Origin of the sequence: Sphingobium sp., from assembly GCF_035511395.1 — a bacterium.
Classification (GTDB): domain Bacteria; phylum Pseudomonadota; class Alphaproteobacteria; order Sphingomonadales; family Sphingomonadaceae; genus Sphingobium.
This window is the reverse complement of record NZ_DATKFP010000157.1, coordinates 1-51,418: the sequence shown is the minus strand read 5'-3', so window position 1 is coordinate 51,418 and position 51,418 is coordinate 1. Positions and strand designations below refer to the sequence as shown.

Here is a 51,418-nt window from a genome sequence, read left to right as displayed (position 1 = left end):
CAGGATGATGGCCCCGTCGAGGCGGAGGTCGGTGCCGACGACATCGCCGCCTATGACGATGCCGTCCATCTTGCTGTCGCGACGCGCGCGCGCCTGCCGGTGTCAGCCAGCGAAACGGCCGAGATCGTCGCCTTCCGCAGTCCCGACGAACCGCGCGAGCATGTCGCGCTGATCGTCGGCAAGCGGGATGGCTCGCCCCCGGTCATCCGCCTGCACAGCGAATGCCTGACCGGGGACGTGCTGGGCAGCCTGAAATGCGATTGCGGGCCGCAACTGCATGAGGCGCTGCACCAGATCGCCGACGCGCCCTGGGGCATATTGCTCTATCTGCGGCAGGAGGGGCGAGGCATCGGCCTCGTCAACAAGCTGCGCGCCTATGCGATGCAGGATCAGGGGTTCGACACGGTCGACGCCAATGTGCGGCTGGGCTTTGCCATCGACGCGCGCGATTTCTCCGTCGCGGCGCGGATGCTCGACCTGCTGGGCGTCGGCGAAGTGCGGTTGCTCACCAACAATCCCAACAAGGTCATCGGGCTCGAAGCGGCGGGGATCAGGGTGGCCGAGCGGCTGCCGATCGTCCTGCCCGCCAATCCGCATAATGAGCGCTATCTGGCGACCAAGCGCGACCGTACCGGCCACCAGCTATGACCATCGTCCGCGTCGAATGTGGCGCGGGGCGCTTGAGTTTCAGCGATATCGTCATCCCCTGCACCATCGGGCGCGGCGGCGCCTGCGCCGGCGAAGACAAGCAGGAAGGGGATGGTTGCACGCCGCTCGGGACATGGCCGATCCGTGGCGTATTGCTGCGGCCGGGCAAAGTCGAGGCGGCGCGAATCCGCCTGCCATGGCGCTGGGTACGCGCCGGCGATGGCTGGTCGGACGGCGTGGATGACCCGGCCTATAATCGTCCGGTCCGCTTGCCGCGGACTTTCTCCGCCGAGTCTCTGATCCGTGAAGACGATGCCTATGACGTCATCGTCGTGCTGGGTCATAATGACGCGCCACCGGTGCCGGGACAGGGCAGCGCGATCTTCTTCCATCTGTCCGAAGAACGCCCCACGGCGGGCTGCGTCGCGGTGGAACGGACGGATATGCTACGGCTATTGCCGTTGCTGGCGCCGGGGGATGTGATGGAGATTCTGCCTTGAAATTCGTTCGAAGCGAACGGAGGTGGGTGGATCAGGCCATCTCCAGCGCGTCCCCGACTTCGCCGCCGGCGGCGTCCAGCAAGCGGCGTTCCAGCGTCTGTAAACGGCCCTTGCTCTCAATCTTCCCGCCTAGAAGGTCGGTGATGTAGAAAGTGTCGACGGCGCGCTCGCCATAAGTGGCGACATGAGCGCTGTGGACCGTCACCTTCGACTGGAACAGCGCGTTGGCCAGGCTGAACAGCAAGGCCGGCCGGTCGCGGGCATTCACCTCGACCACGGTGAAGCGGTTTGACGCCTTGTTGTCGATCAGTACGTTCGGTTCGATGCGAAAGGCCTCGGCGCGGGTCCGGGGCAGGGGGCGGGCCGACAGCTTGGTGATCAGGCGATGCCGGTTGGACAGCGAATCCTCGATCGCGTTGCGGATTCGCGTCAGCTGTTCGGGACTGTGGAAAGCGCCGCCGAACGGATCCTGCACCAGGAAATTGTCGATCGCCACGCCGTCGCGCGTCGTGTGGATGCGCGCGTCGATAATGTTGCCGCCCGCCAGATGGATGGCGCCGGCGACCCGGTAGAAGAGGCCCGGATGGTCGGTCGCATAGACGGTGACGAGGGTCGCGCCGCGCTGCGGATAATATTGCGCAGCGATCGACAGCTGCGCGTCCCCCGACTCCAATATATGCTGGGCGTTGTGGACCAGAATGTCCTCCGGCTCGGCGATCCAGTAGGATTCGGGCAATCGCTTCCTGAACGCCTCGAACGCGGCTTCGTCCATGCCCAGCGCATCGCGCAATGCGACCTGCTTGGCGGCGACCCGTTCGCTGCGGCCCTTCTGTTTGTGGCCGAGGCGCAGCACTTCCTCTGCCGCGTCATAGAGATCGCCCAGCAATTGCCGCTTCCAGCTGTTCCAGACGCCCGGTCCCACCGCGCGAATGTCGACCACGGTCAGGCAGAGCAGCAGGCGGAGGCGCTCTGGACTCTGCACCACGTCGACGAAATCGAGGATCGTCTTGTAGTCGGCCAGGTCGCGCTTGAAGGCAGTGGCCGACATCAGCAAGTGATAGCGCACCAGCCAGGCGACGGTTTCCGTTTCCGCCGCCGTCAGGCCAAGGCGCGGGCAGAGATGGTCGGCCACCTCCGCACCCAGCAGGCTGTGATCGCCACCGCGCCCCTTGGCGATGTCGTGCAACAGCACCGCGACATAGAGGACGCGGCGCGAAATAATCTTGCCCATCAATTCGGTGGCGAGCGGATGATCGGTCGGCAATTCGCCCTTTTCTATCCGCGCCAGCAGCCCGACCGCGCGGATCGTATGCTCATCGACCGTATAGTGATGATACATGTCGAACTGCATCTGCGCGACGACGCGGCGGAAGTCAGGGATGAAGCGGCCGAAGACGGTCGATTCATTCATCCAGCGCAGCACAGTTTCGGGATCGCGGGGAGAGGTCAGCACCTCCATGAAGGCGGCGTTGGCGCGGGAATCCTTGCGCACCTTGGCGGTGATCAGGCCGGCGTCGCGGCTGGCTGCACGCATGGCGCTGGGGTGGATCTGAAGCTCATGCTTGTCCGCCACGGCGAAGATTTCAAGCAGCCGGACCGGGTCCGCCTGAAAGAAATCGTCGCTGGGCAGGGCAAGGCGCCCGCGTTCCAGCACGAAGCCGTCCAGCTTCTTGGGTCGGCGGAATATGGACGGGATGTAGCGTCGCCCTTTCGGCCCCATCTGGTCGTCCAGATGCGCCAGGAACACGGCGGTGAGGTCGCCCACCGTCTTCGCGTTCAGGAAATAATAGCGCATGAAGCGCTCCACCCCCGACCGCCCGGCGCGGCCGATGAAGTGCATCCGCGTCGCGGTTTCGAGTTGCAGGTCGAAGGTCAGGCGATCTTCCGCCCGGCCGGTGATGGTGTGGAGGTGGCAGCGCACCGCCCAGAGGAAATCCTCCGCCTTCTGGAACTGGCGCAGTTCGGCTTGCGTCAGCAATCCGACATCGACCAGTTCGGCGACCGATCGCACCCGGTTCACATATTTGCCGATCCAGAAAAGCGTGTGCAGGTCGCGCAGGCCGCCCTTGCCTTCCTTGACGTTCGGCTCGACGACATAGCGGCTGTCGCCCATGCGCTTGTGCCGCTCGTCGCGCTCTTCCAGCTTCTCGGTGACGAAGGCGCGGGCGTTGCCCTGCATCACTTCGGCATCGAAGCGGGCGGAGGTTTCCTCGTACAGGGCGCGGTCGCCCCAGATATAGCGCGCCTCCAGCAGGGCGGTACGGACGGTGAGATCGCTCTTCGCCATGCGCATCGTTTCGTCCACCGAGCGGCTGGAGTGGCCGACCTTGAGGCCGAGATCCCACAGCGAATAGAGCATGGATTCGATCACCTGCTCGGTCCAGCCGGTCGGCTTCCAGGGGGTGATGAAACCGATATCGACATCGCTGTGCGGCGCCATCTCGCCCCGGCCATAGCCGCCCACGGCGATCAGAACGATCCGTTCTCCGGTGCTGCGATTGCCGGCAGGATAGAGATGGTGTGTGGTCGCGTCGTAGAGCAGGCGGATGATCTGGTCGATCAGGAAGGCGAAGGCGCTCACCGCCTCGCGCCCGCGCGTCGGCTTGGCCTCCAGGCGCCTCGCGACCTCGCCCCGGCCATGGTCCAGTGCAGTCTTGAGTTCTTTCACGATCGCGCCGCGCAGCCGCATCGGATCGCCCCGATGCTCCAGCGCAAGGGCGTTGATCGTATCGGAAATCGCGCGCCGGTCGATGATCGCGCGGCGCGCTCCCAAAGCGGGGAACTGCATGACCATAAGGGCTATCTAGTCATGCTGTCTGTCGGCGGCCAGTTGTTTCAGGCGATATATATGATCGAGTGCGTCACGCGGGGACAGGGCGTCGGCGTCGATCGCCTCGATCGCAGCGCGCAGCGGGTCGGCCTTTTCCTCTTCCTGCACCGCGACGGCGGCGAAAAGCGGCAGATCGTCCAGGCCGGCGGCGATCCCGCCGGTCTTCGCCTTGCCCGCTTCCAGCCGCGAGAGCACATCCTTGGCGCGCTTGAGCACGGCGGGCGGCAGGCCCGCAAGACGCGCGACGGCAAGGCCATAGCTGCGGTCCGCCGGTCCTTCTGCCAGTTCGTGCAGCAGAATGAGATCGCCCTTCCACTCGCGCGCGCGGACGTGGTGGAGCGAAAGCGAAGAGAGGCTTTCGGCGAGGCGCGTCAGTTCGTGATAATGGGTCGCGAACAGGCAGCGGCAGCGATTGACCTCATGCACCGCCTCCACCACCGACCAGGCGAGGGCAAGGCCGTCATAGGTCGACGTGCCGCGCCCGACCTCGTCGAGGATGACGAAGCTGCGTTCCGTCGCCTGGGCGAGGATCGCCGCCGTCTCGACCATCTCGACCATGAAGGTGGAACGGCCCTTGGCGAGATTGTCCGACGCGCCGACGCGGCTGAACAGGCGGTCGACCAGCGTCAGCGTGGCCGACTCGGCCGGGACATAGCCGCCGGCCTGCGCGAGAATGACGATCAGCGCATTCTGCCGCAGGAAGGTCGACTTACCGCCCATGTTGGGACCGGTGACGAGCCAGAGCCGGTCGCTTTCGGACAGGCGACAATCATTTGCGACGAAGGGCTGGCCTTCGCGGCGCAGCGCATCCTCGACCACAGGATGGCGGCCGCCGACGATGTCGAGGCACTGGCCCGCGCTGTCGGCAGCCACGAAATGCGGCCGTTGCCAGCCGCCTTCCGCCGCGCGTTCGGCGAGCGCGGCGGCGACGTCGAGGCGGGCGAGGGCATCGGCGGCGCGGGCGATGTCGGCCTTGCGGTCGAGAACGGCGTTGATCAGCTCTTCGAGATGCGCGGCCTCGGCGACCAGCGCATGGGCGCCTGCCTGCGCCACGCGCCCGGCCTCCTCATGCAGATCGATGGAATTGAAGCGCACAACGCCGGCCAGCGTCTGGCGATGGGTGAAGCCGCTGTCGGGGGCCATCAGCGCATCGGCGGCACGGGCCGGCACCTCGACATGATAACCTAGCACGCCGTTATGACGGATCTTGAGCGAGGAAATGCCGGTCTGCTCGCGATATTTCGCCTCCAGCGCAGCGATGGCGCGGCGGCCGTCGCCCGCCATCCGGCGCAATTCGTCGAGCGCGGGATCGTAACCGTCAGCGATATAGCCGCCATTGTTCGTCTCGGTCGGCGGGGCGGGGACAAGCGCGCGCGACAGGGCGTCGACCAGTTCGCCGTGGCCGTCGAGCGCAGGCAGGAGTTGCAACAGCAGCTGCGGCGCCTCGACGAGTCGACCCAGCCGCTCGCGCAGCAGGCGGGCTTCGCCAAGGCCATCGCGCAGCTGGCCGAGGTCGCGCGGGCTGCCGCGCCCGACCGCGACACGGCCCAGGGCACGGCCGATGTCGGGCAGGGCGCGCAGGGCAGCGCGGAGCTGGTCGCGCAGGATCATATCCTCATGAAACAGCTGCACGAGGCCCAGCCGCGCTTCGATCGTCGAGAGGTCCATCAGCGGCGCGGACAGATCCTGTCCCAACAGCCGGGCGCCGGCGCCTGTAACGGTGCGGTCGATCGCGCCGAGCAGGCTGCCCGCGCGGGAGCCGGCCATGGTGGCGACGATCTCCAGACTCTCGCGCGTTGCCGCATCGATCGCGACATGGCCGCCGCTCGTCTTGCGCAGCGGCGGCGCGAGGAAGGGCAGGGTGCCTTTGCCCGCATGGTCGAGATAGGCGATGAGGCCGCCCATCGCCGCCAGCTCCGCGCGCCCGAACTGGCCGAAGCCGTCCAGGGTGGCGACGCCGAACAGGCGCTTCAGCGCCTCTTCGGCGCGGCCGCTGGAGAAGGCGGCGCGGTCGAACGGATGCGTTTCCGCGACGTCGATAGTCGACCCTTCGGCCACCACCGTTTCGCTGGGCCGCAGCCGCGCCAGTTCGGCGGGCAGGTCGCCCATCGGGCAGGTCATCGTCTCGAACCGGCCGGTGGAAATATCGGCGGCGGCGATGCCGATCTCGCCCGATCCTTCCCCGCCGACCTGCGCCAGCGCCACCAGCATATTGTCGCGTCGGCTGTCGAGCAGCGTCTCTTCGGTCAGCGTGCCGGCAGTGACGTAGCGGACGATGGCTCGCGCCACGAGTGCCTTGCCACCCCGTTCTTTGGCCTGGGCCTTGGCCTGCGCCGGGGTTTCGGTCTGTTCGGCGATGGCGACGCGGTGGCCGCCCTTGATGAGGCGGGCGAGATAGCCTTCGGCGCTATGCACCGGCACGCCGCACATCGGAATCGGCGCGCCGCCATGCTCTCCCCGGCTGGTCAGCGCGATGTCGAGCGTCGCCGCCGCCATCTTGGCGTCGTCGAAGAACAGTTCGAAGAAATCACCCATCCGGTAGAAGAGCAGGCAATCCTCCGCTTCCGCCTTCAGCGCCAGATATTGCGCCATCATCGGGGTGGGCTGGCTGGAGGAAGAGGGCGAGCTGTCGGTCGATTTTGCCATGGGGGAATGGCGATAGCCTGATCGCCGCTCTGAAACCAGAGCTTCGCGGAAAGGCAGGAAAATTGCGCTTCTCGCACTTGCCCACAAGATAAAGTTACCGCTAGGGCGGCCTTCTTATTCCAATATATGGGTGGCCGCCATGACAGATAAGTCGAATGTGGAATTCTCCGAACGCGAGGCGCTGTTCTTCCACTCCACCGGCCGTCCCGGCAAGATCGAGATCATCGCGTCCAAGCCGATGGCGACGCAGCGCGACCTGAGCCTCGCCTATTCGCCCGGCGTCGCGGTGCCGGTGCGGGCGATCGCCGAAGATCCGGCGGCGGCCTACGACTATACGGCCAAGGGCAATCTGGTGGCGGTCATTTCCAACGGTACGGCCATCCTGGGCCTGGGCAATCTGGGCGCGCTGGCGTCCAAACCGGTGATGGAAGGCAAGGCGGTGCTCTTCAAGCGCTTCGCCGACGTCGACAGCATCGATATCGAACTCAAGACCGAGGATGTCGACCGGTTCATCGATGCGGTCGAGCTGATGGAGCCGAGCTTTGGCGGCATCAACCTTGAGGATATCAAGGCGCCTGAATGCTTCATCATCGAACAGACGCTGAAGGAACGGATGAACATTCCGGTCTTTCATGACGACCAGCATGGCACGGCGATCATCGCGGCCGCGGGCGTCATCAATGCGGCGCTGCTGACCGGGCGCGACATGAAGGACATGAAGGTGGTGGTGAACGGCGCGGGCGCGGCCTCCATCAGCTGCACTGAACTGATCAAGGCGCTGGGCGTCCCCAACGACAATGTCATCATGTGCGACAGCAAGGGCGTGATCTATCAAGGTCGCACCGAAGGCATGAACCAGTGGAAGTCGGCTCACGCGGTGAAGACCGACGCGCGCACGCTGGCCGAGGCGGTGAAGGGCGCGGACGTGTTCCTGGGCCTGTCGGTTGCGGGCGCCATGTCGCAGGAGATGGTCAGGTCGATGGCGGACAAGCCGATCATCTTCGCCATGGCGAATCCCGATCCCGAAATCCTGCCGCCCGATGCGCACGCCGTCCGTCCCGACGTGATCGTCGCCACAGGCCGGTCGGACTTCCCGAACCAGGTCAACAATGTGCTGGGCTTCCCCTTCATCTTCCGCGGCGCGCTCGACGTGCGGGCGACCGGGATCAACGAGCCGATGAAGCTCGCCGCCGCCAAGGCGATCGCCGATCTGGCGCGCGAGCAGGTGCCCGAGGAAGTGGCCAAGGCCTATGGCCGGTCGCACAGCTTCGGCCCCGACTATATCATCCCCGCGCCCTTCGACCCGCGCCTGATGGAAGTGGTACCCGCCGCCGTCGCCGAGGCTGCGATGGCGACAGGCGTCGCGCAGAAGCCGATCGAGGACATGGCAGCCTATCGCCAGTCGCTCAAGGCCCGGCTCAATCCCACCACCACCGTCCTCACCACCGCCTATGAAGTCGCCCGTGCCAACCCCAAGCGGGTGGTCTTCGCCGAGGCGGAGGAGGAGGTTGTGCTGCGCGCAGCGATCCAGTTCCGCGAGCATGGCTATGGCATCCCCGTGCTGGTCGGCCGCGCCCATGTGCTCGACAAGCTGAAGGAACTGGGCGTCCAGGATCCGGAAAGCTTCGAACTGCACAACAGCGTCAATTCGCCGCTGGTCCCTGATATGGTCGACCTGCTTTACAAGCGCTTGCAGCGGCGCGGTTATTTGCGCCGCGACTGCGAGCGGATGGTCAATCGCGACCGCAACATCTTCGGATCGCTGCTGGTCAAGATGGGCGTTGCCGACGCAATGATCAGCGGCATCACGCGCCCCTATGCACAGACGCTGCGCGAAGTGAAGCGGGTGATGGACCCGGTCGCCGGGCGCACCCCCTTCGGCATCCACGTCATGGTCGCGAAGGACAAGACGGTGTTCCTGGCCGACACCACCGTGCATGAACGTCCATCGGCCACCGAACTGGCCGATATCGCTGAGGGGACCGTCGCCGTCGCCCGGCGCATGGGTCATGATCCGCGCGTCGCGTTCCTCTCCTATTCCAATTTCGGCAATCCGCCGGGCAGCTTCCTCGACAATGTGCGCGACGCGGTGAAGGTGCTGGATCAGCGGAATGTCGATTTTGAATATGAAGGTGAAATGACGCCCGACGCGGCGCTCAATCCCGCCGTCATGAAGAATTATCCGTTCAGCCGCCTGTCCGGCCCGGCCAATGTGCTGGTGATGCCAGGTCTGCAATCGGCCAACATCTCGGCCAAGCTGTTGCGCGAACTGGGCGGCACGTCCATGATCGGGCCGGTGCTGGTCGGCATGGAAAAGTCGGTGCAGATCGCAACCATGTCGTCCAATGCGTCGGAACTGCTGACCCTCGCCGTTCTGGCGGCGGGCGGCGTTGCGCTCTGAATCCCTGTCGGTCGATCGCTGAGCATTGCTCGTCGGTCGGCCGCGCTTTTTCACTTGCAACGCTCCTGCCTCACGCGACAGGGAGGGACGATCATCCGTCAAGGGAGCGAACAAGGGCATGAGCGTATCCGCCAGTTTCGATAGTGCGACCTTCCGGCGCGTGCTGGGCCACTATCCGACCGGCGTCTGTGTCGTGACGGCGGTGGAGCCCGACGGATCGCCGGTGGGCATGGTCGTGGGGTCTTTCACCTCCGTGTCGCTCGATCCGCCGCTAGTTGCCTTCTTCCCGGCCAAGACCTCCAGCAGCTGGCCCCGGATCGAAAAGGTCGGACGTTTCTGCGTTAATGTCCTCGCCAGCGACCAGAAGCAGCTCTGCCGCCAGATCGCCGGGCCGGGGACGGACAAGTTCGCCGGCATCGCGCATCGCGTCTCGGCCAATGGGTCGCCGATTCTGGACGATGTCGTCGCCTGGATCGACTGCACGCTCGATGCCGTGCATGAGGCGGGCGATCATTATATCGTACTTGGGCGCGTGGTAGCACTGGAAGCGGAGCGGCCTGAGCGACCGCTACTGTTCTTCCAGGGCAATTATGGCGAATTTTCCCTGTTGGAGTGACGAAGGAAGCATCAGTCTTTCCAACATGTGAACGGCCGGACATAAGGGGGACATATTACTGCTCCTTAACCGATGGCGTCTATGTCGGACGCGTCACCCCCGGACCGGATCGCTGCATGACCGCGCTGCTCATCACCGTCGATACGGAACTCTCCGCTGCTCTGCACCTGCAAGGCGTTGCTCTGGAGGAGAATGTGCGCCGGTCGATCTGGGCAGAGGCGCGCGGACAGGCGGTGGGCATTGGCTGGCAGATGCAACTGCTCGATCGCCATGGGTTGAAGGGCGTCTTCTTCCTCGATCCCCTGCCAGCGTTGATCCATGGCGTCGATTTCCTGAAGCCCATCGTCGGCGAGATCGTCCGGCGCGGGCATGAGGTGCAACTGCATATCCACACAGAATGGCTGGCATGGGTAAAGGATTCGCCGGTCGATGGGCGACAGGGCCGCAATATCGGCGATTTCACATTGGCGGATCAAATCCTTCTCCTCGGTCTGGCCAAGCATCTGCTGGAGGAAGCCGGTGCGCCTCCCATCACTGCCTTTCGCGCGGGTAATTTTGGCGCGAATGACGACACGCTGCGCGCGTTGGCGGCGATCGACATCCTCTGGGACAGTAGCGTCAACCCCGCCTATCTTGGCCGGGAATGCGGCATTGTCGCCGATCGGGAGCAGATCGCCGCAGTCCCTACGCACGGCGTCATCGAACTGCCGGTATCGGGTATCATCGACCGGCCCGGCGGCTTTCGTCCTGCGCAGATCTGCGCCATGTCGGCGGCGGAGATGCGGGCCGGCCTGAATCATGCCGCGCGGGAAGGGCATGACGCTTTCGTCGTCGTCACCCATAGTTTCGAAATGCTTTCGCGCGACCGGCAGCGGCTCAATGGCGCGGTCATGGCGCGGTTCGAGGCGTTGTGCCGGACGGCAGGGCGCATGCCGCAAGTCCGGGGTGCGGGCTTCCATGATCTTTCCCCGGCCATCGCCGATGCTCCGGCGCGCGGGCTGACGCGCGTTCCGGCCAGTCGCTTGCGTACCGGTCTGCGTGTGGCGCAACAGGTTTTGGCGACATGGCACTACGAACGTCGGCTGGTCCCTGCGTGACGCGTCGTCCGGTCGCGCTGGTCATCGGCGCGGAAAATGCGATCAGCCTCACCGTCGTGCGCGAACTGGGCGAGCACGGGGTCGAGGTGCATGGCGTCGCCCGCGACCCCAAAGGTATCGCGACGGCATCGCGCCATTGCACGGCGGTGATCGCGCGACCCGACGGTCCCGCTTCGACCTGGCTGCCTGATCTCATCGCTCGTACCGGTGCGCGCGCGGTCTTTGCCATTTCCGAAGGCGATCTGATCGATCTGGCGACCCTGCCGCAACGCGTCGGCGATTGCCATCTGCTGGTGCCGCGTCCCGATCGCCTGGAACGGGTGATCGACAAGGCGCGGACGCTGGCCATGGCGGAGCAGGCGGGCCTGCGCGTGCCCCAGACCTGGCAGCCGCAGCCGGGCGAGGATTTCCCGGCGCGCACAGTCGCCATGCAGTATCCGTTGATCGCGAAATGGGCCAATCCGCCCGACATCATGCCGGTGCTGGAGCAAGCCGGGCTGGAATGGCTGAAGACCGAATATGTCCACACACCCCGTGAACTCATGGCGTTGCTGGATCGCTATGCGCCGATCGATCGCTGGCCGTTGATCCAGCAATATTGCCGGGGCGTGGGTCTGGGGCAGATGCTCTATATGCAGCACGGACAGGCGACCCTGCGCTTCCAGCATCGTCGCCTGCACGAATGGCCGCCGGAGGGGGGGGTGTCGACGCTCTGCCGGGCCGAACCTGCGGGCGATCATGCAGCGCAGATGGCGCTGTCGGAAAAGCTGCTGCGTGCGCTCGACTGGGAAGGGCAGGCGATGGTCGAATATCGCCATGATCCCGAAACCGGCGACTATTGGCTGATGGAGGTCAATGGCCGTTACTGGGGCAGCCTGCCGCTTGCCTGGCATTGCGGTGCGCATTTCGCCTGGGAAGCCTATCGGCGCACGGTACTCGGGCAGACGGAGCCTGCGCCCGCACCGCGCGACGATCTGCGCGCCCGCTATATGGTGCCGGAAACCAAGCGGCTTGCGCGCGTGCTGATGACGCCCGGCCGGATCGACGATCCCTTTTTCCGTCGGCGGCCGATCACCGACCTGCTGGCCTATGTTGCGGGGTTCTTCGATCCCCGCGCCCGCTATTATGTCTTCACCCCGGTCGACCCCCGGCCCTGGCTGCGCGACTTGGCGCAGATGGTCAGGAAAGTCGTGCGCCGGGGAAGCTGATGGCCAGCCGACCAATCGCGCCATCGATCCGACGCAGGCATTGCGCCATATAGTCGTCGTCCAGCCCATAGGGATCGTGCAGATGCGGCATCATCGGCCGGGTCCAATGGCCGAGCAACATGCGCGGCAAGCCTTGCAGACGCGGGTCCGCGCTCAGGCGATGCAGCTGCCGGACTTCCATGGCCAGCAACAGGTCGCCGTCTTCCGGGACATGGTCGGTCAGGTCGATGGCGCTGTGGACGGACAGATCATGCCCCAGCAGTCTGGCGGCGGCGATAGCCGGCGGATGGGCCGCGCGCCCGGTCGTGGTCGACAGGCCGAAAGACGCGGTGCGCAGTCCCGCCCGGCGCGCAGCGACCTCGGCGAAGGCGCTGCGGCAGATATTGCCCTGACAGACGAAGACCAGCCGGTTTACGCGAGCCGGATCGGGCCGCTGGCTTGCCGACAGGCCGAACATCAACTGCGGATAGGAGAAAGCGAGGCGCACCAGCCCGCGAAGGGTTCCGAAGCTGCGGCGGATCATGGCAGGCGAGTAAGGAAAGGGCGCATGATCGACTGATAGCAGCCGGAGTCTTGCTGATCCGTTGCCATATCGCGACTCTTTGCAACGCACAGCGAAGGTTTCTTGCGCGATTTGCGCACCGCTCATATCTGCACATTGATCGCATTAGCATGGAGTTTCATCATCAAGCTGCCCGATCTGAACCTGCTCATGACGCTCAGCGTCCTGTTGCAGACGCGGAGCGTCAGCCGGACCGCCCAGCGTCTGGGCCTTAGCCAGCCGACGGTCAGCCGGTCGCTGGGGCAGTTGCGGCAGATGATGGCGGACCCGTTGCTGGTGCGATCGGGGAGCGGGATGACAGTGACGCGGCGCGCGCTCGAATTGGCCGAGCCGCTGGAAAACTGGCTGGCCATGTCGTCCGCCCTGTTGATGCCGGATCGCTTCGACCCGCGCGAACTGACACGGGCCTTCCATATTTCCTCGACCGATTTTGGCGTGCTGTCGGTGCTCACGCCCGCGCTGCCGCAGATCAAGGCGGCGGCGCCGGGATGCAGCATCGAAATTTCGGCCTTCTCGCACGACATGTTCAAGCGGCTGATGACGGGGGAACTGGACCTCATCATCAGCGGGCTGGAGCCGGACCTGTCGCTTGCCCATGCGCGCTACCTGTTCAGCGAGACACAGTCCTGCGTGATGAGCGCGGCTCACCCGTTGGCTCATCGCCCTGCTGGCGATCCGATGTCGATCGATGACTATCTCGCCTGGCCGCATGTCGCCATCGCGATCGGCGAGCAGGAGTTCGACCATGTCGACGCCTCGCTCGCAGATCGCGCATCGCAGCGATCGATCATGGCACGGCTGCCCTATTTCTACGCTGCACCCGACCTGCTCGGATCGTCGCGGGCGATATTGACGCTGCCGACCCGCGCCGCACACCGGCTAGCGGCCAGCCATGGCCTCGCCTGCTTCTCCGCACCGATGGAGATAAAGGGTTTCGACTATTGGCTGCTCTGGCACGAGCGGAGCGCACGCGATCCCGCGATCCTCTGGCTGATCGACGAACTGAGCCTCGCCCAGTCGGCACCCCGCGCATAAACGTTATTCAGATTTGATGTTTGGCTTTTGTCGGTCGGTTCGACAAATGCTCCTGCGAAACATTCGCAGTGAAGCGGGGGCTTCCAGGCATCGGCCAACAACGCGGCGGCTCAAGATCGCGATGCGCCAGGCTGCGCAGCCCTCGTCCCATTTGAAGGACAGTGTCGTGAAACTTCGTGCCCTGCTGTGCGCCACCGTGGCGCTCGTCCCCTTCGCCTGCCCGACGCCCGTGCTGGCCGTCGCTGCGATGGCAGATGGCGACCAGATCGTCGTGACCGCTGCCGCGCGCGAGCAGGAGGTGAAGAATGCCCCCGCCTCGATCAGCGTGATCGATCGCGAGCAGCTGGAGCGGATGCCCTATCGCGAAGTCACCGATGCGCTGCTGGAGGTGCCCGGCGTCACCGTGTCGACCGGCGAAGGCAACAGCCGCGACATCTCGATCCGCGGCATGTCGCCCGAATATACGCTGATCCTGGTCGACGGTAAGCGGCTGTCGTCGCGGGAATCCCGCACCAATGGCGGCAATATCAGCGAGGGCGGGATGCTGCCGCCGCTGGAATCGATCGAGCGGATCGAGGTGGTGCGCGGTCCCATGTCCTCGCTCTACGGGTCCGATGCGATGGGCGGCGTCGTCAACATCATCACCCGCCGCATCGCCGACGACTGGCGCGGCAGCGCGCGCATCAACGGCACGATGCAACTGGGCAGCGACTATGGCAATTATGCCGATGGCAATTTCTATCTGTCCGGTCCCGTTACCGGCGGCATCGGCCTCCAACTGCAAGGGTCGATCAACCGCCGCGAAGGCGACAAGGTGATCGGCGGCACGCCCCGGCGCGAGGATGAGACGCTGGCGGGCAAGATCGGCTTCAAGGCCGGCGACAATCATGATTTCCTGGTCGAGGCGGGCTATTACAAGCAGAAGGTGACGACGGTCGCGGGCGAGACGGTCGAGGCGAGCGATGACGAACCGACCGGCACCCAAGCCACCCAGACGCAGGAACGCTATGTCACTTCGGTCAGTCATAGCGGCCGCTGGGGCTTCGCCAATTCCGAATCCTATCTGCAATATGAGGATGCGAAGAACATCGAATCCGAAAAGCGGATCAGGAATCTGGTCGGACAGAGCATCTGGACCGTACCGCTGCCGTCCAACATGCTGAATGTTGGTGTCTATTTCCGGAAGGAGGATCTGAAGGATCTGACCGGCAATCGCCTCAGCGGTTCGACCCTGACCGGCACGACGCGCACCGCCTGGGCACTGTTCGCCGAGAATGAGCTGCGCCTGCTCGACGGTTTCGCGCTCACCGGCGGCTTGCGCATGGACGAGGATGAACAATATGGCACTCACTGGACACCGCGCGTCTATGCAGTCTGGAATATCGACCGCGCCTTCACGCTGAAGGGCGGCTATTCGCAGGGCTTCCGCGCGCCCAATCTGCGCGAGACGCTCAAGGATTGGGGGCAGAGCAGCCGGGGCGGCACCATCTATGGCAATCCCGACCTGAAGCCCGAAACGTCCCGCACCATCGAGGCGTCGCTGCTGTTCGAGAGCCGGGCGTTCCAGGCGACGCTGTCGGCTTTCGACACGCGCTACAACGACAAGATCACCCGCGTGACCTGCGTCGCGGCCGGCGCCTGGTGCGTGGACGAGCCGCTCAGCACCATCGGCCGTCCGCCGACGACCTATGTCAATGTCGACAAGGCGAAGATTCGGGGGATCGAGGCATCGGTCGATGTCCGCCTGTCCAAGGCCTGGCGCGTCACGGCCAGCGGCACGCTGACCGATTCCGAACAACTGACCGGCGCGGCTGCCGGCGCGGCGCTCAACGACACGCCCAAGCAGCAGGCGAGCCTGTCGCTCAACTGGAAGCCGGATCATCGCCTGAGTGGCTTCGCCCGCGCCGTCTATCGCGGAAGGGAAGCCGTGACCGAAGCGCAGATCAGCGGCACCAACGTCTTCGCACCCAGCTATACGGTGGTGGACATCGGCGCATCCTACAGGATCACGCGCGACTTCACCTTCCATGGCGGCGTGCAGAATCTGCTCGACAAGCGGCTGGACTATGAGACGGCGGGCTTCGTCATCGACCCGGCGCGCCTCTGGATGGGCGTATCGGCGCGCTTCTGATCAGGGACACGGGCGGAGTGGTCAGACGTCGCCCATGCCATCCAGTTCCCGGTCGTCCCGGCCCAGCGACACGAACTGGTCGAGCAGCCAGGAGGCGGCGGGACCGGGTGGCGTGTCGCGCCGCCATATGCCCGAGAAACGATAGGTGCCGCCGCTATGATCGGGCATGGCGAGCCGCACCAAGGTGCCGGCGACCAGATCAGGCTCGATCATCGGTAGCGGCATGTTGCCCCATCCGATGCCTTCGCGCAGCAGCGCATGTTTCGCGCCCAAATCCGCCAGCCGCCAGGTCTTGGGACTGGATACCGAATAATCCTGCCCCTCGGTGAAGCGCGACCGATCGGTCAGAACGAGCTGGGTATAGTCGCGACCCGCGCCCGGCAGGATGGTTTCCATCCGGCCGAGCGGATGATCGGGCGCAGCGACCGGCACCATCGGCACCGATCCGGCGGCCATGCTCTCTATCCCTTCGACACCGGCCGACAGCGGACCGGACAGACCGATCACCGCGCCCTTGTCCAGCACCATGGCGACGATCGCGCCCAGCGCTTCGGCATGGAGGCGCAGCTGGACGGTCGGAAATTCCCTGGCAAAGGCGCGCAGCACCTTGCCCAGCCGTTCGGCCGGCAGCATGACGTCAACCGCGATGTTGACCTCGGCTTCCAGCCCGTCGAGCAGCCCCTTCACCTTGGCGCGCAGCCCGTCGATCCCGTGGGAGATGGAACGGACCTCCGCCAGCAATGCTCGCCCGGCGACGGTCAGCTGCGGCTTCTTCGTCCCTTCCCGATCGAACAGCAGCAGTCCCAGCTGCGTCTCCAGATTGGCGATGCCATAGCTGATGACCGAGACGGCGCGGTTGAGCTTGCGCCCCGCCCCGGCGAAGCTGCCCGTGTCGACGATGGTCAGGAAGATGCGCAACTGATCGAAGGTCGGCGTGCCGGGATTATTCACTTTTCCATTTCCTCGAACAGTTCGACAGATTTTATCTGTCTGACCGAGAAAGATGGTAAGGTCTAGAGCCATCTCCAACAGGGACGCCCAATTCCTTGACGGCGTCCCGCAGGAGATACGGACATGATCGAACTTCGCCCTTTCGACAGCCTCGGCGGCGCCAACCATGGCTGGCTGGACGCCAAGCATCATTTCTCGTTCGCGGGCTATCATGACCCGAAGCGGATGCACTGGGGCAATCTGCGCGTCTGGAACGACGACACCATCGCGCCGCAGAGCGGCTTCCCGCCGCACCCGCATCGCGACATGGAAATCATCACCTATGTCCGCGAAGGCGCGATCACCCATCAGGACAGCCTGGGCAACAAGGGCCGCACCGAAGCGGGCGACGTGCAGGTGATGAGCGCGGGCACCGGCATCCGCCATTCGGAATATAATCTGGAGGATGTGACGACCAAGATCTTCCAGATTTGGATCCTGCCCACCCGCGACGGCGAAGCCCCCAGCTGGGGCGCCCGGCCTTTCCCAAAGGGTGAACGCTCCGGTCACTTCGTGACGCTCGCATCGGGCTATGAGAATGACAATGACGCCCTGCCCATCCGCACCGATGCGCGCATCGTTGCCGCGACGCTGAAGGCTGGCGACACCGCCGAATATCCGGTTGGCAAGGATCGCAAGGCCTATCTGGTGCCCGCCACCGGCGCGATCCAGATCGACGATGTTCGGGCGAATGCCCGCGACGGCGTCGCGATCAGCGATCTCGACGTGATCCGTGTCACCGCGATCGAGGATAGCGAGATCGTTCTGGTCGACGCGGCCTGAAGACAGGAAAAGGGCGTGTTCCGACACGCCCTTTTCAACTTCATCGAATATAACGACCGATTTTATCCGGATGATCCGCAAAGCCCCGACCGGCTAGAAGGATCGCATCAGGACGAAGACGAAGGAGGCCCTGCCCATGCTGACCATCGCCACGCCGCGCCTCAGCCCTGCCGAATGGCAGGACGTGCAGGCCACCCTCTCCGCCGTTGCCGATTGCGGTTGCGGCCAGCCCGCCGGCGCCGGTTCGCTGCGCTCGCGCATCGCGCATGCGGTCGACGCACTGATCGGCCCGAAGAAGGATGCCCCGGTGGCCCTGCCCACCCATCTGCTTCCGGTCCGCGATTTCCTCTGCGAAACCGGCCGCACGCGCCGGATCGCCGAACGCCATGTTCCCACCCTCGCCGCGCAGGGCTTTTCCCGCGCGCAGATCGAAGCGCTGGCGCTGCTCGGCGCCTGACCTTCCCTTCCCGTTCTCAAAAGGTCCAGCCCCATGTCCATCCGCACTTCCGACGTCGACGGCGTCGACATGATCATCCTTCCCCCGGTCCGCGACCTGGGCGACGGTTTTTCCGTCCGCCGGGCGCTGCCGTCCGCGCATCGCCGCATGGTCGGCCCCTTCATCTTCTTCGACCAGATGGGGGAGGCAGTCTTCAACAGCGGCGAGGGGCTGGATGTCCGCCCGCACCCGCATATCGGCCTCGCCACCGTCACCTATCTGCTGGAGGGCGAGATATTGCACCGGGATTCGGTGGGGTCGATCCAACCGATCCGGCCGGGCGAGGTGAACTGGATGACGGCGGGCAGCGGCATCGTCCATTCGGAGCGCACCTCGGACGAAAATCGCGCGAAGGGCGGCAAGCTGTTCGGCCTCCAGACCTGGGTCGCGCTGCCGACGCAATATGAGGAGACGGACCCCGGCTTCGCCCATCACAAGGCGCATGAGATTCCGACGATCGAGGATGCCGGCGCGCGCCTGACCCTGATCGCGGGCAGTTCCGACGGGCTGGTCTCGCCGGTGAAGACCTATTCCGACATGGTCTATGCCGACATCGCCTTGCAGGACGGTGCACGCTATCAGCTCAAGGCAGAGCATGTCGAACGCGCCATCTATGTCGTGGCGGGCGAAGTGGAAGTGATCGGCCAGACCGGCGGCTTTGCGACCGGTGAACTGGTGGTGTTCAAACCCGGCGCGGAGATCATCCTGCGCGCCAGGGGCGGCGCGCGGCTGATGCTGCTGGGCGGCGAGCCGCTGCCGGAGAAGCGTAACATCTACTGGAACTTCGTTTCGTCCTCGGCCGATCGGATCGAGCAGGCCAAGGCCGACTGGCAGGCCCGGCGCTTTGACCCGGTGCCGGAGGAAAGCGAGTTCATCCCGCTGCCCGCCTGATATCGCCCAAAAGAAAACGCCCGGTCTCTGGAGAGGCCGGGCATCATGGTGTTAGAGCCGTGAACGATTGGATTGAATCGTTCACGGCTCTATTTTTTTTGATTGCCGCATTCTGCGAGCCGTCGGCTGTTCCAGCCGACTTCAGAATGCTCTAGCTGCCGTTGGGGCCGCCGCCGGGGCCGCTGCCGCCCTGGCCACCCATGCCGCCGGCGCCGACCGCGCCGATATTGCCGAAAATCTCGTCGAACAGGCTGCGATGGCGGCCCAGCGTCGGGGTCTTGTCGCCAGTCGGCGAGATGCGCGCGACCTGTTCCAGCCCCATGCGATCGACCGCCACGACATTGCCGGCCGCGTCGAAGCGCACGCGCAGCACGGTCTGGTCCACCGGCTTGGGATTGGAGAAGGCGAGCGAGCGCATATTGCGCGAGACATAATACCAGTCCTGCTCACCGAACTGCGAAGCGAAGCTGGGGCGCCCAAGCGTTCCTTCCACGGATGCGCGATTGTCGATGCCCGGCTGGACCGAATCCACCAGCAACTTGTCGACCTGATAGCCCTGATGCGTGCGGATGCGGGTGCAGGCCGACGTGCCGAGCAGCAGCGCGCTGAGGCCGACGGCGATCAAGACGCGCCCGCGGCGGGAATGGCGGCTGAACTGAGGCATGAACGTCTCCTGCGGGGGCATATCCCGCGAACCCGATAAAACTGATGCCGCCATTGCATTGGGCGGCGCAGCGATCAATATGGAAATGCGCAAGCCCCGGCAAGGGGCGCAAAACATCGGACGGCGCGCGCACGGCCGATCCGTCATGAAAAGCCGCTCCGATCATGCCCAGCACATCCTTCCTCCAGCGCTTATTCGGCCGTACCGACCCACGGGAGGGGCTGCGACCGCTCTACCATGCCGTAGTCGGCGAAGGACGGCAGCCGCACTGGTATCTGGACGGCGCGGTACCCGACACGCTGGACGGCCGGTTCGACATGATCGTCGCCATATTGGCGCAGGCGCTGATCCGGCTGGAGCAACTGGGCGCGACGCAGGAAAGCGTGTGGCTGACTGAGTTGTTCGTCGATGACATGGACGGGCAGCTGCGGCAGGAGGGCGTGGGCGATGTCGTGGTCGGCAAGCATGTCGGCCGGATGATGAGTGCGCTCGGCGGGCGGATCAGCGCCTATCGCGGAGCGTTGACGCAAGGCACGGATTTTGCTGAGGCGCTGCGCCGCAACCTGTATCGCGGCGCGGACGTGACCGATGCGGCGGTCGCCCATGTCGAGGGCAGGCTGCGCGAACGCTGGACGCGGCTGGGTTGCCTGACGCGCGACGCCCTGCTGGCAGGAGATCTTGGATGACGAACAGCCCCGAATTTTCCCGTCCCGTGAAGGCCGATCAGGTCAAGCGGTTGACCGGGGACACCCATATCGAAGCCGATGCGGCCGAGCGCGAGGCTTTGGCGCGTCGCTTCGGCCTGTCCGCCTTCGATCGGCTGGAGGCCGATTACAGCCTGACGGAAGAGAATGGCGCGATCATGGCGCGTGGCCGGGTGCGCGCGGCGCTGGCTCAGCCGTGCGTCGCGACCGGCGTGCCGGTGCCCGAGACGATCGACACCGATTTCCTGCTGCGCTTCGTGGTCGAGGGTGAAGGCGTGCCCGAGGGCGAGGAACTGGAGCTGGACGCCGAGGATTGCGACACGATCGGCTTCGACGGGCAGGTGGTCGACATGGGCGAGGCGGTGGCCGAGACGGTGGCGCTGGCGATGACGCCTTTCCCCCGCTCGCCGGAGGCCGACACCTATCTGAAGGAGGCCGGCGTGCTGAGCGAGGAGCAGGCCAGCCCCTTCGCCGCGCTGCTCGGCCTCAAGGACAAGAAATAGGCGATGCGGTGGCTGATCCTCGCCACGCTTCTGGTCGGTGGGGCAGCGGGCGTGCAGGCCCGGTCGGCACAACGGGTTTCGACGCCCCTGATCGGGGAATCGATCGTGCGCGGCCAATGGGCCAGGGCGGAAAATCGGGCCCATTGCGCGCCGCTTGGTCTGGTGTCGGACGGGCGGGCGCGGGGTGTTGCGCGGGCGGCGAATTTCAGCGGCGGCTGGGCCGTGGCGTTCGACCTGCCGGGGATGCGCAGCGCCTATGGCTTTGCCGGGACGGCGCTGCTGCCCGATGACGACCAGCCCGACAGCGTCCAGCGCGCGCGGCTGACCAGGCAATGGCCGTCGACGCGCGACCTGCGCAAACTGCCCGCGCCCGCCTTCGCCGGGTACGGACTGATGGGCGCGAAGCTCTATCCGGCCGCCAATCCCTCCGGCAAGGGGCTAGAATCGCTCGCCTATCTGCGGATCGGCGGGCAGCGCTGCACCTATAATGTCTGGAGCCGATTGAGCCGCGCGCATCTGGAATCGCTGCTCGACAATCTGCGCATATTGGGCTGATCGCCGCCCCAACGTTTCCCTTTCGTTCTGCACTGTGGCATAGCGAAGGCCATGGACCCGCAGCCGTCCCTGCCTCGCAAGATCATCCATGTCGACATGGACGCCTTCTATGCGTCGGTGGAACAACGCGACGATCCCGCGTTGCGCGGCAAGCCGATCGCCGTGGGCGGCGGCGGTCCGCGCGGGGTCGTGGCGACATGCAGCTATGAAGCGCGCAAGTTCGGTGTGCGTTCGGCCATGCCCGGTGCGCGGGCACGGCGGCTCTGCGCCGACCTCATCTTCGTGAAGCCCCGCTTCGAGGTGTATCGCACCGTGTCGGCGCAGGTACGGGAGATATTCAGCCGCTTCACCGACATGATCCAGCCGCTCTCGCTGGACGAGGCCTATCTGGACGTCACGGTGAACAAGCCCGGCATCGGGTCGGCGACGGAGGTGGCGCAGGAAATCCGGCGGATGATCCGCGCGGAAACCGGTCTCACCGCATCGGCGGGCGTGTCCTACAACAAGCTGATCGCCAAGCTGGCCTCGGACCAGAACAAGCCCGACGGTATTTGCGTGGTGCGGCCGAGCGAGGGCGCAGCCTTCATCGCCGCCATGCCGGTGCGGCGCATCCATGGCGTGGGACCGGTGACCGCGCAGCGGATGCAGGAATTGGGGATCGAGACGGGCGCGGACCTGCGCGACCGCGACATGCGCTTCCTCCAGGCCCATTTCGGCAGTTCGGCCGACTATTATTATCGCGCATCACGCGGCGAGGACGACCGGCCGGTGCGCGAGCGGCAGGAGCGCAAGTCGGTGAGCGTCGAGGATACGTTCTTCGACGATCTGGTCGAGGAGCAAGCACTGGTCGCCGAGATCGATCGGATCGCCGCCAGCCTCTGGACCCGGATCGAAAAGGCGCAGGCCTGGGGCCGGACGGTCGTGTTGAAGGTGAAGTTCGCGGATTTCCGCATCATCACCCGGTCGCGCAGCTTTTCGGCGCCGGTGCGCTCACCGGATCAATTGGCTCAGGCGGGACGGGATTTGTTGCTGGCCCAGTTGCCGTTGCGCATGGGGGCAAGACTGCTGGGACTAGGCGTACATAATCTGGAGGCGGAAGAAGAAGGCGAACAGGGCGAGCAACTCGCCCTGTCGCTCTAATCAGAGTCGCTCTAATCAGAAGGGCAGCCAGTTCCGCTTTTCGGTGAACTTCATGTAACCGGCGTTGACGCCCAGGCGATAGCCCACGCCCAGCCGGATCGGGATCAGCACCACATTGCCCCAGCGCAGATAGCTGGCGGTGAACCCCCCCACCAGATAGGCGGTGCCCTCCGCCGCGGGGAAGCGATGATACAGCTCCTGCGTGTCGTAGAGATTATAGACCAGCACGAAGGTATTGGCCGCGTTGCCGCCGACGTCGAATCCGATCGACGGTCCGGTCCAGTAGACCTCGCGCTTGCCTTCGATCTTGTGGTTCAGCGTGCCCGAGCCATAGCGCAGGCCGACGACGAAGGCGCCCGACGCCTCGCGCCCGGCAATATAGGCGTTGGGGCGGCCCTGATCCTTCAGGATCTTCTCGATGATGCCGGCCAGACCCTCGGCGCCCTTGCCGAACACGCCTTCGGCCGCACCGATCAGGTCATCCTGCTGATAGGAATCCCCCGGCGCAATCGTGGAGGGCGGCGAATCGGCCGTCACCGGAGCGCCGGTGGCCGTGGTGCCGGTGGAAGGCGGCGGCGCGACCGACGGAGTGGGAGCGGGCGGCGGCGGATTGTAGCTGGTGCCGCTGTTCGTGCCGACGCTGGAATCCACGCCCGGATCGGTCGGCGCGCTGTTGGCGGGCGGCGGCGGAGCGAGGTCCGCGTCGATCGCGGTATTGGGATCGATGGTGCGCACCTGCGCCGAGGCAGCGACCGGAGTCAGCGCCATGCCCGCCAGCGCGGCGACCAGTGCCGCTGCGCGTGCGATGTGGACGCCTTTGCGCCCATAGATGCCGATCATGCCCGATACTCCCCGGAAGCCCGCTCTTGAAACCATAGACCAGATTATCGGCTTCGAAGCTGAAACGACAATGAACGAACGGCGACCCGAGTCCATTCCGCGCCGGGCCGAATCCGATAATCGTCCCATAGCGTAAAAAATCCGCACTGAGGACCGTTGCCATGCCGCAAAGCCCTCGCTATAGCCGCGCCCAGCCACTGCCCCTCTCCACAAGAGATGGGCAAATCCGTGCGGAGACGTGGGTGAGTGGCTGAAACCAGCGGTTTGCTAAACCGTCGTAGCCTTAAGGGGCTACCGAGGGTTCGAATCCCTCCGTCTCCGCCAACCTTTTCTTTTCCGATGATCAGAAAACGCCTTCGCCTTCGGGCGTAGGATCGTGGCATTTGCAGCCTTGGCGACTGCCGGTTTCCGATAAGATGGTGGTTGGAAGCGATGCCCGATTGCGGGCGCGGGTCACGACGCATCAGCATCTGCGCCGGGCAACAAAAAAGCGGCTGTCGCCAGCCGCTTTTGCCTGTTCCTGGATTTGCCAGAAAACATGGTGCCCAGAAGAGGACTCGAACCTCCACGACCTTGCGATCGCCAGCACCTGAAGCTGGTGCGTCTACCAATTCCGCCATCTGGGCACGGGGTAGGAGGGCGCCTCTAGCGGGCGGTCCCGAAGCTGTCAACGCATTGTCTGTGGGGGAGTGTGTTTTTGGTCTCGGCCAAAAAATGGTGCCCAGAAGAGGACTCGAACCTCCACGACCTTGCGATCGCCAGCACCTGAAGCTGGTGCGTCTACCAATTCCGCCATCTGGGCACGGGGTAGGAGGGCGCCTCTAACGGCGGCCTCGGAAGCTGTCAACGTACCGCCCGCATTATTTTTTGGGTTTCCTAAAAAAGCCGGTTTAAGGGCAGGCGACGCCGTCTTGTCCAGGATATGAAAATGCCCATGACCATCGCCGATCCCGCGCCGCCCGCCTTTCTTGCCCGCCCCGACGGCTTGCGCCTTGCCTATCGCCACAGCAAAGGGACCGGGCCGACCCTGATCTTCCTGCCGGGCTATATGTCCGACATGGAAGGCGGGAAGGCGGTGGCGCTGCATGGCTGGGCGCAGGCGCAGGGGCGGGCGATGCTGCGGCTCGATTATGCCGGCAATGGCGCGAGCGAGGGGCGGTTCGCCGACGGCACGCTGGCAAGCTGGCGCGACGATGTACTGCTGTTCCTTGATACGCTGGTCGATGGGCCGGTGGTGCTGGTGGGATCGTCGATGGGCGGATGGCTGGCGTTGCTGGTGGCACTGGCGCGGCCCGATCGGGTGGTGGGCGTCGTCGGCATTGCGGCCGCGCCGGACTTTACCGAATGGGGCTTTACCGACGCGGACAAGGCGTTGCTGCGGACCGAGGGACGGATCGAGGAACCGACGCCCTATGGCGATCAGCCCTATGTGACGACGCTGGGCTTCTGGGAATCGGGCCAGGCGCTGCGGCTGCTGGAGGCGGAGATGGCGATCGACTGTCCGGTGCGGCTGCTCCATGGGCAGGCCGATCCCGACGTGCCGTGGGAGATTGCGATCAGGGCCGCCGCGCGGCTGCGTTCATCCGATGTGCAGACGCTGCTGGTTAAGGATGGCGACCATCGCCTTTCCCGCGACGGCGACATCGCCCTGCTGATCCGTACCGTCGCCAGCCTGCTGGACATATTGTGATGCCCTTTTTCCTGCCGCTCCTGCTCCAGGCCTATGATCCCGAGATCGAGGCGGTGATGAATCGCAGCCGCAAGCAGAAGCAGGAGGAGCGGGCGGCCGCGGCGGCTGCGGCCACCCCGCCGGCGGCCGGCAGCGCACCGGCACGGGACGATGGCCGGATTCCCGTGCCCGCCAAATTCGCAGTCCCCTTCCAGGCCTGCCTCGACCAGGCGATCGAATCGCCCGATGCCGGCGTCGCCTTCGCGCAGAAATGGCGGATCGAGGGGGGCATTTTCTACGCACGCCACTGCATGGGCTTCGCTTATTCTCGCGCCGAACGCTGGACGCCGGCCATCGTCGCGTTCGAGCAGGCGGCGGAAGAGGCCGAGCGCGGCAATGAAATGGCGCAGAGCGCGCGGCTATGGGCGCAGGCGGGCAATGCTGCGTTGGCGAGCGGCGATGCGGCCAAGGCGCGCACCGATTTCGATGCGGCGCTGGCGCGTGGCCTGCCCGACGGGATGGAGAAGGGCGAGGTGCATCTCGACCGGGCGCGGGCGCTGGTGGCGCTGGGCGACACCGACGGCGCGCGCGATTCGCTGGACGTCGCGCTGGCGCAGGCGCCGAAGGATCCGCTCGGCTGGCTGCTGTCGGCGACGCTGGCGCGGCGATCGGGCGAAATGAGTCTGGCGCAGGCGCATATCGCGCGCGCGGTGCAATTGTCGCCCGATGACGCGTCGGTCGCGCTGGAAGAAGGCAATGTCGCCATTCTCACCGATCATGAGGATGTGGCCCGGTCCGCCTGGCAGCGTGCGGTCAGGCTGGCGCCGGATGCGCCGGCGGGCAAGGCAGCGGCAGACAATCTGACGCGGCTGCCGACAGGGAAGCCGGCCACCAAGCCGACGGGTTGACCCAGCAAGATTTTGTCACGGAACTCCTTGGCATCCGGCCGGTTCGCTTGTGAAGCGGCGGGCGTGAAAAAGGAAACAGCGACATGGACAATCGGATCAAGGGCGCGCTCGCGATCGGCCTGCTCGTCATCGGCGCCGCCAGCACGAGCGCCTGCTCGCGCGGGGCGACGCGTGGCGGCCTGATCGGCGGCGCAGGCGGCGCGGTGGTCGGCAGTGCGACCGGCCTTGGTACCACCGAGGGCGCGCTGATCGGCGGCACGGCGGGCGCGATCATCGGCGACAAGAGCGACTGTTCGCGCAAGGAACGCCGCCGCGGCAAGTGCTGAAGGGACGCCGCTCCGCCTATTTCAGGTAAAAGTCGACGGTCGTGACGACGCGCACCTTCTTGTAGGGCGTGTCGCTGCCACCGTCGCCGCCACCCTCGCCATCGCGGGCGTCGATCGAGAAATAGCCTTGGGTCGCGCTCTTGATGCCGCCCACGCCCGCGCCCGAATCCTTGGCGAACTGCTCGGCAGCGGCGCGCGCGTCCTTTGTGGCGGCGGCCACCATCGGCGGCTTGACGTCGTTCAGCTTGGTGAAGCTGTAGCGCATGCCCGATCCTTCCTGAAGCGTCACGCCGCGCCGGACGAGGTCGAACTGCTGCGCGACCGCCTTCTGCGCGCGGGCAATATCGGTGGTGCGCAACAGCATCCGCTGGGTAATGGTGATCGTGTTGACGCCGTTATTCAGCCACTGGTTCACGCCCGCGCCGACCGGCTTCAACTCCTCGGGCTTGAATCCCAGGCTCTTGAAATAGGCCTGCAATTCCCCGGTATTATTATCGATTTCGGCGCGCACGGTCGGCAGATCGAAGCCGGTCGCCGAATAGCTGATCGACCAGGTGGCCAGATCGGCCGTCACGTCCTTTTCGGCGAGGCCGCGCACCGTCACCGATCGATCCGCCGCCTTGGCGCGCGTCAGGCCGTCGCCCAGCAGATAGCCGCCGGCGACCATGCCGCAGGCGAGCAGCGCGGCGCTGCCCAGAAATACCTTGTCCCGCATATCCAGTGCCATGCTGCTTCCCTCTTCCGTCCAGTGCCATGCGACCTTATCTAAGAGGCATATTTGCCATCCATGAGATGAACCGTTGCTTTATGGCGACGAATGGAGACGAGATTGCCCAAATATCTGCACACCATGATCCGCGTCGCCGATGTCGACCGGACCAAGTCCTTTTTCGAGCTGCTCGGCCTTCAGGAAGTGAAGCGCATTACCAGCGAACAGGGCCGCTTCACCCTCGTCTATCTGGCCGCGCCGGGCGACGAGGATGCGCAGGTCGAACTGACCTACAACTGGCCGGCCGAGGACGGCACGCCAGCGGAAGTCTATGGCGAGGGACGCAATTTCGGTCATATCGCCTATCGCGTCGATAATATCTACGAAACCTGCCAGACGCTGATGGACGCGGGCGTGACGATCAACCGGCCGCCGCGCGACGGACACATGGCCTTCATCCGCACCCCCGACAATATCTCGATCGAGCTGTTGCAGGACGGGCGACTGGCGCCGGCGGAACCCTGGGCGTCGATGCCCAATGTCGGCCACTGGTAAGCGCCATGCTGGAAGTCGTCCGCATCCCCGTCCTCAACGACAATTATGTCTGGCTGCTGCACGACGATGTGAGCGGCGAGACGGTGGCGGTCGATCCGGCGGTGGCGGAGCCGGTGCTGGAGGCCGCCCGCGCGCGCGGCTGGACCATCAGCCAGATCTGGAACACCCACTGGCATGGCGACCATGTCGGCGGCAATGCGGCGATCAAGGCCGCAACTGGCTGCATCATCACCGGGCCGGCGGCGGAGGCGGAGAAGATCGGCACGCTCGACCGGACAGTGGGGGAGGGCGACCAGGTCTGCATCGGCGATCACGTCGCGACGGTGATGGCGGTGCCTGCGCACACGGCTGGGCACATCGCCTATCATCTGGCGGAGGACCGGATCGTCTTCGTCGGTGATACGCTCTTCGCCATGGGATGCGGTCGGCTGTTCGAGGGAACGGCGGCGCAGATGTTCGCGAACATGGCGAGGCTGGCGGCCCTGCCCGCCGACACGACCGTCTATTGCGCGCATGAATATACGCTTTCCAACGGCCGTTTCGCGCTGACGGTGGAGCCGGACAATGTAGCGCTGGCGGCGCGCGTGGAAGCGGTCGAGGCGGCGCGGGCGAGGGGGGAGGCGACCGTGCCGACCAGCATCGGTGCGGAACGCGACACCAACATCTTCATGCGGGCGGCGACGATCGAACAACTGGCGGAACGACGCGCTGCAAAGGATGCGGCCTGACGGTTTTTGGCCTATGATATCGTCTTGTAGAGGCGACAAGAGAGCTGGAGAATTGCGGTGCGCGCGTGGATCTGGATGGCGCCGTTGCTGCTGGCGGGCTGTACCGGCAGCTATGAGCCCAAACCCCTGACCGACAAGCAGGCGGCGCAGCTGGACAAGGCGCTGGCCGGCAAGGTCGCCGGCGAAAAGCAGAGCTGCATCAACCGCGAGCCGCAGACCAACCTGACGGTGATCAGCAACAATGTGCTGCTCTATCGGGTCAGCAGGAAGCTGGTCTACAAGAACGAGCTGATCGGCAGCTGCAACGGCCTCACCTATGGCGATATCATGATCGTCCGCAGCTTCGGATCGCAGCTGTGCCGGGGCGACTTCACCACGACCGCCAGCCCGCAGACCGGCATGACCTCCGGCGCCTGCGCCTTGGGCGACTTCATTCCCTATCGCACGCCGCCGGCCAATTGACGATTTGACCGGCGCGCGGTGCGGCAAGGCTTGTCAGCGCGTTGCTTTGCGCCTTTGATGCCTGGATGAGCGCGTCGTCCCTCTTCCCATGGCGTTATGGGATGTTTCTGGCCCTGCTGGCGGCGGTGATCGCGCCGCTGACGCTTGTGCTGCCCTGGCATGAGGCGGTGATGGCGGGATTCGACAGTGCCGCCCTGGCCTTCATGGCGTCGGTAGCGTCCCTGATCGACGCCGACGCGGAATCGATGCGGCGCAACGCGCTGGCCAATGATGCCAATCGCGGATTGATGCTGCTGCTGACCGGGATCGTCTGTCTGGTTATTCTGGTCGCGGTGGGTGTAGCGATCAGCCAGCATGGCGGGCCGGATGGCATCAGCATCGCCCTGCTGCTGGCGACCCTGCTGATAGCCTGGCTCTTTTCCAACCTCGTCTACGCAATGCATTACGCCCATATCTTCTACCTGCCCGGTACGGACGGGAAGGATCGGAGCGGGCTGGATTTCCCCGACACGGACGAGCCGGGCTATTGGGATTTCCTTTATTTCGCCTTCACCCTGGGCATGACTTTCCAGACGTCGGATGTATCGGTGACGGCAACGGCGATGCGCCGGACGGTTCTGTTCCAGTGCCTCGCGGCCTTCCTGTTCAACCTCGGCATCCTGGCCTTCACCATCAATGTGCTGGGCGGGTCAGGCGGCTGATTCCCATCGGCCCGGCTTTGCCTCCTCGCTGTCGGCCATGGCCTCGATCGAGTGCCACCATTCGTCGACTGCTGGGCGAAAAGCGGCGAGATGGCCGTGCCGCGGCCGGGCGAACCAACTCTTGCCGCTGCGATAATAAAGCCAGCGGGAATCGCAGTTGAGCGGCACCTGTTCGAACCGGGGTGGATGGTTCGGGAAGGAATCGTCATCGACCTGTCGCAATTGCCCGGGAATGTCGCGGACGCTGCCATCGGGAAACTGCACGGCGATGGACATGGACTTTTCCTTTTATCTTGCCCGCTCGGTTTGCATAACGATCTGAAATCATATCGGTTCATCGGCCGTCGTCGCATTTGCGACGAATCGACGTCTCTGGCCCTCTCCTGCCTTCATGGCTTGATTACCTATTTTTGCTAAAGGCTGATGACGATGAGCAAGGCCGATCCCTGTCCCACCTCCGCCGTCAGCCATGGCGTCGGCTTTGCCGGTCTGTTCGGGCTGGGCCTCTGGACGCTGGTGGCACGCCATTATGGCATGAACGGACCCAATGCCGGGCTGGCAGCGGTGGTCGCCTGCGGCCTGCCGATGGTGCTCTGGTCGCTGGTCGTGGACAGGGTGCATCGCAATGCGTCTACCGGGATCGACTGGCATGCCGCACCGCGCCGGGTGCGCGAAGTGCTGGACATCAGTATCGTCAAGATCGCCGGGCTATGGGCGACCTGGCTCGCCATCGCCATCTTCTATTGTATCGCGCGCTGGTACTGGAGCGGCAATTACCGCTTTTCCATGGATCTGTTCATGAACGCCGCGCCATGGCTGCTGCTACTGTCCATCCCCTATATCCTCTGGATCGACCGGCGGATGGTGGAACCGCGGGATGCATCCTACAGCTTCGGCCAATGGGTGATCGGCGGCGTGGCGGGGCAGCCGGATATGGTCCAGGTTGCGCACCATGCCCGTGCCTGGGCGGTGAAGGGCTTCTTCCTCGCCTTCATGATCTCGATCGTGCCGGGTAATTTCACCAATGTCGTCAACTGGCGCCTGTCCGATGCCTTCGCCCATCCGGTGGCGCTGGCCGGATTCCTGATCGCGGTCATGTTCATGATCGACGTCTGCCTGGCGACGGTGGGCTATATCCTGACCTTCAAGCCGCTGGATTCGCATATCCGCACCGCCAATCCCTATCTGGGCGGCTGGCTCGCGGCGCTGATCTGCTATCCGCCCTTCGTGCTGATGGGCGGTGGCGGGCCGCTCGACTATCATGCCGGCGGCGCGGAATGGGATGTGTGGACGCAGGGGTCGACGGCGCTGCAATGGCTGCTGGGTGGCTGGCTCGTGCTGCTGACCGCTCTCTATGCCTGGGCGACGGTGGCGTTCGGCCTGCGCTTTTCCAACCTCACTCATCGCGGCATATTGACCCACGGTCCCTATCGCTGGACGCGGCACCCGGCCTATCTGTCGAAGAATCTCTTCTGGTGGTTTTCGGCGCTGCCCTTCCTGTCGGTCAGCGGATCGCTGACCGACATGGTGCGCAACTGCGCGATGCTGGCGCTGACCAATGCCGTCTATTACTGGCGCGCCAGGACCGAGGAGCAGCATCTGTCCGCCGACCCTGCCTATCGCGCCTATAGTGACTGGATGGAGCGCAACGCGCCGGTCCCGCGCTTCTTCGCCTGGCTGACCGGGCGGAAGCGCGAGACGGACGCGGTGGCGCAGCCGGCTGAGTAAGGTTTAGAAGCTCTCTTCCGCATAGACATGGCTGAGATCGCCCTGCCATTCGCCATGATAGCGGTCGAGCAGCCGTTCGGCGTTGGTCTTGCCCGACGCCACCACCTCATCGAGGAAGGATAGATAGCCGGTCTCATTATCGCCCGACCCATTGAGCCGCGCGCGCGCAGCCAGACCCGATCGGGCGATGTCCACCACCTGACCGGCAATGTCGCGCAGCTTGCGCCCGCCACCGATCGGCGCGTCTAGTCCCAGCTTCGGCACGGAATCGCGCAATATCTGCCGTTCCTCCATGCTCCAGTCCTTGACCACGTCCCAGGCCGCGTCGAGCGCACCCTGATCGTAGAGCAGCCCGACCCAGAACGCCGGCAGCGCGCAGATGCGGTTCCAAGGGCCGCCATCGGCGCCACGCATTTCGAGGAAGCTCTTCATCCGCACTTCGGGGAAGGCGGTGGAAAGATGATCCTCCCAATCCTTTTCGGTCGGCTTTTCGCCGGGCAGGACGGACAGCTTGCCGGCGAGGAAATCACGGAAACTATGACCCGCCGCATCGATATATTTGCCGTCGCGGTAGACGAAATACATCGGCACATCGAGAGCGTAGTCGGCATAACGCTCATATCCGAAGCCGTCCTCGAACACGAAGGGCAGCATGCCGGTGCGATGCGGATCGGTATCCGACCAGATATGGCTGCGATAGGAGAGGAAGCCGTTGGGCTTGCCGTCGGTGAAGGGAGAATTGGCGAAGAGTGCGGTGGCGAGCGGCTGGAGCGCCAGCGACACGCGGAACTTCTGCGCCATGTCCGCTTCGCTGCCATAGTCCAGATTGGTCTGGATGGTGCAGGTCCGCAGCATCATGTCGAGGCCGAGAGACCCCACCCGCGGCATGTGCCGCAGCATGATGTCATAGCGGCCCTTGGGCATGATCGGCAATTCTTCGCGGCTCTTGTCGGGCCACATGCCAAGGCCCAGGAAGCCCAGGCCCAGCATGTCGCCGACATATTTCACCTGTTCCAGATGGCGGCCGGTTTCGGCGCAGGTCTGGTGGAGATTTTCCAGCGGCGCGCCGGAAAGTTCCAGCTGGCCTGCCGGCTCCAGGCTGATCGTGCCGTCGCTGCCGGACAGGGCGATGATATTGTCGCCCTCGAACACCGGGTTCCAGCCATAGCGGGTCAGCCCAATCAGCAGCGTATGGATGCCGCCCCGCTCGTCATAGCTGGGCGCATGATGATCCTTGCGGCTGTAGACGAATTTCTCATGCTCGGTGCCGATGCGCCAGCGATCCTTGGGCTTTTCACCCTTGGAAAAGGCCGCGATCAACTGGTCGCGGCTCTCGATGACGGGATCAACTCCCCCGGTGTCGGTTCTGGTGCTCATGCCCCGCCTTACTGCTTCCCCCATGCGCGTCAAACAAGAGCGCGCGGCCGACAGATAAGTTGCGCCTATGATCTGCGCAATAACATAGCGGAATGAAACTTTACTGGTTGCCGCACCGCCGATGCGAAAACCGGTTTCCATCCCTCGACAAGGCGCGGGACAGGCTTTTCGCGCAATGCTTCATGACCAGTCGCCATTGATCGTCATCCAGACCGACGTGGCGGCGATGGCGGCCGTTTCCGCGCGCAGGATGCGCGGGCCGAGCGATACCGGGACCGCGCCCGGCGTGGTGCGGATCGCCTCGCGCTCGGCGGGATCGAAACCACCCTCCGGTCCGACCAGGAAGGCGGCCGGGCCGGTGTGGGTACGCAATGTCGCATCCAGCGGCGCGCCGCCCGTCTCGTCGGCGAAGAAGAGGTGCCGATCGGCAGGCCAGCCTTTCAGCAGCGCGTCCAGCTTCGTCATCTCGCCCAGTTCGGGCAGCGCGGTGCGGCCGCATTGTTCGGCCGCCTCGACCAGATGGGCGTGAAGCCGGTCGAGATTGAGCTTGTCCACCACGGCGCGGCGGGTGAGCACCGGCTGGAGCCGTGCGACGCCCAGTTCGCACGCCTTTTCCGCGATCAGGTCTATCCGCCCCTTCTTGATCGGCGCGCAACAAAGCCAGAAATCGGGCACATGTTCGGGCGGCTTTGTCTGGCTGATACACTCCAGCACCAGATCGCGCTTGCGGATATCGCGGGCGCGCGCGGCCCATTCGCCCGACCGGCCGTCGAACAGCAGGACGATATCGTCCGGCTTCACCCGCATGACGCTGATCAGATAATGGGCCGGATTGCCGTCGACCGGCACGGCCACGCCTTCCCCCAGCTGGGTTTCGACATGCAGGCGCGGGGCGCTCTGCGGTGGCCAGGCGGGGGTTGCGGTCATTTCGTCTCGTGTCTTGCCGGTTACTCGTTCTTCCCTAAAGAGAAGCATGGCCCTTCGACAAGCGGGAGGGCGAACGGAGTCGCAGTGAATCAGACAATCGTCCCCGACAGCGAAGCGCGCGGCCTGCTCGCGCGGCTGCCGGACACGCCCCGCACCCTGGCGCAACTGGCGCGATTCGACCGGCCGATCGGCTGGTGGCTGCTGTTCTGGCCGGGGGCGTGGGCGGTCGCTCTGGCCGGTGGCGGATTCGCGCGCTGGCCGCTGATCGCCTGGCTGCTGCTGGGCAGCATCGCGATGCGCGGCGCGGGATGCGTGTTCAACGATATCGTCGACCGCGATATCGACCGGAAAGTGGCGCGCACCGCCGCCCGGCCGTTGGCGAGCGGGGCGATGTCGGTGAAGATCGCCTGGGGCTGGCTGCTGGCCCTGTGCCTCGTCGGCCTGGTCGTGCTGCTCCAGCTTAATCTGTACGCGCAGGTCGTGGCGCTGGGCAGCCTGGCGCTGGTCGCCGCCTATCCCTTCATGAAGCGTATCACCGGCTGGCCGCAGGTCTGGCTCGGCCTCGTCTTTTCCTGGGCGGCGCTAGTGGGGTGGAGCGAGGTCGCCGGTGCCCTGACCCTGCCGGGCCTGCTCCTTTATGCCGGCACCATCTTCTGGGTGGTGGGCTATGATACCATCTATGCGCTTCAGGATCGGGAGGACGACGCGCTGATCGGCATCGGTTCGAGCGCGCTGTCGATGGGGCGGCATGTGCGGGGTGGGGTGACGTTCTGCTACCTGCTGGCGCTCGGCATGTGGGCGTGTGCGATCTGGCAGGTCAGGCCGCAGGCGTTGGCGCTTGCCGCCCTGTTGCCGATGGCGGTGCATCTGCTGTGGCAGGTGGGCACCTTGAAAGAAGATGGAGTCGATCCACTGCATAAATTCCGGTCCAACCGTTTTTCGGGTTTCCTGATGTTCCTTGGCTGCCTTGTCGTGGGGAGTGCTTCGATATGACACCGCAACCGGGCGAAGATTGCTGGCGCATCGCGCGCGCCGAGAAGGCCAGCGTCATCATCGATGCCGACGCCTATTTCCGTCAGGCCCGCGCCGCGATGATGAAGGCGAAGCGCCGCATCATGCTCATCGGCTGGGATTTCGACCCGGCGATCAGCCTGATCCGCGAGGATGAGGCGAAGGACGGCGCGCCGGTCGTCATCGGCGATTTCATCACCTGGCTGGTGGAGCAGACGCCGGAACTGGAAATCTTCCTGCTGCGCTGGGACGTCGGCGCGATGAAGTCGATGGCGCGGCCGTCGCACCTCGTCACGACGCTGCGCTGGATGGCGCATCCGCGCATCACTGTGAAGCTGGACGGCCATCATCCGCCTGCCGCCTCGCACCATCAGAAGATCGTGGTGATCGACGACTGCTTCGCCTTCTGCGGCGGTATCGACATGACCGGCGACCGCTGGGATACGCGGCACCATCGCGACGAGGAGCCGGGACGGCATCATCCCGACGGATCGCCCTATGGTCCTTGGCATGATGCCACGACGGCGCTGTCCGGGCCGATCGCGGCGGCGCTGGGCGACCATGCCCGCAATCGCTGGGTCGGTGCCGGCGGCGATCCGCTGGATCCGATCGAAGGCATCACCGATTGCTGGCCCGAAAGGCTGCCGGTACAGTTCGAGGGCGTCGATGTCGCTATCGCCCGCACCGCGCCCAAGATGGACGATCAGGACGAACTGACCGAGATCGAGCAGCTCTACCTGCACCAGATCGCGGCGGCCAGGCATCGCATCTATGCCGAAAGCCAGTATTTCGCCTCCCGCCGCATCGCTGAGGCGATTGCGAAGCGGCTGGGCGAAGCGGACGGCCCGGAAATCGTCATCGTCAATCCCGAGCAGGCCGATGGCTGGTTGGAGCAGCAGGCCATGGACACCGCCCGCGCCCGCCTGTTCGAGGCGTTGAAGGCGCGCGACACCCATGGCCGCTTCCGCATCTACCATCCCTTCACCAATCGCGGCGTGCCTATCTATGTCCACGCCAAGATATTGATCGTGGACGATCGGCTGATCCGGGTCGGCTCCTCCAACATGAACAACCGCTCGATGCGGCTCGACACCGAATGCGATGTCTGCATCGACACGGCGCTGCCCGGCAATGACGGGCGGCAGGAAATGATCCTCAAGATCCGCGACGACCTGATCGCCGAACATCTCGACCTGCCGGCCGAGCGGGTATCGGCGGTGATCGCCGAACGCGGCCTGATCGTAGCGATCGAGGAGTTGCGGCAGAAGCCGGGGCGCACCCTGCGCGCCTATGTCACGCCGGATCTGAACGATGTGCAGCAATGGATCGCCGACCATGAGGTGCTGGACCCCGAAGGTCCGGAGGAAATGTTCGAACCTGTCAGCGAGCGCGGTCTGTTCCGCCGAATGAAGGGCTGGTTCGGGCGGGGCTGATATTGCTGTCCTATCGGTGCGCCCGGCCTTATGATGCCGGCCTTATGATGAAAGCCGGACTTTCCGATAGGATCTCCCGCGCGTAACATCCTGTCTCAATGTGCGGGAAATGTGCGAAGTTAAGCGCCGGAAACCCTATTCCGCCGCCAGCAGCGCCTCTGCGCCATGCAGGTTGACCGATACGAGGCGGCTGACGCCGCGCTCGACCATGGTGACGCCGAACAGCCGGTGCATGCGCGCCATGCTGACGGCATTATGGGTGACGATCAGATAACGGGTGTTGGTCTGCGCCACCATGGCGTCGAGCAGGTCGCAGAAACGCTCGACATTGGCGTCGTCGAGCGGCGCGTCGACTTCGTCCAGTACGCAGATCGGCGCGGGATTGGTCAGGAAAAGCCCGAAGATCAGCGCGACGGCGGTCAGCGCCTGCTCGCCGCCCGACAGCAGGGTGAGCGCGGCCAGCTTCTTGCCCGGCGGCTGGGCCATGATTTCCAGCCCCGCCTCCAGCGGATCGTCGCTGTCGATCAGTTCCAGATGCGCCTGGCCGCCATTGAACAGGGTGGTGAAGAGGCGCCGGAAATGGCCGTCCACCGCCTCGAACGCGGCGAGCAGGCGCTGGCGGCCTTCGCGGTTGAGACTGCCGATCGAGCCGCGCAGCTGGTTGATCGCCTGCGTCAGTTCCGCGCTTTCGGCGCGGCTGGTCGCCTGGGTCGTTTCCAGTTCCTCCAGTTCCTGCGCGGCGACGAGGTTGACGGGGCCGATCCGCTCGCGATCGGCGACGAAACGGTCATGCTCGGCTTGCTCGGTCTGGGCGATGCGCATGTCGGCGCTGGAAAAGCCGAGCTTTTCCGGAAGCACCGGGGGCGGACATTCGAAGCGCTCGCCCGACAGGCGATTGGTCTCGACCCGGCGTTCGTCGGCGGCTTCGGCGCGGGCGACGGCGGTGGCGCGGGATTCGCGGGCGGCGGCGAGCGTCTCGCCGGCCTGTGCGGAGCGGGATTCGGCGGTGCGCAGCGCAGCTTCCGCTTCCTGCTCGGCCCGGCGCGTCTGATCAGCGGCGTCGGTCAGCGCGGTGCCCCGGTCGCTGAGGTCGGCAATGGCCCTGGCGAGGCTGTCGGGCTGCGCCTCGATCGCCGTGCGCTCGGCCGTAATGTCCTCGCCGCGCGCGACCATGGCGGCGATCCGCTTGGCAGCCTCGCCCGCGCGGTTGCGCCAGCCCTTGATTTCGGCATCGGCGGCGCCCTGCCGCTCGCGGTCGCTGGCCAGTGCCCGATCGGCCATCGCCTGATCGGCCTGAAGCTGGCTGACGGCGGTGCGCGCCTTCTCGCTCGCCTGGACGAGCGTCGCCACCTGCGCGCGCGTTTCCGCGCCATCGGGTACGGCGGTGCGGGCGGTCTCCGCGTTTCGATGTTCGGCCTGCGCGCTGTCGCGATCCTGCCGGGCGGCGGTCAGCCGCTCTTCGATCGCCTCGCGCCGGCCCGCCAGCCGTTCGAGCGCGGTGGTCGCCTCGTCGGCGGCGCGGAGCGCGGTGCGCAGCCGCTGGTCGGCCTGCGACAGGGCGGTGCGACCGGCCGTCAGCGCCTGCGCGGCTGCCTGTTCGCGCACCTTGGCCGCATCCTGCGTGGTGGCGGCGGTCTCGACCTCGGCCTGCGCGGCGGGGCGCGCGGCGGCGATCGCCTCCAGCCGGTTGAGGCGGATCAGCCGTTCGGCCGCCGCGGCGCCGCCTTCGACCGCGACATATCCGTCCCAGCGGCGCAACTGGCCGTCGAAGGTGACGAGCCGCTGGCCCACGGCGAGCGGCTGGCCCTCGTCATGCTCCGCCACGCCGATCTGCGCGAGACGGCGGGCCAGTTCGGGCGGAGCGGTGACATGGCCGGTGAGCGCGGTCGTCCCGGCGGGCAAGGCCGGATCGGCCGGCAAAGCCTCTGCCCCCGCCCAGCCACGCTTGCCCTCGGTCCCGATCGGCGCTTCCAGATCGTCGCCCAGCGCTGCCGCGAGCGCGCGTTCATAGCCGGGTGCAGCCTTCAGCCGGTCGAGCGCGCGCGCCTTGTCCCCGGTGCCGATGTCCACCGCGCGCTTGAGCGCGGCGGCTTCGCTGTCGAGCGCGGCGAGCGCGGCGCGGGCGGCGGCAAGGGCGGCCTCGCCCGTAGCGCGGGCCTCGGCCGCGGACTGGCGATCGGTGTCGGCGGCCTGGATCGCGGCCTCGGCGGCATCGCGGTCCGCCTTCGCCTTCTCCTGATCGGCCAGGACGGATGCGCGCTGCCCCTCCAGCGGTGCGGCGTCGGGCAGAGCGGCGGCTTCGGCGTCGAGCCGCGCAACATCCCGCTCGGCCCGATCGAGATGATTGCGGGCGGCGGTCAGCGCGGCTTCGGCAACGCGCAGTTCGGCCTGCTCCGCCGCCTGCTTGGCCATTGCCTTGGCCAGATCCAGTTCGGCATCGCGCGCGCCATCTTCGGCGGCGGCAATGCGCGCGGCGAAATCGGGACGCAGCTTTTCCGTCTCGGCGATCCGCGCCTTGAGCGTGCCCGTCTCCGCCGTCAGGCGCGCGATCGCGTCCGCCGCGTCATTGGCGAGCGTGCCCTCGCGCGCGCGATCCTCCTCCAGCCGTCCGGCCTGCTGGCTGAGGTCGGCAAGGCGGCGAACGACCGACTCCCGCTCGGTGCGCAGGGCGGCGAGGCGATGGCCCGCTTCATTGGCGGCGTCGCGGGCGGCCTGCGCGGCGGCGCGCCTGTCGGCCAACGTCGCGACCGCCGCCTGGGCATGGGCGGCGGCAGCAAGCTGTCCCTCCTGCGCGGCGGAGACGGCGGCATCGGCCTGCTTCGCCTCGGTACGCGCCGCTTCGGCGCTGGCATTGGCCTCGCGCCAGCGGGCGAAGAGGGTGCGGCCCTCGGCAATGCGAATTTGTTCGGACAGGCGGATATAGCGTTCCGCCGCCTTGGCCTGCCGTCGCAGCGCATTGGCGCGCACGTCCATGTCCGCCAATATCTCGTCCAGCCGGGCAAGATTGGTTTCGGCCGCGCGCAGCTTCTGCTCGGCATCCTTGCGCCGGACATGGAGGCCGGCGATCCCTGCCGCTTCTTCCAGCATGGCGCGCCGCTCCTGCGGGCGCGCGGCGATGACGGCGGCGATGCGACCCTGACTGACGAGGGCAGGGCTGTGCGGACCGGTGGCGGCATCGGCGAAGATCAGCGCGACATCCTTGGCGCGCACGTCCCGGCCATTGGCGCGATAGGCGCTGCCCGCGCCGCGCTCGATCCGGCGCGTGACTTCCAGCTCGCCGTCGGCGCCGACATCGACTGCGCTGAACAGTTCGCCCTGTTCCTGGACGGTGAGCAGCGACACTTCGGCGAAATCGCGCTGCGGGCGCGTGGCGGTACCGGCGAAGATCACATCCTCCATGCCGCCGCCGCGCATGGACTTGGCACTGGATTCGCCCATCACCCAGCGAATGGCTTCCAGCAGGTTGGACTTGCCGCAGCCATTGGGACCAACGATGCCGGTAAGACCCGGCTCGATCCGCAGCTCCGTCGCATCGACGAAGCTCTTGAAGCCGGAGAGCTTGAGCCGCTTTATCAGCACGGGAACAGGCCGGGACGGCAGTCCGCCCCGGCTCCCCTATGCGTAAGCGCTTCTATCCGCCCACCGCGCGCCAATCAGATCCCTGCGTCCTTGAGCTTGGGCTGGAGTGCGGCCCAGTTGGCGACATTGTCGACCAGCACGCCGTTGATCAGGAAGCTGGGCGTACCCTGAATCTGATACTGGCTGGTCGCCGCCTCGACGCCCTTGGCCAGCTTTTCCGCCGTTTTCGTATCGGCCAGGCACTGCTTGGCCTGATCTGCCGAAACGCCGCGCTGCTGGGCATATTCGATCAGGCCGGCGACCTGCGCGATTGCGGCCGGGCGCTGGGCTGGCGGAAGCTGCTCGACAGTCTTGAAAGCGGCATCCTGGCCCTGCACCTTCTCGAACATCGCCGATTGGTTGGCGAAAAACTGTTCCGACAGCGGATAGTAGACATCCTTGCCGCCGCAGCGCGCGAGCAGGGCGGTGGTCAGGTCGATCGGATCGCGCAGGAAGGTGCGGAATTCGAAGCTCATCTTGCCGGTGTCGACGATCTTCCTGATTTCTTCCGACGCCTCGGCGGAGAAGTCCTTGCAGTGGCTACAGGTGTAAGACCCATATTCCACCAGCTTGAGCTTCGCATTGGGATTGCCCATCACAAAATAGCCCTCGGGCGTTTCGGCGATGGTTTCCGACCAGCTGGTGCCGGCGGGCGCGGCAACGGCGGCGATCGGCTCACCGGTCGGCTTGGCGCCTTCCTCATTCTTGCCGCAGGCGGCGAGGGTCAGACTGAGGGCGATGAGGGCAATACCGGAAAAGGCTTTCACGACGGGCAAGGCTCCGATGATGTTCTGTATGGAAGCGGTTTAGATCAGCGCGCGGCAGGGGGCAATGCGGCCTGAAGGATGGCCCAGGTCGATCCGTCGACTTTCGTGCCATTGACCACGAAGCCCGGCGTGCCGCCGATCTTCACCTTGTTCCACGCTTCGTCAGTCATCGCCAGTATCTGCTTCATCGACTGCGGATTGGCGATGCAGGCGTCGAGCTGCGCGTTGGAGAAGCCGCGCTTGTTCATCAGCGCATAAAGGCCGGTCTTCTGCCCGATATCCTTCATCGCGGGAATCTGCTCGGTCGGCTTGGTGGCGTCGCGATCATAGGTTTCGAGCTGGTCCATCCAGGCGGTCTGGTTGGCGAACAGCGCCTCATGATTGCCCATGAAGCGGGCCGGGCCGCCGCAGCGCGCGAGCAGCGCGGCGGTCAGGTCATATTTGTCGCGCACGGCGTTGCGCACCTCGACGCTGACCTTGCCGCCCTGGACATATTGCGTCTTGAGCGGGGCGCTCGCCTCGCCGACGAAATGGGCGCAGTGCGAACAGGTGTAGCTCACATATTCGACCAGCTTGGTCGATGCGGCCGGATTACCCATATAATGGCCACCGATCGGCGACAGGACCACACGACTTACCCAGTTGACGGCAGGCGCCGCGACCAGGGCAGCGGGAACGGCGAGCAAAGCAAGCGTCAGGAGCGATTTCTTCATGGGGATGTGTCCATAAGGCGGGCCGGCTGAACCGAACCCTAATCAGTTGATCTTCGGCAGGCCATTGCTGTTGGCAAGCCCCTGCGCCAGCGATTCGAGCACGGCGCGCAATTCCGGGTCGCCAATGTCGCGCAGCGAATCGCCCAACTCGACGGGAATCGGCTTCAGGTTGCGAGGCGGCGGGCGGCGTTCGGCGGTAGCAGGCGATATCTCGCCCTGGCGCATCGCCACCTTGGCGACGGCGGCATAACCGAAGAAGCGGTTCACCCGTTCGATGATGTCGGGCAGCACATGCTGGACCATCGGCGCATGGCCGCTCATCACCGTCAGCTGGAGCGTGCCGCCGGCCTTCTGCCCCACCGGGAAGCGGATCGATTCGGGCGCGGAAATACCGGCATAATGCGGGCCGACGATTTCAGCCCAGCGCGTCACGATGCTCGACTGGACGAAGCCGAACTTGCGGAAGGCGGCACGGCCGATGTCCGGCATAAGGTCGGAAATCTGGCGGGGTGCGCCAATGCGTGGCCGTTCTTCGGCAGAGGCCTTGCGACTCTTATATTTCGGGGGGACCGGGCGTTCCGTCATGGCCCACTTAATGGCATAGGGCCGCCATGCGCGTCGAGGCTAGAGACAGAAAAATCGCGAGCGATCTGCTGGCCCATTATGACGTCCATGCGCGCCGCCTGCCATGGCGCGCGCCGCCGGGCGCCAATGCGGCCGATCCCTATCGGGTTTGGCTGTCGGAAGTCATGTTGCAGCAGACGACCGTGGCGGCAGTCGGTCCCTATTTCGCGAAATTCACAGTGCGCTGGCCGAGCGTCCAACATCTGGCGGCGAGCGAGGATGCCGACCTGATGGCCGCCTGGGCGGGGCTGGGCTATTATGCCCGCGCCCGCAACCTGCTTGCCTGCGCGCGGGCGGTGGTGCGCGATCATGACGGGCGCTTCCCCGATACCGAGGATGGGCTGCGCGCGCTGCCGGGGGTGGGCGCCTATACCGCCGCTGCCGTCGCCGCGATCGCCTTCGGCCGGCGGGCGGTGGTGGTCGACGCCAATGTCGAGCGGGTGGTGGCGCGGCTCTTCGCCATCGAAACGCCGCTGCCGGCCGCCCGAACAGAGATCCGCGCCATGGCCGACCGAATCACGCCCGAAGCGCGCGCCGGCGACTTCGCCCAGGCGATGATGGATCTGGGCGCGACCATCTGCACGTCGCGCAATCCGGCCTGCGGCATCTGCCCCTTGCGGCAGGATTGCGCCGCCGTGCTGACCGCCGATCCCGCCGCCTTCCCGGTCAAGGCAGCGAAGAAGGCGAAGCCGCATCGCCTCGGCCATGGCTGGTGGATCGAGCGGGATGGCCATGTCTGGCTGATCCGCCGTCCCGACAAGGGATTGCTGGGCGGCATGCGCGCGCTGCCGAGTTCGGACTGGAGCGCTACGCCCGACGCCACGCCACCTGTTGCCGCGGGCTGGACGACCGTCGATGAGCCGGTCGCCCATGTCTTCACCCATTTCGCGCTGGCGCTGACGATGCACCATACCCATGTGGGAGCGGACGTGGCGCCGGAAGGCGAGGGCGAATGGTGGCCGATCGCGCGGATCGGCGAGGCGGGGGTGCCGACCCTGTTCGCCCGCGCGGCCGAGGCAGTTAGGAAGGACAAGGATGCACGGGACTGAGATGCGCAAGGCAACACCGCCGGGTTTCGTCGGCGGCACGCTCGACCGGGTCGACCATATCCGCACCAGCCCGTTACTGCTGGTGGAGACATTCGCCAATCCCGCGGCACGACTGCTGGTGCTGGACGGGCTGGAGCCGGTCGAGGCGGACGGGCATCTGGTGCTGGAGCCGCTGGCGCCCGACGCCCCGGTCGAGAATCATGTGCTGCTCGGCATCGACACGCAGGAACGGCCGATCTTCGCCCGACTGGTCGCCGATCTTGGTCCCAATCTGGTGCCGACGCCGCGCAGCCGCGCCATCGCCGATATCGTCCCGGTTGAGGAAGTCGCGCTCTACGGCACCGCGCGCAGTCTGGTCCACTGGCATGCGCGGCACCGTTTCTGCTCGGTCTGCGGCGCCGGCACGCAGCCGGTCAAGGCGGGCTGGGCGCGCAAATGCAGCGATTGCGGCGCCGAACATTTTCCGCGCACCGATCCGGTCGCGATCATGCTGGCCGAGCATCGGGGGCGGATATTGCTGGGCCGTCAGCATAGCTGGCCGCTGGGTCGCTATTCGGCGCTCGCCGGCTTCATCGAGCCGGGCGAGACTATCGAGGAAGCCGTGGCGCGCGAACTGTATGAGGAAGCGGGCGTACGCGTCCATGACGTGCGCTATGTCATGAGCCAGCCCTGGCCCTTTCCCTCCTCGCTCATGATTGCCTGCGTCGCGCAGGCGCAGGATGATGCGCTGACGCTCGACCCGACCGAGATAGAGGACGCCTTCTGGTGCGATGCCGATGGTGTCCGCGCGGCGCTGGCGGGCGATCCCGACGCGCCCTTTCTCGCGCCGCCGCCCATGGCCGTCGCCTGGCATCTGCTCGACCGCTGGCTCGCAACGGTTGTTCCTGCCGCCGCAAGCGCGTAAGGCCATTCCCCTTCCTTTCTTATATTCAGGGACTATCTCCGCTCCATGCTCAGCCTAGAAGAAGCCCAGTCGCGCGCGCAGGATCTGGTGAGCGCAGCGCGCCAGGCAGGCGCGGATGCGGCCGACGCCATCTATGCCTGCAACGCGTCGACCAACGTGTCGGTCCGCCTGGGCGCGCTGGAGGATGTCGAGCGGTCCGAGGGCGAAGATATCGGCCTGCGCGTGTTCGTCGGTCAGCGGTCCGCCAGCATTTCCGCGTCGGACATGAATCCGGCGACGCTGGAGACTCTGGTCGAACGCTGCATCGCCATGGCGCGCGAAGCGCCGGAAGATCCCTATGCGGGCCTCGCGCCGGAAGATCGGTTGCTCAGGAAGCGTCCGCCCTCGCTCGACCTCACCGACGAGGAGGAACCGGAACCAGCCGCCCTGCGCGAACGTGCGCTGATCGCCGAGGAAGCCGCGCGCGGCGTGCCCGGCATCACCAACAGCGAAGGTGGCGGCGCGGCGAGCGGTCGCAGCCAGGTCGCGCTCGCGACCAGCCATGGCTTTGCCGGCGCCTATGCCGGGACCAGCCATTCGACCTGGGCCAGCGTGCTCGCCGGCGCTGGCGCGGACATGCAGCGCGACCATGCCAGCCACAGCGTCCGCCATCTGGAAGATCTGGACGATGCCGAGGCGATCGGCATCCGCGCCGGCCAGCGCGCGGTGGCGCGGCTCAATCCGGTAAAGGTGGAAAGCGGCGTCATGCCGGTGATCTTCGATCCGCGCATCGGCTCCAGCATGATGGGCCATCTGATCGGCGGCATGGTCGGTCCGGCGATCGCCCGTCGGTCGAGCTTCCTGCTCGACATGCTGGGCCAGGCGATCTTCGATTCCGGCGTCACCATCATCGACGATCCGTTGCTGCCGCGCGGCCTGCGCTCGCGGCCCTTCGATGGCGAAGGCTTGCCGGTCGAACGGCGTGCGCTGATCGACAAGGGTGTGCTGACCGGATGGTTGATGGACAGCGCATCAGCGCGGCAGCTCGGCCTCGAACCCACCGGCCATGCCAGCCGCGGCGGTGCGGGAGCACCCGGCGCCAGCGTCACCAATGTCCATATGGAAGCGGGCAGCGTGTCGCCCGGCGACCTGATGGCGGATGTCAAGCGCGGCCTCTACGTCACCGAACTGATCGGCATGGGCGTCAACGGCGTCACTGGCGACTATAGCCGGGGTGCGGCGGGCTTCCTGATCGAAAATGGCGCGGTGGCCCATGCCGTGTCGGAAATCACCATCGCCGGCAACCTCAAGGACATGTTCCGGTCGCTTGTGCCTGCGAACGACCTCCAGTTCCGCTACGCCATGAACGTGCCGACGCTGCGCATCGACGGGATGACCGTTGCCGGAGGCTGATCCCCATTTACGCGCGGTCGTGTCCGCCGTGGCGGATGCGGCCGATCATGCGCTGACCCTCTGGGCCAATGGCGACACCCGCGTGCGCCAGTGGGAAAAGGTGCCCGGCCATCCGGTATGCGAGGCTGACCTCGCCGTCGACGCCATGCTGCGCCAGCGGCTGGCGGAGATCGATCCGCAGGCGGGCTGGCTGTCGGAAGAGACGGCCGACACGGTGCATCGTCTGGGTGTCTCGCGCGTCTGGGTGGTCGATCCGATCGACGGCACGCGCGACTATCTGCGTGGACGGCCCGGCTGGTCGGTGTCGGTCGCGCTGGTCGAGGATGGGGCGGTCAGGCTGGGCATATTGGCCGCACCCGCGCGCAACGAATTCTGGATCGCGCAGGCGGGGCGGGGGGCGACCCGCAACGGCGTCATCCTGCGCGCGGGATCGCGCACGGAACTGCCCGGCGCGCGCGTGCCCGCCGACCAACTGCCGCGCGTCGATCGCGACCTGACGGTGGTGGAAAAGCCCAACAGCATCGCGCTGCGCATGGCGATGGTCGCGGCCGACGAAGCCGATCTTGTCGCCACGGTGCGCTGGGGCAATGAATGGGATGTCGCCGCGGCGGCATTGATCTGCACCGAAGCGGGCGCATCCGTCACCGACGCATTGGGCGATCCGCTCCTCTTCAACCGGCCGCAGCCGACGGCCTTCGGCCTGCTCTGTTCGGCACCGGGCATCCATGCTGCCGCGCTGGAGCGGCTGACGCCGCGCGCACGGGACATTCTCGGCCCTAGCTTCCCGGCGCGCAGCGATTGACGGTTGCGGCAGGCAAGATGTCCTTCAGCCGCGCCCGCACCACCTTTGCCCAGATGCGATAGCCCTGCGGGTTCATATGCACCCCGTCCGGCTGATAATTATCGCCCATCCGGCCGTTGACGAGCAGCGGGGTTGTGATGTCGACATAATGAACGTTCGGCGCGTGCGGAATGAGGCGCTGCGCCGCGAGGTTGAAGAGGCGCTGGTCGGGCAGGAAAGCGGCCCGTCCGGGACTGGGCTTGGCTGACAGCAGCAATACCGGCACGTCGCCTAGCAGACGGGTGCGCAGATCCAGCAGCCTGGCAAGTTCGCGGACGACGGTGCGCACCGGTACGCCACCGGCGATATCATTTTCCCCGACATAAAGGATGATCGCCTGGGGCCGGCCTTCCCTTGCGGGCCGGATATTGCGGAAACGCGGGATGATATCGGCCAGCGTCGCGCTGTTGATGCCGCGATTATGAACCTTCCACGGCGCCATGTCCCGGTCCAGGCTGGTCCAGCGATGAATGGACGAACTGCCGACGAACCAAAGCGTGCAGGCCCCGTCGGAAGGCTGGGCATCCGGCAGAGTCGCGGTCGCCCGCTGAAAATATTGGACTCCCCTCCAGCCGCCGAATATCGCCACGAACACGAGCAGGGGAATGGCGATCTTGGCAAGCGGGGTATCGAGCTTCGACAATCCATTCTCCGTAAAAGGCTTCTGGATCACTAAATATTTGGCCTGCTTTGCCAAAAGGTTACGGAAAGCGTTATTTCATCGCAAGCCATGTTAACCTGATCTTCGTTCCATTGTCGTAAATTTCCCGGCGGGGTAGGGAGTTCGGGGGTGGACAAAAATCCTTCAGTGGATCTGCTGAAGGGCGTGCTGATCCTGCTCGTCATGATCGGTCACGCCATGGAGATCACGCAGCACCAGCATCCGGTCCTGTGGATCGGGGCCGGGTTCCGCATGCCGTTGATGATCGGCATTTCTGGCTATCTGCTCAACATCACCGCCCTGCGCGGCGCATCGATGCGGCAGCTTTTCGGCCGATACGGCCGCCGGATGCTGATTCCCTGGGGCGTCGCGATGCTGGTCTACCTCTGTGCCAGCGGAACATGGCCGACAGGTTGGACTGGGGCGATCGACCTGCTGCTGCGACCGCCCTTTCATCTCTGGTATGTTCCGGTTCTCTTCTTCCTGGTGATGCTGACCCGCCTGACCGCGCTGCCATCGATTGTGCTGCTGGCCGTCGGCACTCCTGTAAGCCTGGCGATCATGGCCAGTTTCGGCCTGGATCACGGCGCGATCGGCAGCGGCCCGCTGGCCATCGACAGCCGCTTCCTTCGCTATCCGATCTATTTCTTCTTCGGCATGTTGATGGCCGAACGGGGCATGTCCAGACGCTATCTGGCGGTGGCGCTGCTCGTCGCCGGGCTGGGCATGGTCTGGTGGGCAGGACTTGCGCGGGGTGTCAGTCCGTTGACGCTGATGGCGGCGCGTCTTCTCATGTGCCTTGGGTTGATCGCATTGCTGCCTGCCTTGTCGTCGTTGCGTCTGCGCATTGCGCCACTCAACGCGATCGGACGGGACAGCCTCTTCTTCTATCTCTGGCACCCATTGCTGATGGCGCTGCTGCTCGCCGGCGGCGCAGAGGCAGAATTGATGCTGGCCCTGTCGGTGCCGGGCCTGTTCCTGGCCGGTCGAGTCGGCGCACGCATGCCGGCGCTGGCGCATCTGCTGGGCAGTGCGCCGATACGGCGCACGGCAGGGCCTTTGCCCGATGCGTTACCGCAAGCGGCCTGACCGATCAGATTTTGCCATATTTGGCTTCGAAGCCGGCGGTGTCGCCGGCGGCCAGATATCTGGCCTGGTCGACCCACTGGTCGCGAACCGGGCGGCCCTTGAAATTGCCAAGCTTGGCGTCGATCGTGGCGATATCGGCATCGGACCAGGCGGCGATCTGGGCATAGCGAGTGACGCCCAGTTCGATCAGCAAGGTCTTGAGCTTTGGTCCTACACCCTTGAGCTTGAGCAGGTCATCGACCTCCGAGGCTGCCGCAAAAGGGGCGGGTTCGGGTGCTGGAGCGGGCGTCGGCTCGACGACCGGCTGGGCGGCAGTAGCGACGGCGACCGGCACGGGCGATGGCGCGATCGGGTCGGCCACGGCCGGCGCGACCGGCGGTTGGGCGGCGACCGGCCTATCCGGCACGGTATCGACCAACGGCGGTGGGGCTGGGGGAGCGATCGGCTCGACGGGCGCGTCGATGCCGGACGTCTTCTTGCCCGACAGCAGGAATACCAGGCCGATGATGACCAGCAGGCCCACCAGCAGCCACAGGCCATAGTCCATGAAGAATTCCTGCATCGCGCATCACCTCTCTGATTGCGTGTATCGCCTTATTTAAGGACGCTAGCGTCCGAGGGGCAAGGGCGTCACGCCTTTTCGCGTGCGACCTCCCGCCAGCCGATATCCCGGCGGCAGAAACCGGTGGGAAAATGGATCGCGTCGACGGCAGCATAGGCGGCCGCCTGCGCCGCGCTGACCGTGTCACCCGTCGCGGTGACGTTCAGCACGCGCCCGCCACTGGCGACCAGCGCGCCATCCTTGTCGGCGGTGCCGGCGTGGAAGACCTTGGCGCCGTCCTTCTCCGCCGCCTCTATCCCCACGATCGCGCCGCCCTTTTCAGGCGTGCCGGGGTAGCCCTTGGCGGCCATGACGATGGTGAGCGCCGTGCGATCGGCGAGTGTCACCGGCCCCTGCTCGGCCAGCTTGCCCTGCGCCACGGCGAGCAGCAGCTCCACCAGATCGCCGTCGAAGCGGGTCATCAGCACCTGGCATTCGGGATCGCCGAAGCGCGCATTATATTCGATCAGCTTCGGCCCTTCGGCGGTCAGCATCAGGCCTGCATAAAGCACGCCCGAATAGGACATGCCCTCTGCCGCCAGCGTGTCTACGGTTGGCCGGATGATCTTTTCCAGCACTTCCGCCTCCAGTTCGGGCGTCAGCACGCGGGCCGGGCTGTAGGCGCCCATGCCGCCGGTATTGGGACCGATATCGCCGTCGCCGACGCGCTTATGGTCCTGCGCCGAGCCGAAGGGGAGGATCGCGCTGCCGTCGGTGAGGGCGAAGAAACTCGCTTCCTCACCGGTCATGAACTCTTCGAGGACGACTTCCTCGCCGGCCGCGCCGAACGCGCCGGAGAACATGGAATCGAGTGCCTCCAACGCCTCATCGCGGGTTTCGGCGATGATCACGCCCTTGCCTGCTGCGAGGCCATCGGCCTTGATCACCACCGGCAGGGTGAAATCGTCGAGTGCGGCGATCGCGCCATCCTTGCTGGTGACGCGGATATAGGCGGCGGTGGGGATATTGGCGCGCTTGCACAGGTCCTTGGTGAAGCCCTTGGAGCCTTCCAGCTGGGCGGGCTTCTTGTTGGGACCGAAGACGGCGACGCCCATCGTGCGCAGATTGTCGGCGAGGCCGTCGACCAGCGGCGCTTCCGGCCCGATCACGACCAGGCCGATCGAATGGCGGATGCAGAAGTCCAGCACGGCGCGATGATCGGTCGGATCGAGGTCGACCAGTGTGGCATGCTGCGCTATGCCGGGGTTGCCGGGCGCCGCGTACAGCGTCTTGAGGGCCGGCGATTGCGCCAGCTTCCACGCCAGCGCATGTTCGCGGCCGCCGCCGCCAAGCAGAAGGATGTTCATGTCGCCCATGTCCCCGGAATTTGATGCCTATGACAGTTCGGGCCGCCTGTTAGCCGAGGAACGCACGGGCGACAACGCGCCGCCGCTCTCGGTCAGCGAATTGTCGGGATTGTTGAAGCGCACGGTGGAGGATCGCTTCGGTCATGTCCGGTTGCGCGGCGAGATTTCGGGCTTCAAGCGGGCGGCGTCGGGGCATCTCTATCTGGCGCTGAAAGACGACAATGCCGTCATCGACGGGGTAATGTGGAAGGGTGGGGCGCAGCGCCTCGCCTTCCAGCCGCAGGATGGTGTGGAGGTGATCGCTACCGGCAAGCTGACCACCTATCCGGGGCGATCGAAATATCAGATCGTGATCGACCGGATGGAACTGGCCGGCGAAGGCGCGCTGATGGCGTTGCTGGAAAAGCTGAAGGCGAAGCTCGCGGGCGAAGGGCTGTTCGCACCGGAGCGCAAGAAGGCGCTGCCTTTCCTGCCGCGCACCATCGGCGTCGTGACCTCGCCCACGGGCGCGGTGATTCGCGATATTCTCCACCGGCTGGAGGATCGCTGCCCGACCAATGTGCTGCTCTGGCCGGTGCTGGTGCAGGGGCAGGGCGCGGCTGAGCAGGTGGCGCGCGCGGTGCGTGGTTTTTCGGCAATGGACGGCAGCGGCGCGCTGTCCCGGCCCGATCTGGTGATCGTCGCGCGCGGCGGCGGCTCGATCGAGGACTTGTGGAGCTTCAACGAGGAAATCGTCGTCCGTGCCGTCGCCGACTGCACCATCCCGATCATTTCGGCGGTCGGGCATGAGACGGACACGACGCTCTGCGACTATGCCGCCGACCGCCGCGCGCCGACGCCGACCGCCGCCGCCGAAATGGCGGTGCCGGTGCGGGCGGAGCTGCTCGCGGGCTTGAGCGAAATGGGCCTGCGTGCCGGGCGCGCGGTGCGCCGGGGTGCGATGCAGGCGCGCGAACGACTGGAGATGCAGGCGCGGTTGATGCCGACTCCCGACACGCTGCTCGCGCCGCAGCGGCAGCGGCTCGACCAATTGTCCGACGGCCTCGTCAGCGGGTTGCGCCATCGTCTCGCCGATGCGCGCGCGCATCTGGGGCAGGCGGGCGGCGCGCTGCGCCCCGCGCTGCTGCGCCAGCATGTGACGCGGGCCAGCGAGCGGCTCGACCGGCTGAAGCTGCGGCCCGACTATCTGTCGCGTGCGCTGTCCGACCGGGCCACCGCCTTCGACCGGGTGTCGCGCCATTTCGCCTCGCTCAATCCCGATCTGCCGTTGCAGCGCGGCTATGCGCGGGTGATGGCGGCCGGCCAGCTAGTGCAATCGGTCGCCGCGGCGCAGGCGGCAGGGCAGGTGACGCTGCACTTCAAGGACGGGACGGTGGATGCGACGGTCGGAGATGAGGCCCCGTTACTTGGCCAGCCGCTTGAGAAGCCGGTTCCGGCCGCTATATCCACTTCACCCCGTGCCATCCGCAAGCCACGCGGGACGGAGGAAGGGCAGCAGCAGGATCTTTTCTCCTGATGCCCGCGCTTAGAGCAGATTGCGATCCGATTGCATCGGCTCGACTGCTCCGAGCCTTTGTTTACCGCGGTTTCCGAGTCAGCAGGTGATTCCACCTGCTTGGAAAACGCTCAAGAAGGCCGATTGACCATGTTGATGTCCAACCGCGACCGCGTCGCCCGTCTCCATTATATGCCCTACAGCTTTCGCGTGTTGCAGGCCGGCGATCATGTCCTGTGCGCCATGACCGGTCAGAGGATCGCGCTGGAGGATTTGCGTTACTGGAGCATCGCGCGACAGGAACCCTATGCCAGCGCCGAAGCATCGGCGCAGGCGGAGCTGAAGGCCACCCGCGCGGGATGAGGCACGGCATTGCTACCGTGCTGCTGGCGGGCCTGATGCTTCTTCCGTCCGGTGGCGTTGCGGGGCCTGTCGTGCAAGCTGCGGCGGCGGTCGATCTGCGGCTGGATGGTTCCCTGATTCAGGGCGGAGCCGTTACCGGGACCGCGCCGGCGGGGACGGTCGCGCTGCATCTCGATGACCAGCTTGTCCCTGTCGATGCGGACGGCCGTTTTCTGATCGC

General features: G+C 65.7%; 49 protein-coding genes, 3 tRNA genes and 1 pseudogene. 34 read left to right on the top strand and 19 right to left on the bottom strand.

Going from position 1 to position 51,418, the window contains the following annotated elements:
* The coding region (gene ribA, locus VMR39_RS10685; protein WP_325415950.1) for a GTP cyclohydrolase II at positions 1–648 on the top strand (648 nt) is incomplete at its 5' end.
* Positions 645–1,148, top strand: coding sequence for a L,D-transpeptidase family protein (locus tag VMR39_RS10680; protein ID WP_325415949.1), 504 nt, complete (start codon positions 645–647; stop codon positions 1,146–1,148). The genes ribA and VMR39_RS10680, both read left to right, overlap by 4 nt.
* A 31-nt stretch (positions 1,149–1,179) precedes the next feature.
* Here the strand turns inward: VMR39_RS10680 and VMR39_RS10675 are convergent, their stop codons facing one another.
* Together VMR39_RS10675 and mutS are read right to left on the bottom strand one after the other, a co-directional pair.
* Positions 1,180–3,942, bottom strand: coding sequence for a [protein-PII] uridylyltransferase (locus tag VMR39_RS10675; RefSeq protein WP_325415948.1), 2,763 nt, complete (start codon positions 3,940–3,942; stop codon positions 1,180–1,182).
* Between the two features lie 9 nt (positions 3,943–3,951).
* On the bottom strand, positions 3,952–6,624 hold the full coding sequence (gene mutS / locus VMR39_RS10670; protein WP_325415947.1) for a DNA mismatch repair protein MutS: 2,673 nt from the start codon (positions 6,622–6,624) through the stop codon (positions 3,952–3,954).
* A gap of 139 nt (positions 6,625–6,763) precedes the next feature.
* Here mutS and VMR39_RS10665 point away from each other — a divergent pair, with 139 nt between their 5' ends.
* The 4 genes from VMR39_RS10665 (at position 6,764) to VMR39_RS10650 (ending at position 11,946) form a co-directional block, all read left to right on the top strand.
* Positions 6,764–9,025, top strand: coding sequence for an NADP-dependent malic enzyme (locus VMR39_RS10665; protein WP_325415946.1), 2,262 nt, complete (start codon positions 6,764–6,766; stop codon positions 9,023–9,025).
* A 118-nt stretch (positions 9,026–9,143) separates the two neighbouring features.
* Entirely contained in the window at positions 9,144–9,641 is a 498-nt protein-coding gene (locus tag VMR39_RS10660) for a flavin reductase family protein (RefSeq protein WP_325415945.1), read from the top strand.
* 116 nt (positions 9,642–9,757) lie between these two features.
* Entirely contained in the window at positions 9,758–10,738 is a 981-nt protein-coding gene (locus VMR39_RS10655; RefSeq protein WP_325415944.1) for a hypothetical protein, read from the top strand.
* Entirely contained in the window at positions 10,735–11,946 is a 1,212-nt protein-coding gene (locus tag VMR39_RS10650; protein WP_325415943.1) for a carboxylate--amine ligase, read from the top strand. Before VMR39_RS10655 ends, VMR39_RS10650 begins: the two co-directional genes overlap by 4 nt.
* Here the strand turns inward: VMR39_RS10650 and VMR39_RS10645 are convergent.
* Positions 11,918–12,469 (bottom strand): phosphotyrosine protein phosphatase, encoded by a 552-nt coding sequence (locus VMR39_RS10645; protein WP_325415942.1) that lies wholly within the window; start codon positions 12,467–12,469, stop codon positions 11,918–11,920. The two genes, VMR39_RS10650 and VMR39_RS10645, sit on opposite strands and share 29 nt — an antisense overlap.
* Before the next feature lie 102 nt (positions 12,470–12,571).
* On the opposite strand from VMR39_RS10645, the gene VMR39_RS10640 reads away from it, so the two are divergent.
* Both VMR39_RS10640 and VMR39_RS10635 read left to right on the top strand, forming a co-directional pair.
* Positions 12,572–13,543: a LysR family transcriptional regulator gene (locus VMR39_RS10640; protein ID WP_325415941.1), complete on the top strand. Its 972-nt coding sequence runs from the start codon at positions 12,572–12,574 to the stop codon at positions 13,541–13,543.
* Positions 13,544–13,709: 166 nt separating this feature from the next.
* A complete protein-coding gene (locus tag VMR39_RS10635) occupies positions 13,710–15,674 on the top strand; it encodes a TonB-dependent receptor domain-containing protein (protein WP_325415940.1) in 1,965 nt (654 codons plus the stop codon).
* 21 nt (positions 15,675–15,695) lie between these two features.
* Here the strand turns inward: VMR39_RS10635 and VMR39_RS10630 are convergent, their stop codons facing one another.
* Positions 15,696–16,625 (bottom strand): LysR family transcriptional regulator, encoded by a 930-nt coding sequence (locus VMR39_RS10630; protein ID WP_325415939.1) that lies wholly within the window; start codon positions 16,623–16,625, stop codon positions 15,696–15,698.
* A 123-nt stretch (positions 16,626–16,748) separates the two neighbouring features.
* Between VMR39_RS10630 and VMR39_RS10625 the strand changes: the two genes are divergently transcribed.
* The 3 genes from VMR39_RS10625 to VMR39_RS10615 all read left to right on the top strand — a co-directional run bounded on the left by VMR39_RS10625 (position 16,749) and on the right by VMR39_RS10615 (position 18,834).
* The gene (locus VMR39_RS10625; RefSeq protein WP_325415938.1) at positions 16,749–17,447 is read left to right on the top strand and encodes a pirin family protein; all 699 of its coding nucleotides are present in this window, start codon (positions 16,749–16,751) and stop codon (positions 17,445–17,447) included.
* A gap of 136 nt (positions 17,448–17,583) precedes the next feature.
* Complete coding sequence (locus VMR39_RS10620; protein WP_325415937.1) at positions 17,584–17,904, top strand: hypothetical protein; 321 nt, start codon at positions 17,584–17,586, stop codon at positions 17,902–17,904.
* Between the two features lie 33 nt (positions 17,905–17,937).
* Entirely contained in the window at positions 17,938–18,834 is an 897-nt protein-coding gene (locus tag VMR39_RS10615; RefSeq protein ID WP_325415936.1) for a pirin family protein, read from the top strand.
* A 151-nt stretch (positions 18,835–18,985) separates the two neighbouring features.
* Here the strand turns inward: VMR39_RS10615 and VMR39_RS10610 are convergent, their stop codons facing one another.
* The gene (locus VMR39_RS10610; RefSeq protein WP_325415935.1) at positions 18,986–19,498 is read right to left on the bottom strand and encodes an outer membrane protein assembly factor BamE; all 513 of its coding nucleotides are present in this window, start codon (positions 19,496–19,498) and stop codon (positions 18,986–18,988) included.
* 164 nt (positions 19,499–19,662) lie between these two features.
* Here VMR39_RS10610 and VMR39_RS10605 point away from each other — a divergent pair, with 164 nt between their 5' ends.
* From VMR39_RS10605 to dinB, 4 genes are read left to right on the top strand one after another with little or no spacing between them, the layout of a single operon-like run.
* Positions 19,663–20,184 (top strand): ubiquinol-cytochrome C chaperone family protein, encoded by a 522-nt coding sequence (locus VMR39_RS10605; protein WP_325415934.1) that lies wholly within the window; start codon positions 19,663–19,665, stop codon positions 20,182–20,184.
* Positions 20,181–20,705: a DUF177 domain-containing protein gene (locus tag VMR39_RS10600; RefSeq protein WP_325415933.1), complete on the top strand. Its 525-nt coding sequence runs from the start codon at positions 20,181–20,183 to the stop codon at positions 20,703–20,705. Before VMR39_RS10605 ends, VMR39_RS10600 begins: the two co-directional genes overlap by 4 nt.
* A 3-nt stretch (positions 20,706–20,708) precedes the next feature.
* Positions 20,709–21,260, top strand: coding sequence for a hypothetical protein (locus VMR39_RS10595; RefSeq protein WP_325415932.1), 552 nt, complete (start codon positions 20,709–20,711; stop codon positions 21,258–21,260).
* Positions 21,261–21,311: 51 nt separating this feature from the next.
* Positions 21,312–22,400, top strand: coding sequence for a DNA polymerase IV (gene dinB, locus VMR39_RS10590; RefSeq protein ID WP_325415931.1), 1,089 nt, complete (start codon positions 21,312–21,314; stop codon positions 22,398–22,400).
* Between the two features lie 15 nt (positions 22,401–22,415).
* On the opposite strand, the gene VMR39_RS10585 is transcribed toward dinB, so the two are convergent.
* Complete coding sequence (locus tag VMR39_RS10585; RefSeq protein WP_325415930.1) at positions 22,416–23,240, bottom strand: DUF1134 domain-containing protein; 825 nt, start codon at positions 23,238–23,240, stop codon at positions 22,416–22,418.
* Positions 23,241–23,472: 232 nt separating this feature from the next.
* Between VMR39_RS10585 and VMR39_RS10580 the strand changes: the two genes are divergently transcribed.
* Positions 23,473–23,564, top strand: a tRNA-Ser gene (locus VMR39_RS10580).
* Between the two features lie 215 nt (positions 23,565–23,779).
* Here the strand turns inward: VMR39_RS10580 and VMR39_RS10575 are convergent.
* A tRNA-Leu gene (locus tag VMR39_RS10575) sits at positions 23,780–23,866 on the bottom strand.
* A gap of 89 nt (positions 23,867–23,955) precedes the next feature.
* Positions 23,956–24,042, bottom strand: a tRNA-Leu gene (locus VMR39_RS10570).
* Between the two features lie 132 nt (positions 24,043–24,174).
* Between VMR39_RS10570 and VMR39_RS10565 the strand changes: the two genes are divergently transcribed.
* The 3 genes from VMR39_RS10565 (at position 24,175) to VMR39_RS10555 (ending at position 26,143) form a co-directional block, all read left to right on the top strand.
* On the top strand, positions 24,175–24,930 hold the full coding sequence (locus tag VMR39_RS10565) for an alpha/beta hydrolase (RefSeq protein WP_325415953.1): 756 nt from the start codon (positions 24,175–24,177) through the stop codon (positions 24,928–24,930).
* A complete protein-coding gene (locus VMR39_RS10560; RefSeq protein WP_325415929.1) occupies positions 24,930–25,817 on the top strand; it encodes a tetratricopeptide repeat protein in 888 nt (295 codons plus the stop codon). The genes VMR39_RS10565 and VMR39_RS10560 overlap by 1 nt, the downstream gene beginning before the upstream one ends.
* 83 nt (positions 25,818–25,900) lie before the next feature.
* Positions 25,901–26,143, top strand: coding sequence for a hypothetical protein (locus tag VMR39_RS10555; RefSeq protein ID WP_325415928.1), 243 nt, complete (start codon positions 25,901–25,903; stop codon positions 26,141–26,143).
* Between the two features lie 16 nt (positions 26,144–26,159).
* On the opposite strand, the gene VMR39_RS10550 is transcribed toward VMR39_RS10555, so the two are convergent.
* Positions 26,160–26,870, bottom strand: a complete 711-nt coding sequence (locus VMR39_RS10550) for an SIMPL domain-containing protein (protein WP_325415927.1) — start codon at positions 26,868–26,870, stop codon at positions 26,160–26,162.
* A 102-nt stretch (positions 26,871–26,972) separates the two neighbouring features.
* On the opposite strand from VMR39_RS10550, the gene VMR39_RS10545 reads away from it, so the two are divergent.
* The 4 genes from VMR39_RS10545 to VMR39_RS10530 all read left to right on the top strand — a co-directional run bounded on the left by VMR39_RS10545 (position 26,973) and on the right by VMR39_RS10530 (position 29,298).
* On the top strand, positions 26,973–27,407 hold the full coding sequence (locus VMR39_RS10545) for a VOC family protein (protein ID WP_325415926.1): 435 nt from the start codon (positions 26,973–26,975) through the stop codon (positions 27,405–27,407).
* A 5-nt stretch (positions 27,408–27,412) separates the two neighbouring features.
* Positions 27,413–28,135: a hydroxyacylglutathione hydrolase gene (gloB, locus tag VMR39_RS10540; RefSeq protein ID WP_325415925.1), complete on the top strand. Its 723-nt coding sequence runs from the start codon at positions 27,413–27,415 to the stop codon at positions 28,133–28,135.
* Positions 28,136–28,192: 57 nt separating this feature from the next.
* Positions 28,193–28,597: a hypothetical protein gene (locus VMR39_RS10535; protein ID WP_325415924.1), complete on the top strand. Its 405-nt coding sequence runs from the start codon at positions 28,193–28,195 to the stop codon at positions 28,595–28,597.
* A gap of 65 nt (positions 28,598–28,662) precedes the next feature.
* The gene (locus VMR39_RS10530) at positions 28,663–29,298 is read left to right on the top strand and encodes a DUF1345 domain-containing protein (RefSeq protein WP_325415923.1); all 636 of its coding nucleotides are present in this window, start codon (positions 28,663–28,665) and stop codon (positions 29,296–29,298) included.
* Here the strand turns inward: VMR39_RS10530 and VMR39_RS10525 are convergent.
* A complete protein-coding gene (locus tag VMR39_RS10525; protein ID WP_325415921.1) occupies positions 29,287–29,574 on the bottom strand; it encodes a hypothetical protein in 288 nt (95 codons plus the stop codon). The two genes, VMR39_RS10530 and VMR39_RS10525, sit on opposite strands and share 12 nt — an antisense overlap.
* A gap of 153 nt (positions 29,575–29,727) precedes the next feature.
* Between VMR39_RS10525 and VMR39_RS10520 the strand changes: the two genes are divergently transcribed.
* Positions 29,728–31,026 (top strand): methyltransferase family protein, encoded by a 1,299-nt coding sequence (locus tag VMR39_RS10520; protein WP_325415920.1) that lies wholly within the window; start codon positions 29,728–29,730, stop codon positions 31,024–31,026.
* A gap of 3 nt (positions 31,027–31,029) precedes the next feature.
* Here the strand turns inward: VMR39_RS10520 and VMR39_RS10515 are convergent, their stop codons facing one another.
* Together VMR39_RS10515 and VMR39_RS10510 are read right to left on the bottom strand one after the other, a co-directional pair.
* Complete coding sequence (locus VMR39_RS10515) at positions 31,030–32,403, bottom strand: glutamate--cysteine ligase (RefSeq protein WP_325415919.1); 1,374 nt, start codon at positions 32,401–32,403, stop codon at positions 31,030–31,032.
* 180 nt (positions 32,404–32,583) lie between these two features.
* Positions 32,584–33,330, bottom strand: a complete 747-nt coding sequence (locus tag VMR39_RS10510; protein ID WP_325415918.1) for a 16S rRNA (uracil(1498)-N(3))-methyltransferase — start codon at positions 33,328–33,330, stop codon at positions 32,584–32,586.
* Between the two features lie 84 nt (positions 33,331–33,414).
* Here VMR39_RS10510 and ubiA point away from each other — a divergent pair, with 84 nt between their 5' ends.
* Together ubiA and VMR39_RS10500 are read left to right on the top strand one after the other, a co-directional pair.
* Positions 33,415–34,323, top strand: a complete 909-nt coding sequence (gene ubiA, locus VMR39_RS10505; protein WP_325415917.1) for a 4-hydroxybenzoate octaprenyltransferase — start codon at positions 33,415–33,417, stop codon at positions 34,321–34,323.
* On the top strand, positions 34,320–35,774 hold the full coding sequence (locus VMR39_RS10500; protein WP_325415916.1) for a phospholipase D-like domain-containing protein: 1,455 nt from the start codon (positions 34,320–34,322) through the stop codon (positions 35,772–35,774). Before ubiA ends, VMR39_RS10500 begins: the two co-directional genes overlap by 4 nt.
* 135 nt (positions 35,775–35,909) lie before the next feature.
* Here the strand turns inward: VMR39_RS10500 and smc are convergent, their stop codons facing one another.
* The 4 genes from smc to VMR39_RS10480 form a co-directional block, all read right to left on the bottom strand.
* A complete protein-coding gene (smc, locus tag VMR39_RS10495; RefSeq protein WP_325415915.1) occupies positions 35,910–39,353 on the bottom strand; it encodes a chromosome segregation protein SMC in 3,444 nt (1,147 codons plus the stop codon).
* A gap of 74 nt (positions 39,354–39,427) precedes the next feature.
* Positions 39,428–40,159, bottom strand: coding sequence for a thioredoxin domain-containing protein (locus VMR39_RS10490; RefSeq protein ID WP_325415914.1), 732 nt, complete (start codon positions 40,157–40,159; stop codon positions 39,428–39,430).
* Between the two features lie 44 nt (positions 40,160–40,203).
* Complete coding sequence (locus VMR39_RS10485; RefSeq protein ID WP_325415913.1) at positions 40,204–40,872, bottom strand: thioredoxin domain-containing protein; 669 nt, start codon at positions 40,870–40,872, stop codon at positions 40,204–40,206.
* A 42-nt stretch (positions 40,873–40,914) separates the two neighbouring features.
* Complete coding sequence (locus VMR39_RS10480; RefSeq protein WP_325415912.1) at positions 40,915–41,457, bottom strand: DUF721 domain-containing protein; 543 nt, start codon at positions 41,455–41,457, stop codon at positions 40,915–40,917.
* A gap of 26 nt (positions 41,458–41,483) precedes the next feature.
* Here VMR39_RS10480 and VMR39_RS10475 point away from each other — a divergent pair, with 26 nt between their 5' ends.
* The 4 genes from VMR39_RS10475 to VMR39_RS10460 are packed head-to-tail and all read left to right on the top strand — an operon-like array spanning position 41,484 to position 45,643.
* Positions 41,484–42,545 (top strand): A/G-specific adenine glycosylase, encoded by a 1,062-nt coding sequence (locus tag VMR39_RS10475; protein ID WP_325415911.1) that lies wholly within the window; start codon positions 41,484–41,486, stop codon positions 42,543–42,545.
* Positions 42,532–43,449: an NAD(+) diphosphatase gene (gene nudC / locus VMR39_RS10470; protein ID WP_325415910.1), complete on the top strand. Its 918-nt coding sequence runs from the start codon at positions 42,532–42,534 to the stop codon at positions 43,447–43,449. Before VMR39_RS10475 ends, nudC begins: the two co-directional genes overlap by 14 nt.
* Positions 43,450–43,494: 45 nt before the next feature.
* Entirely contained in the window at positions 43,495–44,841 is a 1,347-nt protein-coding gene (locus VMR39_RS10465; protein WP_325415909.1) for a TldD/PmbA family protein, read from the top strand.
* On the top strand, positions 44,828–45,643 hold the full coding sequence (locus VMR39_RS10460; protein ID WP_325415908.1) for a 3'(2'),5'-bisphosphate nucleotidase CysQ: 816 nt from the start codon (positions 44,828–44,830) through the stop codon (positions 45,641–45,643). Before VMR39_RS10465 ends, VMR39_RS10460 begins: the two co-directional genes overlap by 14 nt.
* Here VMR39_RS10460 and VMR39_RS10455 read toward each other — a convergent pair.
* Positions 45,618–46,325: a GDSL-type esterase/lipase family protein gene (locus tag VMR39_RS10455; RefSeq protein ID WP_325415907.1), complete on the bottom strand. Its 708-nt coding sequence runs from the start codon at positions 46,323–46,325 to the stop codon at positions 45,618–45,620. The genes VMR39_RS10460 and VMR39_RS10455 overlap by 26 nt on opposite strands.
* A 147-nt stretch (positions 46,326–46,472) precedes the next feature.
* Here VMR39_RS10455 and VMR39_RS10450 point away from each other — a divergent pair, with 147 nt between their 5' ends.
* Positions 46,473–47,432 carry an acyltransferase gene (locus tag VMR39_RS10450; RefSeq protein ID WP_325415906.1) on the top strand — a complete coding sequence of 320 codons (960 nt, stop codon included), beginning with the start codon at positions 46,473–46,475 and terminating at the stop codon, positions 47,430–47,432.
* 4 nt (positions 47,433–47,436) lie between these two features.
* Here VMR39_RS10450 and VMR39_RS10445 read toward each other — a convergent pair whose 3' ends face one another.
* Positions 47,437–47,994: a hypothetical protein gene (locus tag VMR39_RS10445; protein ID WP_325415905.1), complete on the bottom strand. Its 558-nt coding sequence runs from the start codon at positions 47,992–47,994 to the stop codon at positions 47,437–47,439.
* 68 nt (positions 47,995–48,062) lie between these two features.
* Entirely contained in the window at positions 48,063–49,340 is a 1,278-nt protein-coding gene (gene purD / locus VMR39_RS10440) for a phosphoribosylamine--glycine ligase (protein ID WP_325415904.1), read from the bottom strand.
* Positions 49,341–49,347: 7 nt separating this feature from the next.
* Here purD and xseA point away from each other — a divergent pair, with 7 nt between their 5' ends.
* The 3 genes and pseudogenes from xseA to VMR39_RS10425 form a co-directional block, all read left to right on the top strand.
* The gene (xseA, locus tag VMR39_RS10435) at positions 49,348–50,856 is read left to right on the top strand and encodes an exodeoxyribonuclease VII large subunit (RefSeq protein ID WP_325415952.1); all 1,509 of its coding nucleotides are present in this window, start codon (positions 49,348–49,350) and stop codon (positions 50,854–50,856) included.
* 129 nt (positions 50,857–50,985) lie between these two features.
* Positions 50,986–51,198: a DUF2093 domain-containing protein gene (locus VMR39_RS10430; RefSeq protein ID WP_325415951.1), complete on the top strand. Its 213-nt coding sequence runs from the start codon at positions 50,986–50,988 to the stop codon at positions 51,196–51,198.
* Positions 51,195–51,418, top strand: a pseudogene (locus tag VMR39_RS10425) (M23 family peptidase); the annotation flags it as partial. The gene VMR39_RS10430 and the pseudogene VMR39_RS10425, both read left to right, overlap by 4 nt.

Bases quoted from the DNA above. Each gene is read 5' to 3' on its own strand.
- VMR39_RS10445 (WP_325415905.1), bottom strand. From the start codon at position 47,994: ATGCAGGAATTCTTCATGGACTATGGCCTGTGGCTGCTGGTGGGCCTG.
- VMR39_RS10585 (WP_325415930.1), bottom strand. From the start codon at position 23,240: ATGATCGGCATCTATGGGCGCAAAGGCGTCCACATCGCACGCGCAGCG.
- VMR39_RS10510 (WP_325415918.1), bottom strand. From the start codon at position 33,330: ATGACCGCAACCCCCGCCTGGCCACCGCAGAGCGCCCCGCGCCTGCAT.
- VMR39_RS10645 (WP_325415942.1), bottom strand. From the start codon at position 12,469: ATGATCCGCCGCAGCTTCGGAACCCTTCGCGGGCTGGTGCGCCTCGCT.
- VMR39_RS10550 (WP_325415927.1), bottom strand. From the start codon at position 26,870: ATGGCACTGGATATGCGGGACAAGGTATTTCTGGGCAGCGCCGCGCTG.
- VMR39_RS10600 (WP_325415933.1), top strand. From the start codon at position 20,181: ATGACGAACAGCCCCGAATTTTCCCGTCCCGTGAAGGCCGATCAGGTC.
- VMR39_RS10595 (WP_325415932.1), top strand. From the start codon at position 20,709: ATGCGGTGGCTGATCCTCGCCACGCTTCTGGTCGGTGGGGCAGCGGGC.
- purD (WP_325415904.1), bottom strand. From the start codon at position 49,340: ATGAACATCCTTCTGCTTGGCGGCGGCGGCCGCGAACATGCGCTGGCG.
- VMR39_RS10480 (WP_325415912.1), bottom strand. From the start codon at position 41,457: ATGACGGAACGCCCGGTCCCCCCGAAATATAAGAGTCGCAAGGCCTCT.
- VMR39_RS10500 (WP_325415916.1), top strand. From the start codon at position 34,320: ATGACACCGCAACCGGGCGAAGATTGCTGGCGCATCGCGCGCGCCGAG.
- xseA (WP_325415952.1), top strand. From the start codon at position 49,348: ATGTCCCCGGAATTTGATGCCTATGACAGTTCGGGCCGCCTGTTAGCC.
- VMR39_RS10615 (WP_325415936.1), top strand. From the start codon at position 17,938: ATGTCCATCCGCACTTCCGACGTCGACGGCGTCGACATGATCATCCTT.
- VMR39_RS10660 (WP_325415945.1), top strand. From the start codon at position 9,144: ATGAGCGTATCCGCCAGTTTCGATAGTGCGACCTTCCGGCGCGTGCTG.
- VMR39_RS10665 (WP_325415946.1), top strand. From the start codon at position 6,764: ATGACAGATAAGTCGAATGTGGAATTCTCCGAACGCGAGGCGCTGTTC.
- VMR39_RS10520 (WP_325415920.1), top strand. From the start codon at position 29,728: ATGAGCAAGGCCGATCCCTGTCCCACCTCCGCCGTCAGCCATGGCGTC.
- VMR39_RS10430 (WP_325415951.1), top strand. From the start codon at position 50,986: ATGTTGATGTCCAACCGCGACCGCGTCGCCCGTCTCCATTATATGCCC.
- VMR39_RS10610 (WP_325415935.1), bottom strand. From the start codon at position 19,498: ATGCCTCAGTTCAGCCGCCATTCCCGCCGCGGGCGCGTCTTGATCGCC.
- VMR39_RS10625 (WP_325415938.1), top strand. From the start codon at position 16,749: ATGATCGAACTTCGCCCTTTCGACAGCCTCGGCGGCGCCAACCATGGC.
- VMR39_RS10515 (WP_325415919.1), bottom strand. From the start codon at position 32,403: ATGAGCACCAGAACCGACACCGGGGGAGTTGATCCCGTCATCGAGAGC.
- VMR39_RS10465 (WP_325415909.1), top strand. From the start codon at position 43,495: ATGCTCAGCCTAGAAGAAGCCCAGTCGCGCGCGCAGGATCTGGTGAGC.
- VMR39_RS10485 (WP_325415913.1), bottom strand. From the start codon at position 40,872: ATGAAGAAATCGCTCCTGACGCTTGCTTTGCTCGCCGTTCCCGCTGCC.
- VMR39_RS10620 (WP_325415937.1), top strand. From the start codon at position 17,584: ATGCTGACCATCGCCACGCCGCGCCTCAGCCCTGCCGAATGGCAGGAC.
- VMR39_RS10525 (WP_325415921.1), bottom strand. From the start codon at position 29,574: ATGTCCATCGCCGTGCAGTTTCCCGATGGCAGCGTCCGCGACATTCCC.
- VMR39_RS10680 (WP_325415949.1), top strand. From the start codon at position 645: ATGACCATCGTCCGCGTCGAATGTGGCGCGGGGCGCTTGAGTTTCAGC.
- VMR39_RS10530 (WP_325415923.1), top strand. From the start codon at position 28,663: ATGAGCGCGTCGTCCCTCTTCCCATGGCGTTATGGGATGTTTCTGGCC.
- VMR39_RS10555 (WP_325415928.1), top strand. From the start codon at position 25,901: ATGGACAATCGGATCAAGGGCGCGCTCGCGATCGGCCTGCTCGTCATC.
- dinB (WP_325415931.1), top strand. From the start codon at position 21,312: ATGGACCCGCAGCCGTCCCTGCCTCGCAAGATCATCCATGTCGACATG.
- gloB (WP_325415925.1), top strand. From the start codon at position 27,413: ATGCTGGAAGTCGTCCGCATCCCCGTCCTCAACGACAATTATGTCTGG.
- VMR39_RS10560 (WP_325415929.1), top strand. From the start codon at position 24,930: ATGCCCTTTTTCCTGCCGCTCCTGCTCCAGGCCTATGATCCCGAGATC.
- VMR39_RS10605 (WP_325415934.1), top strand. From the start codon at position 19,663: ATGCCCAGCACATCCTTCCTCCAGCGCTTATTCGGCCGTACCGACCCA.
- nudC (WP_325415910.1), top strand. From the start codon at position 42,532: ATGCACGGGACTGAGATGCGCAAGGCAACACCGCCGGGTTTCGTCGGC.
- mutS (WP_325415947.1), bottom strand. From the start codon at position 6,624: ATGGCAAAATCGACCGACAGCTCGCCCTCTTCCTCCAGCCAGCCCACC.
- VMR39_RS10475 (WP_325415911.1), top strand. From the start codon at position 41,484: ATGCGCGTCGAGGCTAGAGACAGAAAAATCGCGAGCGATCTGCTGGCC.
- VMR39_RS10655 (WP_325415944.1), top strand. From the start codon at position 9,758: ATGACCGCGCTGCTCATCACCGTCGATACGGAACTCTCCGCTGCTCTG.
- VMR39_RS10565 (WP_325415953.1), top strand. From the start codon at position 24,175: ATGACCATCGCCGATCCCGCGCCGCCCGCCTTTCTTGCCCGCCCCGAC.
- VMR39_RS10675 (WP_325415948.1), bottom strand. From the start codon at position 3,942: ATGGTCATGCAGTTCCCCGCTTTGGGAGCGCGCCGCGCGATCATCGAC.